Raw genomic sequence first — 56806 nt, forward strand, 5'->3', positions numbered from 1 at the left:
TCTCGTACTTCGTTGTGATCGTGAGCAGCCGCCGTGTGAACGCCGTGGAACGCAAACGGGTGTTCGGGTTCATCCCGCTCTTCATCGCGAGCGTCGCCTTCTGGTCGCTCTACCAGCAGCAGTTCACAGTCATCACGATCTATTCGGACACACAGCTGAACCGTGACCTGTTCGGATGGGAGATGCCGGTCAGCTGGGTGCAGTCGATCAACCCGATCTTCATCATCGTGCTCTCGGGGGTGTTCGCGGCCGTGTGGACCAAGCTCGGCCGACGCCAGCCGTCCACGCCGATAAAATTCGCACTCGGCACTGCGGGCATGGGGCTGGCTTTCCTCGCATTCCTGCCGACGTCGGGAGGAGGCGAGAACAGCACACCGCTTCTCGTGCTGGTCGGAATCCTGTTCCTTTTCACCGTCTCGGAGCTCCTGCTCTCACCCGTCGGCCTGTCGGTGTCGACGAAGCTCGCCCCTGAGGCATTCCGAACCCAGATGGTCGCGCTGTTCTTTCTCTCGGTCGCGCTCGGCAGCGCGATCTCGGGTCAGCTGGCGGAACTGTACAGCCTGGTGCCTGAGGCGATGTACTTCGGGGTGCTCGGTGTGATCGCCATCGGACTCGGCCTCACGTTGTTCGTGGCACGCAAACCGGTGCTTGCACTGATGAGCGGGGTTCGCTGACCCCGCTCCCGACGGGCTTACGATACGCGAGAGGCACCGGCGGCAGCGTGCACGGTGAACAGGCCTGGAGCGGTGAACCCGTGTGCGCTGAACGCCCGCACCACCGCGCGCCGCACCGAGTCGAGGTCAGCCGAACGCACGAGAGCGATGGCCGAACCGCCGAAGCCGCCCCCGGTCATCCTGGCACCGACAGCACCGGCTTCAAGAGCCGTCTGCACGGCAACATCGAGTTCCGGTGCAGAGATCTCGAAATCGTCGCGCATGGAGGTGTGTGACGCGACCAGCAGGTCGCCGACAGCCGCCGGGCCCTCTGTGCGCAGGGTGCGCACCGTGTCGAGGACCCGCTGGTTCTCTGTGACGACGTGCCGCACACGACGGAACGTCTCATCGTCGAGCTCTCGCTGTGCCGAGTCGAGGTCGTCGATCGCGACATCACGAAGCGCGTCGACGCCGAGCGCAGCGGCACCCCGCTCGCACGACGCGCGCCTGGCCGCGTAACCCCCCGTCGCATGGGCGTGGGAGACACGGGTGTCGATGACGAGGAGTTCGAGGCGGTGAGCCGAGAAGCTCAGCGGGATCACCTCGGAATCAAGCGATCGGCAGTCGAGAAAAACAGCTGAGTCTCGCTCGCCGAGCAGGCTCGCCGACTGATCCATGATGCCCGTCGGAGCCCCGACGGCCACGTTCTCGGCGAGCCGGCCCACCCGGGCGAGCTGACCGAGATCGAGGTCGAGCTGCCAGACGTCGCGAAGAGCGATAGCCGTCGCCGACTCGATCGCCGCAGACGACGAGAGACCGGCGCCGACGGGAACCTCCGAATGGATGAACCCGTCGAACCCGGTCATGCGGGCGAGATCGGCGCCGTGCTCGCCGAGCGCCCAGACGACTCCGAGCGGATACGCGGACCAGCCCGAGATCGCATCCGGACCCAGGTCGTCGAGGCTGATCTCGATCGTCTCGTCTGTGAACGACGATGCGATGCGCACCACGCGATCGGCGCGCGGTGCGAGTGCGACCACCGTGTCGCGGTCGATGGCGAACGGCAGCACGAATCCGTTGTTGTAATCGGTGTGCTCGCCGACGAGGTTCACCCGGCCGGGCGCACGCCAGATTCCCGTATGACCGCGGCCGAAACGCTCGGCGAATCCGACGGAGACCGCATCGACGAGCGCGCTCGTCATACGGGGTTCTCCCTGTCGGCTCGTGCGATGGCGTCTCGCATCCGCTCGGCGGTCTGCTCGGGGGCAACGTCGCCGACCCATGCGCCCATGGCCGCCTCCGATCCGGCGAGGTACTTGAGCTTGTCTTCAGCACGCCTCGGAGAGGTGAGCTGCAGCATCAGCCTCACGTCATCGCGCCCGACGGAGACAGGCGCCTGATGCCAGGCCGCGATATAGGGGGTCTGTGTGGTGTACAACGCGTCAACTCCGCGCAGCAGTCGCAGATAGAGCACAGCGAGCTCGTCGCGCTCCGCATCGTCGAGGGCTGCGAAATCGGGCACGTGGCGATGGGGGAGCAGATGGACCTCAACCGGCCACCTGGCGGCGAACGGAACGAACGCGGTGAAATGGCGGCCGGAGAGCACAACACGCCCGCCCTGCCGCTCGCTCGAGAGGATGTCGGCGAAGAGCGAGGGCCCGTATGACGAGACGGATGCCAGGAGCTGCTTCGTTCGCGGTGTCACGTAGGGGTATGAATAGATCTGGCCGTGGGGGTGATGCAGCGTCACACCGATCTCGACGCCGCGGTTCTCGAACGGGAACACCTGCTCTATGCCCGGCAGTGTGCTCAGCGCGGCCGTTCGATGGGCCCACGCCTCGACCACTGTGCGTGCACGTGAGGCGCTGAGGGTGCTGAAGGAGCCCTCGGTGTGCGGGCTGAAGCAGACCACCTCGCAGCGTCCGACCGAGGTGCGGCTGCGCCCGACACCGATCTCGGCGAGATCGTCGAGACCGTGCGGAGCATTGTCGTCGACGAGGAGTGGCCCGAATGACGGAGACCTGTTCTCGAAGACCGCGACGTCGTAGTCGCTCGGCACCTCTGAGGGGTTCGTGGGGGACTGCGGGGCGAGCGGGTCGAGGTTCGCGGGCGGGAGCATCACCCGATCCTGGCGCGCGGCGGCGATGGACACCCATTCCCCGGTGAGGGGGTCCTGCCGCATCGTCGCTGTGACCGGCCGTGCCGGCAAGGCTCTGGCGTCAGGCGAACGCGCCGGATCCAGCTGCGTATCGGCGTCGTCGAAATAGATCAGCTCACGGCCGTCGGAAAGGGTGTGCTCACGCACGGTGATGGTGCTCATCGGTTCCGTCCTGATGGGGTGCGCACAAGATCCTACGGCGCGGGTGTTCGATTGACAAATAAACGAAAGTTAACGAAACCCCGTGCCAGACGACACGGCGCTGCCGGCGCTCATCCGTCGTGTGACGGATGTGCCTCGGCACACGATCGACGAGGCTGGACAGATGAACGACACAACAGCACCCCGCATCAGAGGTGTCGCGAGTGCCCACCAGCGTGGGCTGAGCCGGATCGTCGCGGTGGGACTTGCCGTGACGATGATGCTCACCGGCTGTGCACAGAGCGGCCCCGCGCCTCGTTCCTCTCCGGTCGGGTTGCCCGACACCTCCGTCGGGGAACAGGCCGCCTGGGTGATCGACACGCTCAATTCCGACGAGGAGCCTCGGCAACACGACATCGAGGCACACCTCGCGTCGGTGATGTTCGACGACGTCACGCCGCAGGAGTACCTGGCCGTGTTCGAACAGCTCTGGTCGCAGAGGCCGTGGACCCCGACAGCCGTCGATGCCGTGGAAGACCACGCGTTGGTCACCATCGAGAGCACGTCAGGCGACGCGGTCGAGCTTGAGGTCTCGGTCGATGCGGACGATCTCATCAACGGCCTGTTCTTTCGCCCCGGTGCTGATGATCGCACTCCGGCAGCGGACTGGGACGAGCTCGAGAAGAACGCCGCTGACCTCGGCCTGACGATGCTCGTGACATCCGTCGACGGCGAGGGCGAGATCACCGAAGACGCCACGATCGACATCGACTCCGGCGAGGTGAGGCCGCTGGGCTCGATCTTCAAGCTCTATGTGCTCGGCGCCGTCGTCGATGCCGTCGCCGCAGGGCTCCTGGCCTGGAACGATCTGCTCACGGTCACCGATGACCTCAGGAGCCTGCCCAGCGGCGAGCTCCAGGATGCACCGTCCGGCACAGAGGTCACCGTGCGCGAAGCCGCCGAGAAGATGATCGCGATCAGCGACAACACGGCCACCGACATGCTGATGGCCGCGGTCGGGCGCGACGCCGTCGAACAGGCGATGGCCGAGATGGGCCACAGCGATCCGAGCCTCAACACACCGTTCCTCACCACACGCGAGCTGTTCCACCTCGGGTGGGCAGACGACGCATCGGCCGAGCAGTGGGGCGAGGCAGACACGGCTGAACGAACCGAGATGCTCCAGACGGTTCCCGCGACAGAACTCGACGTCGCCGCAGAAGACCTCGTCGATCCTGTGTGGATGCACGGTCTGGACTGGTTCGCCACCGGGAACGACATCGCATCCGCTCACCTCGCCCTGCAGCGACGGGCCGAGACGGATGCGGGGGAGCCGATCCGCGGCATCCTCTCTGCGAACAACGGCCTCGCACTGGAGACCGGCGACGACGCGGACTGGGCGTATGTCGCTTTTAAAGGCGGCAGCTCGATCGGTGTGCTCGCGGGCTCGTGGTACGCCGAGAGGGCGGACGGAGAACGGTTCGTGATCACCGTGCAGGCGGCAGATGACGACCCTCATGGCATCAACACCGGGGAGGTGCTCGCCCAGGCTGAGGATGCGTTCTCGCTTCTCGTGCGGTGATCCGAAGCGCGCACCCGACAGGTGCGGCGACTCAGGCGATATGCTCGCGGAGGAACAGCGACACAGAGCATCACACACAGAGAGCATCACAACGAGGGGCACCCATGACACAGGCCACCGGCGAGCAGTTCGACCTGGTTCTCGAGACATCGACCGGCCGGATCGCGGCGACGGTCACCGAGGTGGGTGCAGGAATCCGTCGTCTCGCCATCGACGGAGTCGACCTCGTGCCGCCGTACGACGCCACAACACAGCGCCCCTTCGCCAGCGGGATCGTCTTCGTGCCCTGGCCGAACCGGGTCCGCGACGGCCGCTGGACGCTCGACGGCGAGCCGCAGCAGCTCGACATCACCGAGGTCGACAAGAACAACGCCATCCACGGGCTGTTGCGCTTCACCTCGTTCAGGCCCTCTGAGCGCACCGAGTCGAAGGTTCTGCTCGGAGCCAGGGTGAACCCGCAGCACGGATACCCGTTCGCTCTCGAAACGAGTGTGTGCTACGAACTCGTCGACGCCGGGCTCGAGATCACCCACAGGGTGACGAACATGTCGGATGCCCCGGCGCCCGTGGCCATCGGAGCCCACCCGTTCTTCACCATCGGCGACGTCGAGCCGCAGGATCTCACGGTCACCCTCAACTGCACCACCCACTTCTCGGTCGACGAGCGGCTGCTGCCGGCGGGGGAGCACACCGTGGATGACACGGAGTTCGACCTGCGCGGCGGGCGAGTGCTCAGTGAGCTCAGCCTGGACGACGGTTTCGGCGGCGCCGTGATGCGGGACGGCATCTCTGAGCACCATCTCGCGGCTGCAGACGGACGCACGCTCACCATCTGGGGCGACGACAATTTCCCGTATTGGCAGGTCTTCACCACGGAGAGGTACCCCGGGCAGGCGAAAGCGGTGGCCATCGAGCCGATGAGCGCTCCGGCCGATGCGTTCAATTCTGGCCGGGACCTGCACTGGCTGGCTCCGAATGAAACGTGGCAGGCGAGCTGGGGAGTGCGAGCGGACGGTTTCGCCCGGGTCTGACCGGTGGTGTGTCGCTTCCGTTCGCGGTGTCGCCTTGGACGGCATCCCGGAATCATCGTAGGGTTGCCGCATGAGCAACAATAATGTTCCCACCTGGCCGGCCCGCGCGGGAATCGGCGGATTCGTCGTCTGGATCGGCGTTGTGATCGGCGTCGTCGCGCTCGGAGGGTTCGTGTACACGCTTGTGACCTCGGTGCTCTGACCGGTTGCACCTGGTCGAGCCCGGCCCGGCCATCCCGTCGCGCGCGCCTGCATGTGCGGTGCGCTACTCGACATAGGATGGCGCGCCACAAACGGTGTAGCGCTGGGCGTGTGAGATATGGCCTTCACCACCACCTCATCAACCGTCGGCAAGCTCCTTCAGCTCATCGATCGAACCGTCGAAGACGTTTATGTCGATGTAGTGCTCGTCACCGTCGTAGCCATCCAGGCGATCGCGGTTCGAGTACTGCCAGATCGTCCAGTCCCGGCCGTCTGGCAGCCGGGGCGGAAACACGACAGACCTGATCCAGATGGGATTGTCCGCATAGGCGTCACGCAGATACCGTTCGTATGCCTCCGGCGTCGCATAGATGATCGCCGGAACACCGTAGTGGTCCTCGAGCTCTTCGAGGAGTGGGTCGAGGATGCCTCGCACCAGCTTCTGCGTCGGCGGATCCTCGAAGAAGCCACCATAGAATTCCAGGTCAACGACGACGGGGAGCGAGCCGGCGGCATCCGGAACCGTGTCGATGACGTTCTGCGCCTGGGTGAGCCCTTCGCTCTCGAAGCTCATAAAGTGATAGGCGCCGACGAGCAGGTCGGTTGACCGGGCATTCTCCCAGTTCTCGGCGAACCGGGGATCCTGATACCCCGAACCCTCTGTCGATTTGATGAAGGCGAACTCGATGTCCTCGTCGGCCAGGGTGCGCCAGTCGATGTCTCCCTGATAGGCGGACACGTCCACACCGGTGACGGGGTATGAACTCGCGAAGAGCCGATTCGGCCACAGGACCCCCGTGGCGATGAGGATGGCGCACACGCCCAGCACGAGGACTGCCGCCATGCCGGCGATGCCCACACGCATCCAGGTTCGCTTTTTCTCGCCTGCGCGTACTCTGCCCACCGAACAACAGTCTCATACCCGCGTGTGTGCTCACCGATGAGGGGTCGAGGGGCGAACGGCACCATCAGCGGATGCCGGTGTCTCACTCAGATCGAATCGGCATTGTGTTCGAAGGGCCGGATTGACTTTATCGAACATGAGTTCGATCATTAAGGCATGAACCCCCGCCCGGCCCTCTCACCTGCGGAGCACTCCGTCGAGGAGATCCGTGCCGCAGGCGTGATGCGGGGCGCCGAAGAGCAGGTGGCCGAGCTGCAGGCGCGCATTCGAGGGATGCAACGCACCCGCATAGACTCACACGGGCTGCCGACGCTGCCCGTTGTGGCTGAGCTGCTCGGCGGCGAGCTCAGGGCCGGTGTCACCTACTCGGTGTCCGGGTCGACCACTCTGGCGATGGCGATGCTCGCCGCACCGAGCCGGGCGGGATTATGGTGCGGTGTCGTCGGGATACCCGCCTTCGGTGTTGAAGCGGCGGCACGGTGGGGGATCGGTCTCGAACGACTGGTGCTGGTCCCCGACCCGGCAGCGCAGTGGCTGCAGGTCACGGCGGCGATGGCCGACGTGATGACACTGGTGCTCACCCGCCCGCCGGCGGGGGTGGCCCCGGCGGAAGTGGCGAGACTCGCCTCCCGCCTCAGGCAGCGAGGAGCCACGATGATCGCCCTCGGCGACTGGCCGCAGAGCGAAGCCAGACTCACCGTCTCTGAGAACCGCTGGCACGGCATCGGCGCAGGCGCGAGCGCAGGTCACGGTCACCTCACCTCGCGGCAGGTCTCGGTCACCGTCGAGGGCCGCAGCGCGACCGGGCGCCCCAGGACCACACGACTGTGGCTGCCAGACACCCGTTATGAGCTCGCGGCAGAAACCGTTCACAGCCTTCGGGCCGCAGGGCTGGCGGTGGTGTTATGAAGAATCCGACCCGCACCATGCTCATCTGGTGCCCGGACTGGCCGGTTGCCGCTGCGTCCCAGGCCGCCGCGCTGCCCCCTGACACTCCGCTCGCCCTCATCGACCACGGCGAGGTCTTCGCCTGCACCGCCACGGCTCGACATGAGGGCGTGCGGCAAGGCCTGCGCGTGCGAGAGGCGCAGTCGCGATGCCCCTCGCTTGTGGTGCAGCACTATGATCCGGGGCTCGACCATCGTGCATTCGAACCGGTCATCACCCTCATCGAGAGCCTCGTTCCCGGTGTGCAACTGCTGCGACCAGGCAGCTGCCTGGTCAGGGCCAGAGGGCCTGCCAGATATTACGGCGGTGAATCCGCGGCCGCGCAGGTCGTGATCGACGCGCTCGGCGGCGAAGGAGTCACGGACGTGCGCATCGGCATCGCAGACGGTCCGTTCGCGGCAGAGCATGCGGCCAGACGGGGGAACACACCGGCGGATGCCATCGGCATCGTCCCTGCGGGGGAATCACCTGCCTTTCTCGCCCCGATGCCCGTCGGCACACTCGGCAGGCCTGAGCTCACCACGCTGCTGCGCCGCCTCGGCATTCACACCCTGGGCGATTTCGCCGCGCTCGATGCCGCGCAGGTGCGTGACCGGTTCGGCCCGGACGGTGCCCGTGCGCATCGCCTTGCCTCGGGGCTCGATCCGAGTGATGTGGTTCCGCGCACTCCTCCGGTCGACCTCGACGCCGTCGCCGAGTTCGAACCGCCCCTCGACAGGGTCGACCAGATCGCCTTCGCCTTCCGCACCGCTGCCGAACGCTTCACCGAGGCACTCGCCGCAGCCGGTCTCGTCGCGACGGCGATCACCGTCGCGATCGTCTCGGAGCGTGGGCCTGGTGTGCAGCGCACCTGGCAGCATCCGCGATGGTTCACTGCGAACGACGTGCTCGATCGGGTGCGCTGGCAACTGCAGGGTGCGAGCTCGGCAGACAGCGGACTCACGGGTGCCATCACACGGGTGGTGGTGTCGCCAGAAGCCGTCGACGCGGCGGGCAACCACGAGACGGGGCTGTGGGGCGGTGGCGCAGACGAAAGGATCCACCATGGCCTGACCCGTGTGCAGAGCATGGTGGGCCATAACGGTGTGCTCACCGCGATGATGTCAGGCGGGCGGATGCTCGCCGACCGCACAGTGCGGGTGCCATGGGGAGACGTGCCATCCGGCGGCGCAGACTCCCTCCGCCGTTCTGCCGGGAAGCCCTGGCCCGGCCACCTGCCGGGGCCACCCCCGTCAACGGTGTTCGACACACCGCGTCCGGTGACCGTGCAGGGGGCAGACGGAACCGATGTCGATGTCGACGAACGCGGAACACTGCACGGGCGCCCGGAGCGTTTCGCTTTCGGCGAGGTGCCGACGCCTGAGCTGAGCGCTGTGGCGGCATGGGCCGGGCCGTGGGCGGTGACAGAACGGTGGTGGGATGCCTCCGGTCGCCGTCTGCATCGGTTTCAGCTGATCGATGCCAGGGGGTTCGCCTGGCTGCTTGTGCTGGAGGACCACAGATGGTTTGCGGAGGGGTTCTATGACTGAGCACACCGCGGCCCCAGAGGGCGCGCAAGAGGTGGTGAACGAGAGTGGGCTGGCATAATCCTCCGGTTCCCTGGTCGGAGTTCGAACAGAGACTCTCGGATCGCTCGCGCCCTGAGTCGCATCCTGTCGGCTCGGACGGCGGAGACAGCCCGGCATGGTCGCGCAAACGCAACGGGTATCTGCCATCGGAAGACACCGGCGAGCCGCAGTCGGCCGAAGAGTGCGTGCCCTATGCCGAGTTGCACGCACACTCGAACTTCAGCTTTCTCGACGGTGCCTCCGGGCCGGAGGAACTCATCGAAGAAGCAGCGAGACTGCGCCTTCACGGCCTCGCGCTCACCGATCACAACGGTTTGTACGGCATTGTGCGAATGGCGGAGGCGGCTGAGGTGCACCCGAACGTCAAGACGATTTTCGGCGCAGAGCTGTCGATCGGCCTGACCAAGCCGCAGAACGGTGAACCGGACCCAGAGGGCACCCACCTTCTTGTCCTCGCCAAGGGGGAACCGGGGTACCACCGGCTGGCACGCGCCATCACGTCGGCCCAGCTGAATCCGCAGGCAGAGAAAGGCCGACCGGTCTATGATCTCGCTGAACTCGCCACGGCGGCAGAGGGCAGCTGGCTGGTTCTCACCGGATGCCGCAAGGGCGCCGTGCGCCAGGCGCTCGTCTCCGAGGGTGCAGCGGGCGCGCGGCGTGAGACCGAGAACCTGGTACGGCTCTTCGGGCACGAGAACGTGCTCGTCGAGCTCTTCGATCACGGCAACCCGGGCGACAGCGCCTGGAACGACGACCTGGCCGAGATCGCCGCATCGCTCCGGCTGCCCGTCGTCGCCACGAACGCCGTGCACTATGCGAGTCCGGCGAAGCATCCGCTTGCCACAGCGCTCGCCGCGGTGAGGGCCAGGCGAAGCCTCGACGACCTCGACGGGTGGCTGCCGGCATCCGGTGCCGCCCATCTGCGCAGCGGTGCCGAGATGGCCGCGCGGTTCGCCAGGTATCCCGGTGCGGTCGCCCGGACGGTGGAGATCGCCGATCGGATCGCCTTCCGGCTGCGGAGTGTGAAGCCCGGCCTGCCGAAGCAAGAGGTGCCTGAGGGCCACACGCAGATGACCTGGCTGCGCGAACTGGTCTGGCGGGGCGCAGAGAAGCTGTACCCGAACGCGGATCGCAGTGTGCGCGATCGCATCGAACGCGAGCTCGACGTGATCGAGCAGAAGGATTTTCCCGGGTATTTTCTGATCGTCTATGACATCGTGTGCTTCGCGCGCGAGCGGGGAATCCTCTGCCAGGGGCGAGGGTCCGCCGCCAATTCGGCTGTCTGTTATCTGCTCGAGATCACGGCAGTCGATTCCATCGCGTTCGGCCTGCCGTTCGAGCGGTTTCTCTCGAGCATGCGCGAAGAGGAGCCAGACATCGACGTCGATTTCGATTCGGATCGCCGTGAAGAGGTGATCCAGTACGTCTACCGAAAATACGGCAGGTTCAATGCGGCGCAGGTGGCGAACGTCATCACCTATCGCCCCAAATTCGCTGTGCGCGACATGGCCAAGGCGCTCGGCTTCAGCGGTGGGCAACAGGATGCCTGGTCGAAGCAGGTCGAGAGATGGGGTGCGCTCACGGCGAGCGATGACCACGATATTCCCGAACCGGTCGTCGACCTGGCGCAGCAGGTGCTGAGGTTTCCCCGGCATCTCGGCATCCACTCCGGTGGCATGGTGCTCACCGATCGCCCCGTCGGCGAGGTCTGCCCGGTCGAGCACGCCCGGATGGACGGCCGAACGGTGCTGCAGTGGGACAAAGACGACTGCGCCTGGATGGGACTGGTCAAGTTCGACCTGCTCGGACTCGGGATGCTCGCCGCCCTGCAGTACGCCTTCGACCTCGCCGAAGAGCACTGCGGTGAGCGCTGGGACCTGCAGACGATGCCCAAAGAGGAGCAGGCGGTCTACGACCAGCTCTGCCGGGCAGACACGATAGGGGTGTTCCAGGTCGAATCCCGTGCGCAGATGGGTATGCTTCCCCGGTTGAAACCGCGTCGGTTCTACGACCTGGTGATCGAGATCGCTCTCGTTCGCCCCGGACCCATCCAGGGCGGGGCCGTGCACCCCTACATCCGTCGCAAGATGGGCGACGAACCGGTGACCTACCTGCACCCCTCGCTCGAGCCCGTGCTCGAACGAACGCTCGGTGTTCCGCTGTTCCAGGAACAGCTGATGCAGATGGCCATGGCCGTCGGTGGGTGCACGGCAGACGACGCAGACCAGTTGCGTCGCGCGATGGGCTCGAAGCGCGGTGAGGAGCGCATCGACTCGCTTCGAGACACGCTGTATGCGGGAATGGCAGACAACGGCATCACCGGGGACGACGCCGATTCGATCTACGGCAAGATCCTGGCCTTCGCGAACTTCGGATTCGCCGAGAGCCATTCGATCAGCTTCGCACTGCTCGTCTACGCCAGCGCGTGGATGCGTCTGCACTACCCCGCGGTTTTTCTCGCCGCGCTGCTGCGTGCCCAGCCGATGGGCTTCTATTCGCCGCAGACCCTGGTGGCGGATGCCGCGAGGCACGGTGTCGAGACCCGTCCCCCCGACATCCTCCGCTCCGGTGTCGAGGCGGGACTCGAGGTGCTCGGGCCGCCCACCGACGTTTTCACCTCTTCCGGACGTTTTCACCCGGCAACACAGGTGAAAACGTCCGACACGGGTGAAAACGTCGCTGAGAACACACCAGCTGCGTGGGCCACAGGGCGGGGATCCTGCATCGAGGGCAAACAGCCGCCGGTCGCCGAGCAATTCGACAGCGATGCACCAGACGAATCGGGTGAGCACCGACGGGACGGCCACTACGCGGTTCGGCTCGGCCTGGCCGGAATCACCTCCATCGGTGTCAAAAAAGCCGAGCAGATCGTGGAGGAGCGGCAACGACATGGCGATTACCGCGACATGCGCGACCTCGCCCATCGTGTGGGGCTGAGCGCGGCGCAGCTCGAAGCGCTCGCCACTGCCGGTGCTTTCGAGGCATTCGGGCAGTCACGGCGTGAGGCGTTGTGGCACGCCGCCCAGGCCGCCCAGGAGCGACCAGACCAGCTCAGCGGAACCCACATCACCGTCCAGCCGCCGCTGTTCGCCATGCTCACCCCAGAGGAACAGGTGGTGTCAGATCTCTGGGCGACGGGGATCAGCCCGGGGGACCACCCCCTCAGGCATGTGCGCGGTGTTCTCGCAGCCGACGGCATCCTGAGCGCTGAGCAGCTGCGACACGCTGAATCGGGGCGCCGCATTCGGATCGGGGGAGTCGTGACCCATCGGCAGCGGCCCGCGACCGCGAGCGGCATCACCTTTCTCAACCTCGAAGACGAGACGGGGCTGGTGAACGTGGTCTGCAGCGTCGGGGTGTGGGGACGCTATCGGCGCACGGCCAGGGAGGCGCCGGCGATGATCGTCAGGGGGATTCTCGAGCGATCCCCAGAGGGCATCGTCAACGTCATCGCCGACCGGCTCGAACCGCTTGCATTACGGGCACGGACGACATCCCGTGACTTTCACTGACCATCCGTCATCGACCGGGTGTGCACTTGGCGCCGATGCCCCGGCAGAAATAGACCTCACCCGGGTTCAGCTGGATTCCCGCGAACAGCTGGCTCACCGTCACGAGATGGTAGCCGCGATCCTGCAGCCCTTCGATGAGCGCAGCCTGCCCATCAACGGTTGTCGGGTGGATGTCGTGCATCAGCACGATGCCGCCCGGCTTCACCGCGCCCGTCACGAACGGCACAAACACATCGGGATCGCGGTTCGACCAGTCCATGCTGTCGACGCTCCAATAGATCATCGGCAGACCGACGTGTGCGCGCACCGTGCCGTTGAACGCTCCATACGGCGGGCGCATCATCACCGGGGCGACCCCCGTGGCGTCGGCGATGGCCGTCTGGGTGCGATCGACCTGCGAACGGATGCCCGCGGCGTCGAGCGTCGTCAGGTCGGGATGGTTCCAGGTGTGACTTTCAACGAGGTGCCCCGCCTGGCGAGTCGCGAGAGCTGTCTCTGGATAACTGGTGGCCGCTGCGCCCGTGTCGAAGAAGGTCGCATGGACGTCGAATTCCTTGAGGATGTCGAGCAGCCGCGGTGTGGTGTCCGGCCTGGGCCCATCGTCATAGGTGAGTGCGACGCAGGGCACGAGGTCGCAGTTGACGTGTCGTGTTCCGGGGGCAGAGGGGGCCGGCGGAGCGAACGGTGCCCCTGTGAGCACCTGGTCGTGCATGGCGCGACCCTGCGCAGAGAGGAGGGCGGAGGCGATTTCCGAGCGCACGGAGACCGTGACAGGCCCCGCATCGACATCCGCGATCTGACCGGCGCGATACGACAGCACCAGCTCGCCGCCCGCGGCGAAGACGACGTCGGCGAGCAGCTGGTCGGCCGTGAGCGCGAACACCCCTGGGTGGGATTCCTCGAGCGGGGCCTCGGCGTCTTCGGCGTCGCCGCGGGGCTCAGCGGCGTCGCCGTCTGCATCACCCTGTGCATCCGCTTCTTCGTCATCGTGGACGGACAGCGCTTTCGCGATGATCTGTTGGAGGACGGGCACATGCACCGGATCGACGATGGCCGCGGCGCCGAAGAGCCCTCCGGTCGCCGTATCGGCGTACACAACCGATTCGCTCGGTGTGCTGACGCCGGTTCCGCCCTCACGCGACGAGAAGAGTCGCACGCCGTAGAAGTGCCCCCAGGCAGAGACGGTCTCTGTGCGCACCGACAGCCGCTCGCCCGCCACGGGGGCGTCAGATGATCGCGGTCCGGGCTCGAAGCGGGCGGCGACGGTTCCGTCGTGACTGATCCAGGCGTCCAGTGTGCCGAAGAGCCACGCATCGAGGTGTGCGTTGAGCGTCGCCGCGCCGTCGAGATATGACCACTCTGCACTGATCGGGTGCTCGCCCGCCGTCTGGATCGACATTCCATACGTGCCAGGGACCTGCGCGGCGTCGATCGGGGGGAGAGGTGCGCCCGCTGTCGCGTCGGGCGGGGGCGGGGGCGGAGTCCGCGTCGCGGTGGGGGCGGGAGTCGGCCCGGGTAAAGCGAAGGGCGACCCCTCTCCGGCGCATGCGGTCAGCACGAGCGATGAGACACAGACCAAGATCGCAATGCGCGCCAAACGCCCGACCTGAGGACGTGCTGAACGCCGCTGCATCCAAAACCTTCCGTGAGAGGGACGCATGCTCGGGCGACTGCCCCCGTGCAGGCCCGCAAAGCCGATGCTATCGGCCGGCCGGTGAAGACGAGGGGAACAACATATATCGAACCGATATCGATCGGATGCCGAAACGCAGCGGGACGCCCCGGTCAATCGTGCCGGGGCGGGTCGCGGAGCGTCTAGACTGTGGCCATGGCTTTCGTCGTCGCTTTTGTGCTGTTTGTCGCCGGTCTGTACCTCATGGGACTCGCATTCACCCTGGCCAGCTTTCAGGGGTTTGTCTTCTTCGCAGGCATCGCGCTGGTCTCTCTCGCCGTCGCGCTGCCCGTGCATATTCTGAAGAAGGCCTAGCGGGACATGGCTGCCCAGGCGGGTTCATACGGACGACAGGCGCTGCCGCCCAAAGAGACGGGCATCGCGTATGCGCTGATGCTGTTCACGTTCGTCGGCTTCGCCGGCATCCAGCACCTTTACATGGGCAAGATCGGCCGCGGAATCCTCTGGCTTCTCACCTGGGGCCTTTTCGGTATCGGCAGCATCGTCGATGTCTTCACGCTGCCGAGCCAGGTCAAGACGATCAACGCCAGGCGGGCAGTCGGCATCGGCTGATGCACAGCTCTCGGCAGCGCGGTGTTGCCGTTCTGACGACTCGACACCCTGTGGGATTGCCGCCGGTTGATGCCGGTTGATGCCAGTCTGGACGCATGGTCGAACTGCTTGTTGTGATCGTGGCCGGGTTCGTGGTGATCGCGGCCGCGGCCGTCGTCGGTCCGCGCCTGGGGATCGCCTCGCCCCTCGTGCTCGTCGCGATCGGCGTCGCGGCCAGCTTTCTGCCGATCTCCGGGTCGATAGACATCGATCCGGAGTGGATTCTCGCGGGTCTGCTGCCGCCGCTGCTCTACTCGGCCGCGGTGTCGATGCCGACGATGAACTTCCGTCGCGAGTTCGGGGCGATCAGCGGTCTGTCGGTGCTCCTCGTGGTCGGCACCGCGCTTGTGCTCGGTGTGTTCTTTATGCTCGTCATTCCGGAGGTCGGGTTCGCGTGGGGTGTCGCCCTCGGTGCGATCGTGAGCCCGACGGATGCCGTGGCGACCTCGATCGTCAAACGGACCTCGGTGTCCAAGCGGGTCGTGGCGATGCTCGACGGCGAGAGCCTTCTCAACGATGCGACGGCCCTCGTGCTGCTGCGCACGGCGATCGTGGCGACGGCTGCGTCGTTCTCGTTCTGGGGCGCGGTCGGCACATTTGCGTATTCGGTGGTGGTCGCGGTTCTCATCGGCGGAGTCGTCGGATGGCTGAACCTCGTGGTCCGCAAGCGTGTGACCGACCCGACGGTCAACACCGTGATCTCGTTCACGGTGCCCTTTCTCGCCTCCGTGCCCGCCGAGGTCTTCGGCGCCTCCGGCCTTGTCGCGGCCGTCGTCGCCGGTCTCGTGACGGGCATCCGCGCGCCTCGGGACCTCTCGGCGCAGAACCGCCTGTCGGACTCGCAGAACTGGCGCACGATCGAGCTCGTCCTCGAGGGCGCCGTCTTCCTGACCATGGGACTGCAGATCACGTCGATCGTGGCGGATGTGGAGCGTGACCATGCCGGCGTCTGGGTCGCGGTGCTCATCGCGGCCGGCGCCCTCGTCTTGACCGTGCTGGTGCGCGCGGCCTACGTCGCCCCGCTTCTCGGCATCCTCGCCCGGCGGGCCAGGCGCTTCGAGAAGCTGCAGGGCAGGCTGCGGGGCATACACGAGCGGATGAGCACGCCAGAGGGGAAACAGGAGACGTTCGACAAGGCCAACATGCGCGGCCGACCGGTTTCGGAGCGCGATATCAACCGGTTCGCACGTCGCGTCGCCCAGGGGCTCGCAGACATCGAGTATTTCCTGCGTGCACCGCTCGGCGCACGCGAGGGCACCGTGGTCGTGTGGGCGGGGATGCGTGGGGCGGTGACCGTGGCCGCGGCGCAGACTCTCCCCGATGACACACCGCAGCGTTCGGTGCTCGTGCTCATCGCGTTCGCGGTCGCGGTGATGTCGCTCCTTGTCCAGGGTGGCACCATCGGCCCGCTGATCCGCCGTCTCACGCCGAAGGTCGACCAGGCCGCGCTCGACGAGCAGACGCTCGCTGAGCGCACGCAGATCTTCGAGCTCATGAGAACGAGTGCTGAGACCGTGCCACAGCCGGATCGCCCGGAGGATGCTCCGCGGATGGCGTTGTTCGAGGGTGAGAAGAAGTACCGGCTCGCCGTTCTCTCGGCCCAGCGGTCGGCGCTGCTGGATGCGCGAGACAACGGCACCTTCGACGCAGACGTCCTGGCGAACGAGCTGACGAATCTCGATGCGGCGCAGATCGCCATCGAGTTGCGCGGCGGCGTCCCGGGCTGACACGGATGCGCGTGGTGGGGTGCGGTGGCGGGGGAGAGATCCCGGCTGAACCGGCACGGCCGCAGCGCCGTTGCCCGGCCGTTGCCGATGTGATCCGCGCTCCCACACGGGCTCCGAGAGGCGCGGGTCGGCGGCCGGTGTCCGAGGTCGACGCGCCCGGGGAATCGTGCCATCACAACGCATCGGGCTCACGGAGCCGGGGCAGAACCGATGGATCCTCGTTCGATCAGCTGGGGCACGGTGTCGAGTTCGCCCTCGATGAGGTCGTCTGAGGCAATCTGCCGAAGCAGCAGATCTGCGGTATGCGCTCCGTAGTTGTAGACATCATGAGCCAGTGCCGCCAGCGCGGGTTGCGTGATCTCGCAGAGCAGCGAGTCGTCGTAGGCAAGCAGAGAAACGTCCTCGGGAACACGCAGGCCCATCTCCCGGACGGCACCGAGTCCCGCCACGGCCATCACGTCGTTGTCGTACAGAATCGCCGTCGGACGCCGCCCTTTTTTGAGCAGCTGCCGTGTGGCCTCCTGACCGCTGTCGCCCGAGGCGTCGGTCTCGACGAGGTACGGCGCGGGCACGCCGTGAACGCTGCACGCCTCCAGGAACGCCTGAGTGCGGGTCGCACTGTGCGCCATGTCTGGTCGCTCACTCACACGGGCGAGTTGGCGGTGCCCGAGCTCGACGAGACGATCGACAGCTGACGTGACGGCTTCTGCATCGGCAGACCACACGCACGCCAGCCCGCCCGCGTATCTCGGCTGTGCGACGACCACCGCAGGAAGCCCGAGCTCCCGGACCGTCTGAGGGCGGGGGTCGTTGACCCGGAGGTCTATCAGGATCAACCCATCGACCCGACGCTCGGCAGCCCAGCGCCGGTAGGTCGCGATCTCATCCGCCGATGACGATGCGATGTGCATCAGCAAGCTGCTTCCGTGTGTGCTGAACACCGACTCGATCCCCGCGAGGAAGGACATGTAGAAGGGCTCGGCGCCGAGGGAGCGCGGGGGCCGGGTGAGCACGAGCCCGATGGCGCCCACTGTCGCTCCCGACAGTGCTCTCGCAGCGACGTTGGGGAACCAGCCCAGCTCCTCGGCTATCGCGAGGACCCGCCTCCGAGTGTCCAGCGAGACACCGGCACGGTTGTTCAGCGCGAACGAGACGGCGCTCCGAGAAACGCCCGCCAGACGGGCGATGTCTGCCATCGTCGTTGATCCGGACACGGAACCTCCCGACGAAAACTGTAACGCGTAAGCATCCGAAAGAGAAATTCTGTTTCTCGCTGGAGACCCTTGTTACTAACGCGCGTTAGTTATAGAGTCGCTCTCGCAAGAGGCAGCGCGGCGTTGCCTCGTGATCGAGGGAGATCTCAATGAAGAGAAAAATCGCCCGCCTGGGTGTCTGCGCGGGTCTGGTCGGAGTCGCAGCCACCCTGGTGGCTTGCAGCGCAGGGGGCCAGAGCGAGGGCGGCTCTTCTGACGTCATCGACGTGGCCTCGATGGAGGACGCACCCCAGGGGACGATCACCTGGTGCGCGCAGAAGGACTCCTCCGGTGCCTTCACAGCCATCCGCGACGCCTTCAACGAGCGGTTCGAGGGTGACGGATACACGCTGGAGCTTTTGGAGTTCCCCGAATCCACGGACGAGTGGCGCAATCAGTTCATCCAGCGCCAAGAAGCCAAATCCGATGAGTGCGACATCTTCGGCTCAGACGTCACGTGGACAGCGGAGTTCGCGAACAAGGGCTACCTCTACGACCTGACGCCGTACGTCGATGAGCGAGCCGACGAGTTCATTCCGGCCACACTGTCGACCACGTCCTGGCAGGACAAGAACTGGGCAGTCCCGTTCGGCACGAACATCGGGTTCCTGTACTACCGCAGCGACCTCGTCACCGAGGCTCCGGCGACATGGCAGGATGCCTATGCGGCCGGGCGGGAACACGGCGGGATCGTCTATCAAGGCTCGGCCTACGAGGGGCTCACCTGCGACTTCATCGAGATCTCAGCTGCCGCAGGCGGTGAGGTGCTGTCAGAGGATGGGACGTCATCGGTGATCGATTCGCCCGAGAACCTCGCCGCGCTGCAATTCATGGTCGACGGCCTCGAAGACGGCGCAGCCCCCCGTGATGTGCTCACATACACCGAAGAGGAGACGCGTCGCGCGTTCGAGGCTGGGACCGCCGCGCTGGAGCGCAACTGGACCTACGCCTACGTGCTCGGACAGCAGAACCCTGAGATCGCCGGCAAATTCGAGATTCAGCCCTTGCCGGCCTTCGAGGGTGGCACCGGTGAAGGCGCGAGTGTGCTTGGCGGGGTCAACATGGTGATCTCGACGTTCTCGGCGAACCCGGGCGCCGCTCTCAAGGCGATCGACTACATCACCTCTGACGAGGCCCAGGTGCTGGCAGCGACCAAGGGACAGGCCCCCACCCTCGATGCGGCATACGAGGATGCACAGGTGCAGGAGGCGCTCCCCTTCTGGGAGCCGCTGAAGGCAGGTGTGGAACAGGCTGTCGCCCGCCCGGTCACCCCCGTCTACGCACTGGTGTCGCAGGCGATCTACACCAACGTCAACAAAGCGCTCTCGGGCGAGGTCACTCCTGAGCAGGCGCTCGAGCAGGCGGACACAGACATCAATAAGGCGCTTGACACCTTCTGATCCGGCCGACGACCACATCACTCAGCGAACCGGTGGGCAGGAACCCGTCACCGGCTGGAGGAGACATGAGCACAGGCACGTTGGGAAGCGCGCGTCGCCGGGAGCGTCGCCTCGCCTTCGCGATGGTCAGTCCGACCCTCATCGTTATGGCAGCGGTGGCCGCTTTTCCGATCGGCTACGCCGTCTGGCTTTCCCTTCACGAGTACTCCGTGCAGACTCCAGGTCTGTCCAGGTGGGCGGAGCCCTTCGGCCTGGGCAATTACATCTCCGCGCTGACCTCGGCGCCGTTCTGGGCTGCACTGCGAACGACCCTGATCTTCACCGTTGTGTCAGTGGCTCTCGAGGTGGTGCTCGGGATGCTGATGGCGCTGATCATGAACACCTTCGCCAGGGGCAAAGCGGCTTTGCGCGCGGTTGTGCTCGTTCCGTGGTCGGTCCTCACGGTTGTGGCCGCGGTGATGTGGCGGACCGTCTTCGACCCCACGCTCGGCTTCGTCAACACGGTCCTCGGTGCCGTCGGGTTGCCCGACGACACCGTGTGGCTGGGATCGAGCCCAGAGGCGTTGATCGTGATGATCTTCGCGGACGTCTGGAAGACGGCCCCGTTTATGGCTCTCCTCCTTCTTGCCGGCCTCCAGGGCATCCCTCGGGAGACCTATGAGGCGGCCGCGACCGACGGAGCGAACGCCTGGCAGACGTTCTGGAGGATCACGCTTCCGCTGCTCCGGCCTGCCTTGCTGGTCGCCCTGATCTTCCGCACACTGGACGCGCTGCGTGTCTTCGACCTCCCTTACGTGCTCACCAAGGGCGCGTACGACACGAACACCCTGTCGCTCCTGAGCTTCCAGCAGCTTCAGCAGAACGGGATCGTCGGGCTCGGATCCGCGTTGGCGGTCATCACCTTCATCGTCGTTATGGCCGTGTCGACCGTCTACATCCGGCTTATGCGCCCCGGCACGGAGGCAAACCGATGAGCGTACGAACGAACGAGGCCCGTCGAGTGCCGAACCGGTGGCTCCCGTCGGTGCTCATGGCGCTCGGGGTCGCGCTTGTCGTCCTCTTCTGCCTCTTCCCCTTCTACTGGCTGATCAACCTGTCGTTGAAGACGGGGCCGGAGCTCTCGAGCGCCGCCGTCTTCCCCGAACATCCCAGCCTGACGAACTACCTCTCGATCCTGCAGAACGAGGACTTCCTGCTCGGGCTGCGAAACTCGGCCGTCGTCGCGAGCAGCACAACACTCCTCGCGCTGCTCATCGGCGCTCCGTGCGCCTATGCCTTGGCCAAGCTCCGTCTCCCCGGCAAGGGGGTCCTGCTGGGACTGATCCTCTCGGTGACGACGTTCCCCGCGATCGCCATAGCCGCACCGCTGTTCACACTCTGGTCGGAGGTGGGTCTCTACAACAGCCTGATCGGACTGATCCTGCCGTACCTGGTGTTCACACTGCCGCTGGCGACCTTCATCATGACCAGCTTCTTTCGCGAGGTGCCCACCGAGCTCGAGGAAGCCGCGGAACTGGACGGCCTCTCGAAGTTCCAGACCTTCCTCAGGGTGGTGCTGCCGCTCTCCGCACCGGGCGTGGTGACAGCGGGCCTGCTCACCTTCATCTTCGCCTGGAACGAGTTCCTGCTCGCGATCACCCTCACGTCGTCGCCGGAGGCGCGCACGGTGCCGGCCGCCATCGCGTTCTTCACCGGGTCGGTCCAGTACGAGCAACCGCTCGGAACGATCGCCGCCGCCTCCGTCGTCATCTCGGTGCCTCTGATCATCCTCGTCGTCGTCTTCCAGCGCCGCATCGTCGGCGGCCTCGTGGCTGGCGGAGTCAAGGGCTGATCGCCCGCCCCTGGAGACCTCTCGCTTCTCTTCTCACAAGACACAAAGGAAACCGAATGAACAAGACCACCGCCTCCACGATTCTCGAGGTGTCCGACGCCGGAGAACTGCGCCTGCGATCAACGTCAGCGGGTGTCACGCTCAACGCCCCTGTCGTCGCGCAGGGTCTCGGATACGACACGGAGACCTTCGGCTACGACAGCGTCGAACAGCAGGGCGATGCACTGTGCGCGTATGCGCGGGTCACACTCCTCGACGGTTCGATCGTCGCCGTCCGCGACTGTCTCGCGGTCGAGGACGGAGTGCTGCTCATCGCCCGTCTCATCACCGTCGAGAAGCCCGGATCCGCCCCGGGGCTGCGCATCGGCTTCGCCCTCAGGACCGACGTGGACGGGGCATCCGAACCGAGCTGGCAGTATTTCATCGCGGGGCAGCTCTATAACAGGAACGACAACGACGGGGACGGTCGCGAAGACTACCTCGGCACCTACGTGCAAGACGTCCGGGACGACAAGAACGGCACCCTCGCCGTGCTCGCGCGGGACCCGCGCAGCGGGGCGACGGTGACACTCGCGCGCACCACAAAGCCCTCCGCCGACACGAGCATCGATGAGCGACAGCTCAGCGATCGCTTCTTCGTGCAGGCGACCGACATCGGGTCTCTTGGTGTCGCTCCCGATGGCTCGCAGGTCCGCCTGCGCGCAAGCTTCCCCTTCTGTGAGGAGAACAGCTTCAGCCTCGACACGGACGCCTCGAGCTGGGCGGCCTTCGCACCGAACGTCGCCGGGCCACTCCTCGAGACGACCTATGAGGTCCGGCTGGGCTCGACACCCGACCTGACGGAAGCGATCTGGGAACTCTACGACCACCAGTACGAGGTCCTGGGAACCAGCCGGCCCACCCCGGACCTCACGCTGGAAGAAGCGCTGGAGCACCGACAACTGCTCACCCAGCTCTATTACCGCAAGTGGGAGAAGGAGGAGAATCCCAAAGAGCCCGCCGGTTACCTCGTCCACTTCTCGCCTCGCACGGGTGAGACGCTGGGCTCGCTCATCGAGTACGGCTTCTCAGGAGACCAGACCCTGCTCGCGTATGCCCAGACGGTGTGGGGCCAGCAGACGAATGTTCCGCTCTACGTGGACCGCGCGGCGAGCGTCATCGACTTCTTCGTCGAGAACTGTCAGCACGAGAACGGCTTCTCCGAAGGTATCTACGACCCCATCCATGATCGCTTCACCCAGTGGTTCACCGGCATCCTCATGCCGTTTCAATACGCGGAGAACGACGAGGAGGTACGACGTTACGTCGGCCGGCAGATAGCTCGATCCCTCTCTCCGATCGCGAATGAACTCCGCACCGTCGACGGCAACTACCTGCGCACGATGTGCGAGTCCATCTACCCCATCCTGCTCACCTTTGAGAAGAACCCGGAGGGCCACGAGGCCTGGCTGGAGGCGGGCAAGCGCTTCGGCGGCTTCCTCCTCGCCACCCAGGCGCAGGACGGGTCCTGGTATCGGGCGTACTCGCCCCAGGGAGAAGGTCTCACGTCGCCGGCGGCCTGGTTCGGAGGCTCGTACCTCGAGCAGAAGACAGGCACGATCTTTCCCATCCCGATCCTCACCGCGCTCCACCGTCTCACCGGCGACGAGCGCTATCTTTCAGCAGCGGGCAAGGCGGCCGACTTCATCATCGAGACGTTCGTCGAGCCTGTCGCCTATGCGGGAGGCCTGAACGACACCACCCATGTGAAATCGGTGAAGACGGACTCCGTGGGTGTGATGTTCCTCATGCGCTCCCTGTGGAAGGCGTACGCCGCCACCGGCGAACCGCGTTTTCTCGCCGGCGCGGTCAAAGCGGCGAAGATCCTGGCCTCATGGGTGTACCTCTGGGACGTCCCTTTCCCGGAACCGTCGCTGCTCGCAGAGGCGGGCTTCAAGTCCACGGGCTGGGCCGCTTGCGACGTGATCGCGGGAGGAGGATATCTCGACAACGAGTTCCTCGAGTTCACCGGCGATCTCGCCAACGTGGCTGTCGCCGCGGGTGAGCCACGGCTTCTCGACGTGTCCGAACTGGTGCAGTACGGGATGCAGCACGCGCTCTCGACTCCCCGCAACGACCACGGATACATCGCCCCCGGCATCCAGTGCGAAGGCGTGATGACCGCCTACTGGCTGAGTGCCCCGGATACCACCGCGTTCTCGGGCGCCGTCGCCAAAACGAAGGGGGACGACAACGACACCTGCAACGCACTGACCAATGGCCAAGCGGCCTATGGGATGTACGACATGCTGGACTCGTTCGGAACCCTCGATTACGACGTGATCCGTCGGCGGCTCGACCGGTGACCCAGATGGGGATGCCGCCGACGGCCGATGACACGTTCGCGAACCCTGTGCTGCCCGGGTTCCACCCCGACCCGAGCGTCTGCCGGGCAGGGGAGGTTTTCTACCTCGTGACGAGTTCGTTCGAATACGCCCCAGGCATCCCCATCTTCTCCAGCGTGGACCTGGTGGAGTGGACGTGCATCGGCCACGTCCTCACCCGTCAGAGTCAGCTGAACCTGCACGATGCGCGTGCCTCCGGAGGAATCTATGCCCCGACGATCAGGTGGCACAGAGGAACCTTCTTCGTCACGGCGACCAACGTCTCGGCCGGGGGACACTTCATCGTGTATGCCCACGACCCACACGGCCCCTGGTCCGACCCGGTATGGGTGGACCAGAACGGCATCGATCCGTCGCTGTTCTTCGAGGGCGACGCCGTCTACTTCACCTCGAACGTGGAACCCGACGTGGCCGGGCCGCACTCTGCGCAGGCTGAGTTCCGGAGGGGCATCCAGCAGTGCCTCATCGATCCGATCAGCGGAAACAGGCTTTCGCCGACGCGTTTTCTCTGGGAGGGCACCGGTGGCAAGTATCCGGAAGCGCCGCACCTCTACCGCAGAGGGGACTTCTACTATCTGGTGATCGCAGAGGGAGGAACGGAGTACGGGCACTTCTCCTCTGTCGCTCGTTCCCGAAGCCCGTGGGGTCCCTTCGAACCGTCACCCCACAACCCGCTCCTCGCCCACTCCGGCTCGGCCAACCCGATCCAGGCCGCCGGTCACGCGGATCTCGTCGAGGTGGAACGCGACGAGTGGTGGCTGGTCTGCCTGGGAATCCGCCCGCGAGGGAGTTGGTACCACCACAACCTCGGGCGAGAGACCTTTCTCGCTCCCGTGACGTGGACGCGCGACGGCTGGCCCACGGTTCGCGATGCTCAGGTCCGCATCGCGGAGCGACGGCCGAGGCGTCCCTCCCGAGCTCATGTGCCTGCCCCTCACCACCAGTGGAACTCCGTTCGGACGCCTTTCGATCCTGCCGTCTTCAGCACCCGCCCCGGCTGGATGAGTCTGCCGGGGAGGCCGCCGAACCTCGACGACCCCCACCCGTCGTTTCTCGGGAGACGGCAGCAACACCACAACTTCTCCGCGGCGGTGAAGGTCGACTTCGACCCGCGCCGCGTCGACGACGAGGCCGGGCTGACAGTGCGGATGAACGAGTCCCACCACTTCGAGATCGCTGTTGTGCGACGGGAGCGCACGCGCCGGCTGACGACCCGCCGGCGCGTCGGAAGCCTGGTGCAGGAGACGGTGCACGGGAGCATCCCCGACGGCGACATCACCTTGCACGTCGAATGCGCCGATGACTCGTACACGCTCGGTGCCGCGACCCTGGACGGCCCCGTGAGCGTCACGGGAGAAGCCGTGCTGCTCTCGTCGGAGGTCGCCGGCGGTTTCACCGGTGTGTACATCGGACTGTACTGCACCTCGCAGACAGACGATGGATCGACGATCGCCCACTTCAGCGACTTCGACTACGCGGAGAAGCCGTGCCTGTGCGATTGAGCAAGCGAACCCGACGAGCGCTGCGGAAAGGAAGGAATGACGCCTGTGCCATCCACGTCTGAAACGGAAACCCGTCCGAGATCCTCTCGGACCACACAGAGCCGCCTCGGCTCACCGAGGAGGAGGAAACCCGTTATGCCCAGGGCAGCCACACCGTGCACGACCATCGAGTCGGCCGCGATCACCGCCCGTGCCGTCTGCATCGGCGTGTTCTCATGAGCCCGCTCGGACTCGGGGTGCTCGGTATCGGCGACATCGCTCGTAACCTCTATCTGCCGAGGATCCGGGAGGCAGAGACGCGCGGCGGAGTTCGTCTCATCGCGGTGAGCAGCCGAAGCAGCGACGCCCGCAGCTGGATGGAGGAGCACTACCCCGACGTGCCGGTGCACGCCGACTATCGGTCGATGCTGGACGACCCGTCCGTTGACATGGTGGTGAACCTCACGCCCACGCCGGTGCACGCATCGACGACACTGCAGGCGATCCGTGCAGGCAAACACGTGTTCTCTGAGAAGCCTCTCGCAGCCGATCTCGAGGAGGCGGACTCGATCATCGCCGCCGCCGCCGAGCACGGCGTCACCGTCGCCTGCGCCCCCGTCATCGCGTTGCATCCGGAACTGCAGCGTGCGCTCGAGTGGGTGCACAGGGGAGCACTCGGCAAGGTCTCGATGGTGCGCGCGCGAGCGTCGCACCCGGGGCCCGCCTGGGACCCGGACTTCGCCACCGACCCCGCCTGGTTCTACCAGCCCGGTGCGGGGCCTGTCCTCGACCTTGCCGTCTACCCGTTGCACGTGCTCTGCCTGATGCTCGGACCGGTTCGGCGGGTGACCGCGCTCGCGGGCATCTCCTACCCGAAGCGCGAGGTGCGTTCGGGAGTGGCGAAAGGGTCGATCGTCGAGGTGACCGCCCCCGACAACGTTCAGATGGTGCTCGATTTCGGCGACTCCTGTTTCGCCTCCATCGACGCCACATGGAACGTGATCTCGGCCAAGGGTCCGCGCATGGAGGTCTACGGCGACAAAGGTGTGCTCAACCTGTATTCACGTCCGGAGGAGCCTCCGTACGAACTCTTCCTCAGCGATCCGGACACCGGGGTGCGGGGCTGGCTGGAGTACGAGCATCTCTACCGGGGATCGCTAATGCCTGCGGTTCCCGATACACCGACCGAGTGGTCGTTCGTCGACGGCATCGAGCATGTCGCGGAATGCATCGCGACGGGTGCACAGCCGCTGGTGAGCGCAGAGCTCGGCCGGCACATTCTCGAGGTGTGCCTCGCTGCACTGTCCTCGGCACACCTCGGCCGGGTGGTCGACGTGTCCACCACATTCACCCGATCGGAGAACCAGTCATGACCACAACCAGCCGGGGAATCGTCTTCGAATCCGCCGAGACGGCGACCCTTGCCGATGTCGCCCTCCCGGCCCTTCAGCCGGGACAGGTCTTGGTGAAGACGATCGTGTCCGTCATCAGCGCGGGCACGGAGTTGACGGCCTTCACTCAGCGTTTCGCTCCCGGCACCAACTGGGAGTCCTACGCGCGCCTGCCGTTCCGACCGGGCTACTCGTCCGTCGGCCGCATCGAGGCGGTCGGATCGGCCGTGGACCCCGTCGGCATCGGGCAGCATGTCTTGGTCGAGGCAGCTCACGCGTCTCATCACATACTCGACGCCGACGGGTGCCAGTTCGTTCCGCCCGGCGTCGATTCCGAGCACGCCGCCTGGTTCGCGCTCGCGCAGATCGCGTTCAGGGGATTCTGGAACACCGAGACCAGGATCGGCGGGTCTGTGGTCGTTGTGGGGGCAGGGCCGATCGGCCAGATGGTGGTTCGCTGGGCGTCTGCCGCCGGTCTCGCCCGCATCGCCGTGGTGGATCCGGTCGCGGCGCGACTCACGCACGCGCTGGACGGGGGCGCGGATAACGTGTTCGGCTCGGCTCTGGGTGACGTCGCGGCACCGCTGCACATCGAGGGCGAGGCGATCCCCACAACGTATATCGACACGACGGGCAACCCGCACGTGTTCGCCGACGTATTGCGCCGTGCCCCGCGTTTCGGCCGGGTGGTCTTGCTGGGCGATGCGGGTGATCCTCGGGAGCAGCGGCTGACCTCGGACGTGCTGTTCAAGGATTTGACGATCGTCGGTGCGTTCGGCGCGCAGGTGCGCGAAGGGTGGCCGAACGAGCGTGTGAGACAGCTCTTTCTCGACCTGCTGAGCACCGGCAGATTCTCGTTGGACGGGATGATCTCGCACCGGTTCCGACCAGAGGAATGCCAGGAGGCCTATGAGCTTCTGGCACACTCACGAGAGTCGACAATGGGTGCCGCCTTCCTCTGGGAGTAAGAGGGTAACCGAGCGCGCCCGTGCGGCATCCCGGCACAAGACCGGGTGGGAAGGCCTGCTGAAGGCGAGCCGCCGCCTGTGGGACGCCGGTGTGCAGGCATACGCACTGGCCTTCGAAGCGGTGGTACAGCAGGGTGCAGATGTCAAACCCGCTGATGTCGTGGGTGTGAACATCCAACATTGGGTGGGCCCGGTGGGACTCGAACCCACGACCCGCGGATTAAAAGTCCGATGCTCTACCAACTGAGCTACAGGCCCGAGACTTCTAATCTACCGTGCCTGGCCGAGAATTCTGACCACATTCGTTCGCTGGGCGCGGAGTACCGTTAACCGGTGTGTGCGATCAGCGTATGCACTGAATCAGAGGGGGTGGTATGCACATGGCCGATGAATTTCACAAGCCCACGATGTTCCCGAGCAACGTCTTCGACGTCTTCGAAGGCGGGATGGACCCGGCCGAATCAAGCCGGATCACCCATGAGACGGCCACAGCACTTCTTGCACGAGTGCGGGCCGACCCAGACCCCGGGGTGGTCGACAGGCTCATCGCCTACACAGACATCCACGGGATCGCCGCGATCGCCGAACTGTGGTCACACGCGACACCACGCAGTCTTCCCGGCGCCCTGTGGCGCATCTACCTGTTGCGGTTGATGGTGAAGGAATCGCCGCACGAGAGCAGTTTCTTCTATCAGCGCGGCAGCGAGTCCCTTTTGACCATCGACCCCGTCGTCGCCGGTGCGTCGAGCCCCACCGGTCCGGCCGAGGTCGCCGCGCTCGCCGACCAGATCCTCCGTGGTGTGTTCGACGGCGACTTCGCCGTCGCTCTGGAACGTGCGGCGGCATTCTGCCGAGTGTCTGCACTCGGCTGCACGAGCGTGGCAGACGACGCAGAGATCGCAGAACCGGAACGATCGAGCGAGCTCACCACGAGAGCACTGAGGTTGTCACAACTTGCCCTGGAACTCACCGGATGCGCGCGGCTCTGGCGTCAGGAATCGCTCGACTGACCCGAACGGGCCTGCCACAAGCCCGCCCCGACCGCCGAGAGGGCAACCGACGGGTCTGAACGGTTGAACCCGCTGGACCGGAATACCATCCCGCGGCTTTTTGTTACACTGGGTGTGGCCGGGCCGCATAACCCCGGGCTCCAATATTTGCCGCTTCGAGCGGCCTTCCGCCGAGAGGCGTTCTTGCGGCCCGGTCCTCTCTGATTTTCGAGCCTCGGCTGACCCCAAGCATCCAGAAAAGCACTCAGACCCTTGATCTCGTCGGGTTTGAGTGCTTTTCTGCAGTGCTGTCACGGATTGCCCCGCGAGTCGCGGTCCGGTCGATCCGATCTATCCGAAGCGACCTGACACGTAGTCCTCTGTTGCCTGCACACTCGGCTGGGTGAAGATCGTGTCTGTGTCGTTGTACTCGATGAGCTTGCCCGGTTTGCCGGTTCCCGCGATGTTGAAGAACGCCGTGCGGTCGGACACCCGAGACGCCTGCTGCATGTTGTGCGTCACGATGACGATGGTGTACTCGGTCTTCATCTCTTCGATGAGATCCTCGATCGCGAGGGTCGAAATCGGGTCGAGGGCGGAACACGGCTCGTCCATAAGGATCACGTCCGGTTCAACGGCGATGGCCCGGGCGATGCACAGACGCTGCTGCTGACCGCCCGAGATCCCGGATCCCGGTTTGTCCAGGCGATCCTTGACCTCGTTCCACAGATTGGCGCCCCGGAGCGATTTCTCGACGAGGTCGTCTGCGTCGGACTTCGAGATGCGCTTGTTGTTGAGTTTCACACCGGCCAGCACGTTCTCGCGGATCGACATCGTCGGGAATGGGTTCGGGCGCTGGAACACCATGCCGATCTGACGGCGGACGATCACCGGGTCGACTCCCGGGCCATAGAGGTTGTTGCCGTCGATGAGCACGTCACCGTCTACGTATGCGCCTGGGATGACCTCGTGCATGCGGTTGAGTGTGCGGATGAACGTCGACTTGCCACAGCCAGATGGACCGATGAACGCGGTCACGCTACGGGGTTCGATGTTGAGGGTCACGCCCTCCACGGCCTTGAAATCGCCGTAGTAGACGTCGAGATCGTTGACTTCGATGCGTTTTGACAACTGGATTCCTTACGTTTCAGCGACCCGTTTTGGGAGCGAAGTATCTGGCGATGATCCTGGCGCCGATGTTGAGCACCATCACGATCAGAATGAGGGTGAGCGCGCCGGCCCAGGCCCGGTCGAGATACGCCTGCGGGTCTGACCCCTGGCTGACGTAGTTGCGGTACACCATCACCGGGAGGCTCTGCATAAAGCCCTCGAAGAGGTTGTAGTTCATGTTGTTCGTGAAGCCGGCGGCCACGAGCAGAGGCGCCGTCTCGCCGATGACGCGCGCGATGGCGAGTGTGACACCGGTCATGATTCCCGCGATTGCCGTCGGGATCACGATCTTGAGGATCGTGAGCCACTTCGGAACTCCGAGAGCATACGAGGCCTCGCGAAGCTCGTTGGGAACGATCTTGAGCATGTCCTCGCTCGAACGCACCACAACGGGAATCATCAAGACCGACAGGGCGATCGCTCCGGCGATGCCGATCTTGGTTCCCGGTCCGAAGACGAAAGCGAAAACGGCGTACGCGAACAGGCCGGCCACGATCGAAGGGATGCCCGTCATCACGTCGACGAAGAACCGGATGAGTCTCGCCAGCGTTCCCCTGCCGTACTCCACAAGGTAGATCGAGGTGAGCAGGCCGATCGGCACCGAGATGACGGTCGCGGTCAACGTCATCAGCAGCGTGCCGGTGATCGCGTGGACAGCGCCGCCGCCCTCGCCGACGACGTTGCGCATCGAGTTGGTGAAGAACGTGAAATCGAATCGTGTTGTCCCGTTGACGACAACTGTGATGACGAGCGAGATCAGCGGGGCGAGCGCGATCAGGAACGCCGTCGACACCAGGGTGGTGACGAGACGGTCTTTCGCCCGTCTGCTGCCTTCCACGAAGAAGGCCGCGACATACACAACGATTCCGTAGAGCAGCGCTCCGACGACAATGGCCGCGGCGACGTTGAGGCCCTCTGTCGACCCGGCGAGGTCGAGCAGCGCGAACGCCGCGAAAGAGATCGCAAGCGAACCGACGAGGATCAGCCAGGGGGCGGGCTTCGGCAGGCGTCCACTCGCGTAGACGTTTGTGATCGGCCGTGATGCGGTGGTGTTCGTCATCAGTTCGCTCCCGAGAATTCACTGCGGCGGCTGACGATCCAGCGCGCGATCATGTTGACGACAAGCGTGATGGCGAACAGCAGCAGCCCGGTCGCGATGAGCACGTTGACGTTGAGCCCGAATGCCTCGGGAAAGCTGAGTGCGATGTTCGCCGCGATCGTGCCGGGGTTCGACGACGTCAGGAGCGCGAACGTGATTCCACCGGAGGCGGACAGCACCATCGCGACGGCCATGGTCTCGCCGAGCGCCCGCCCGAGGCCGAGCATGGCGGCCGAGACGATTCCGGCTCTGCCGAAGGGGAAGACCGACATCTTGATCATCTCCCATCGGGTTGCGCCGAGAGCGAGCGCCGCCTCTTCGTGCAGCACAGGAGTCTGCAGGAACACCTCGCGGCAGAGGGCGGTGATGATCGGAAGGATCATCACCGCGAGAACGATCGCCGCGGTGAGGATGGTGCGTCCGGTTCCGGAGACGGGAGGCGCGAAGAGCGGGAACCAGCCGAGATTGTCGACAAGCCACGAGTAGAACGGCTGGATGGCCGGGGCGAGAACGCTTCCGCCCCAGAGGCCGAAGACCACGGAGGGCACGGCGGCGAGCAGGTCGATGATGTATCCGAGGCCCTGCGCGAGCTTTCTCGGGGCGAAGTGCGAGATGAAAAGCGCGATTCCGATGGCGACGGGCACCGCCATGACCAGGGCGAGGAACGCCGACCAGAGGGTGCCGAAGGCCAGGGGGGCCACGTAGGTCCAGAAGGTGTTGCCGCGGAGGATCGGAATGTCTTCCGGGTTCGAGGTGATCGCGGGAACGCCCTGCATGATCAGGTAGGCGGCGACCGCGGCGAGAATGGCGAGGATGAGGGTGCCTGCGGTGAGGGTCGCACCAGAGAACACCTGGTCACCGAGACGTTTCTTGGCGGCGGTGCGGGGCGACCGGGACGCGGCCGTTGACGAGGTCATCTGGGCTTTTTCCCCAATGCGGGTCAGGTGAAGAGGGGGCTGGCGGGGACTGAGACTGCTGTCACAACCTCAGTGTGCCCGGTGCCGCCTCGCTCGCACAATGTGCGTGGCGGCACCGGGCACACCCGGTGGATTACTTGATGGCGTCCACAGCGGTGGATGCGGCGTCGAACAGCTTCGATGAGATCGGAGCTGTTCCGGCGGCGTCCGCAGAAGCGGCCTGGCCTTCTTCGCTGATGATGTAGCTGAAGTACGCCTTCACGAGCTCTGCGGCCTCAGCATCTGCGTACTCGTTGCAGCCGATGAGGTAGCTCACGAGAACGACGGGGTAGACACCCTCTTCGGTCGAGGTGCGGTCGAGTTCGATCGCGAGGTCACCCTCGCCGCGGCCCTCACCGAAGGGGGAGGCGTCGACGATGGCCGCTGCAGCCTCCGCCGAGTACGGCACGTACTCTTCGCCGACCTTCACCGCGACGGTGCCGAGGCCTTCGGCGCGCGACGCATCTGCGTAGCCGAAGGTTCCTTCGCCGCCCTTGACGGCATCCACAACGCCCGACGTGCCCTGTGCCGCCTCGCCGCCGTCGTACGGCCAGTCACCTGAGACCTCGGCCTCCCAGACAGCCGGGGCGTTTGCGCTCAGGTACTCTGCGAGGTTCTCGGTGGTGCCGGACTCGTCTGCGCGGTGCACCGGGGTGATCGCGAGGTCGGGCAGATCGGCGTCAGGGTTCTGCGAGACGATGGCCTCGTCGTTCCACGTGGTGATGTCGCCCTTGAGGATGCCGGCGATCGTCGCTGCGTCGAGGTCGAGCGAGTCGACGCCCTCGAGGTTGAAGATCACGGCGATCGGCGAGATGTACGCCGGGATCTCGACGATTCCCGTGCCCGGCGCGCAGGATCCGAAGTTGTCCTCTGCGATCTCTTCGTTGGTGAACGCGCGGTCCGAGCCGGCGAACGAGCTCGCCCCGGCAACGAAGTTGTCACGCCCCGCACCCGAGCCATCGGGGGAGTACTCGACGGTCACCTCGGGGTTGGCCTCCTGGAACCCGGTGATCCATGTGGTCTGTGCGACCTCCTGCGACGATGCGCCGGCGCCGATGAGCGTACCGGAGAGTGTGCTGCCCGTGTCGCCCGTGTCGCCGCCTGGCTCCTCGTTCGCCGCGCACGAGGTGAGCGTGATCGCGGCGAGTGCCGTAATGGCCGCTACACGGCCAAGGTGTGAAATCTTCACAGGTTTCTTCCATTCGTTGTGATCGGAACAGGCCGGTGCAGGCCCGTGTCAGACGTTAGGCGCGAGGCTTAACGAGAGTCCCTCATCACGGTAAACAGAAGGTTAACGACCAACGACAACTCCGCTGTTCGCTTCAGAGCGGGGGCGCATGCGTCTCGATCGAGATGATCCCGGAACTCGGGTTCGTCGCGCTGAGGTGCACAACAGAGAACGCCGCGGTTTCCAGATCGGCCGCGCTGCGCAGATACGAGCCGGTGATGCTCCCGGTCGCGAGGGCGATCTCTCGCAGGATCTCGGGCAGAACCGGGCCGTGACTGCAGAGAACGGCTGTTTTGCCCGACCTGACCCTTTTGCCGACGACCTTGCGCACGTCGCCCGCGCCCTGTTCGTAGGCATCCTGGCTGATCAGTTCGCTCCGTTTGAGCTCCAGGCCCACCGAGGCCGCCAGAGGGGCCACGGTCGTCACGCATCGCACAGCGGTGCTGGTGACGATTCGGCGCACCCCGAACGCCTTGAGGGCGGGCACGATGCCGGCCGCCTGTTCCACGCCGCGTTTCGTGAGCGGCCTGGACGCATCCGGGCCGTCCCACGACGAAGGCGAGACGGCTTTTCCGTGCCTGAGGGCGATCAGGGCGAATGTGCGCATGATGCCGTCGTCGACCAGCTTGGAGAAGGTGTTGAGGATGTCGACGTCACGGTCGTACGTGAGGTAGTTCCGCGCGCGACGGATCGTCACCCATTCGAGCGCTGCGACCTCATGGTTCGGCACGAACGTCGATGAGCGGATCGCGGACTCCCTGACCTCGGCGGCCCAGTAGTGCACGATCTTCTTGCGACCGCTCGAGAGCGGGTAGCTCGAGACTCCGAGCGGCACACCGAGCGCGATCGTCAAGCCCGTCTCTTCTTTGATCTCTCGCACCGCCGTTTCGGGAAGCGTCTCGCCGGCATCCACTTTGCCCTTCGGGATGGTGACGTCGCCATAGGCTGTGCGGTGGATCAGCAGAACGTGGGCCTTGCCGTCGATCATTCGCCAGCAGACGGCTCCGGCAGCATAGACGGCCTTCTCTGCCGTCATCGGCGCACCCGTGAACGACGTTTGAGGCTGGTGTTGAGCATAAGCCTATCTTGCAGGTCGACCAGTGGCTCGTGCGAATCGTCTGTGCTGTGCCGTGACCAGACGCCCTCTGAATCGAGGTGCCATGACTGTGTTCCGTCGTCCATGGCGATGGTGAACATCTCGTCGATGTCGCGCAGGTGCGCGGGGTCGATCAACCGGACGAGGGCCTCGACCCTTCTGTCGAGATTGCGGTGCATCATGTCGGCACTGCCGATGAACACCTGCGGGTCCCCCTCGTTGTGGAACGAGAACACACGCGAGTGCTCCAGGTATCTGCCCAGGATGGAGCGGACCCTGATCGTCTCGCTCAGGCCGGGCTGGCCGGGTTTGAGGCTGCAGATTCCGCGCACCCAGATGTCGATGGGGACCCCGGCCTGGCTCGCCAGGTAGAGGGCGTCGATGATCGACTCGTCGACTATCGAGTTGACTTTGATGCGGATGCCGCTCGGTTTTCCGGCGAGCGCATTGCGTCGTTCCTGGTCGATGCGCTTGAGCAGGCCTTTTCTCAGGTGCAGGGGAGCGACGAGCAGGCGCTTGAACTTCTTCTCGATGGCATAGCCGCTGAGCTCGTTGAACAGCCGGGTGAGGTCTTTGCCGACCTGGTCGTCTGCCGTGAAGAGCCCGAGGTCTTCATAGATCCGGCTGGTCTTCGGGTTGTAGTTGCCGGTGCCGACGTGGCTGTAATGCCGGAGCACACCCTCTTCTTCGCGTATGACGAGCGCGAGCTTGCAGTGCGTCTTCAGCCCGACGAGCCCGTAGACGACATGCACACCCGCTTTCTCGAGCTTGCGTGCCCAGGTGATGTTCGCCTGCTCATCGAATCTCGCCTTGATCTCGACGAGCGCGAGCACCTGCTTGCCGGCCTCCGCGGCGTCGATGAGCGCCTCGACGATCGGGGAGTCGCCAGAGGTCCGATAGAGGGTCTGCTTGATGGCGAGCACATGCGGATCGGTCGCCGCTTGTTCCAGAAAGGCCTGCACACTCGTCGCGAAAGACTCGTACGGGTGGTGGACGAGAACATCCTGACGCGAGATCGCGGCGAAGATGTCGACCTGATCCCCGGCCTCCGGGGGGCGGAACTGCACGGCGGTGGTCGGAACGTGCTTCGGATACCTCAGATCGGGCCGATCGATCACGGACAGGCTGAAGAGCCCCCCGAGATCGAGCGGGGCGGGCAGCCGATACACCTCTTGTGTGGTGATGTCGAGCTCTCGCACGAGAAGGCCGAGCGTGACGTCATCCATGTCGTCGGTGATCTCGAGCCGGATCGGCGGGCCGAAACGCCGGCGAAGAAGCTCTTTCTCGAGCGCCTGGATGAGGTTCTCCGATTCGTCTTCTTCGATCTCGACGTCTTCGTTGCGTGTCACACGGAACACGTGGTGTTCGAGGATGTCCATTCCGGGGAAGAGATCGCCGAGGTGGTTCGCAATGAGGTCTTCGAGCGAGATGAATCGTATGGGATCACCGGGAACGCGCGGGTCCACTGAGATGAAACGCGGCAGCATCTGCGGCACTTTGAGCCTCGCGAACTCCTGACGCCCGGTGCGCGAGTTGCGCACTCGAACGGCCAGATTGAGCGAGAGCCCGGAGATATACGGGAACGGGTGCGCCGGGTCGACGGCGAGCGGCATCAGCACCGGAAAGATCTGGTTGCCGAAGTACTCGGTGAGGCGGCTGCGATCGTCGTCTGTGAGATCGTCCCAGGTGACGATGCTGATGCCGCTTTCCGCGAGGCGGGGTCTCACGAGCTCGTGCCAGGCGCGTGCGTGCCGCAACTGCAGGTCGTGTGCCGTCTCTGAGATGTCGCTCAGGATGTCGGCCGGCGCACGCCCGACGTTCGAGGGCACAGCGAGTCCGGTGAGAATGCGCCGTTTGAGTCCGGCCACACGCACCATAAAGAACTCGTCGAGGTTCGAGGCGAAGATCGCCAGAAAGTTCACTCGTTCGTGCACGGGGACCATCACGTCTTCGGCCAGTTCGAGCACCCGCTGGTTGAAGGCGAGCCAGCTCAGCTCTCGGTCGAGGTAACGCCCCTCCGGCAGCGCCGGGACCTCCTGCTCGATGGCTGGTTCGAAATCGTCGTCGTCGCCCCAGAGACCGGAGTCCATTGCGATGGTGTCGGTGACCATTGCAACATCTTGTCATCTTTGTGTGAACGGGCGGTGAAATCCTTCAGGGGCGCAGGTAGTGAACATCGACGGTGTGATCGGCGAACCCCATGGATCTGTAGAGACCGACGGCGCGGGTGTTCTCGTCATCGACATAGAGCGCTGCAGTCCGGCAGCCGCGTTCGCGCAGCCGCCTGAGTCCAGCGGCCATAAGCGATCGGCCCAGTCCGCGCCCCGCGGCGTCTGCGTCGACTCCGAGCACATAGATCTCGCCGACGTCTCCATCGACCTTCAGCCAGTTGTACCCGGCCATCGTGCCGTCACTGTTTCTGGCGATCAGCATGTCGCCGGCATCGAACCAGGGTTCGGCCTCGCGTGCGATGAGGTCGCCGACGCTCATTCGTCCCTGCTCAGGGTGTCCGGCGAAGATGCGTCCGTTGAGTGCCACCCATTCCGGCTCGTCCCTCCCGGGGCGGAACGATCCGATCCGCACAGGGTCAGGTGCTCTCGCCTGCTCCGCGGCAGGGTCGGCCTCTGAGTCGACGGATGCCGTGAGCGGCATGCGCAGCTGCAACAGGGTGCGCACGGGCACAAACCCGAATCGCCGGGCGAGGTGCCTGGACGCCGGGTGATCACCGTGTGCCCACGCGCGCCGTACGGCTGACCCGTCGTCTTCGAGCACCATCGACGCGAGCGCCGTTCCGCACCCCTGTCGTCTGAACGACGGATCGATGACGAGCTCGAGCTCGCCCATGCCCACGACGGCCGCGCCGATCGCTGTCGCCGCGTCGGGCGTTCGCGTCGCGAGCAGCAGAGTCCGTGCCCCGGTGGTGATGTCGATGAGCGCCTGGTCGTTGAACGGAGGCTGCCCGTCGGCGTCGGACGCGGCGTGCGCTATCCGTTCGAGGGCCCGGCGGGCGGTCGAATCGGACTCAGACGGCCGGAGCAGAGTCAGTCGCTGCATTGTCCTCTTCATAGACGTTGAAGCGGTACCCGACGTTGCGGACGGTGCCGATGAGCGATTCGAGGTCGCCGAGTTTCGCCCGCAGCCGCCTCACGTGCACGTCGACTGTGCGCGTTCCGCCGAAGTAGTCGTACCCCCAGACCTCACTCAGAAGCTGTTCGCGGGTGAACACCCGTGACGGGTGCGACGCGAAGAACCTCAGGAGCTCGAACTCCTTATAGGTGAGGTCGAGCGGCTTGCCCTGTACTTTTGCCGAATAACTGGCTTCATCGATCACCACACCCGATGTCTGGATCTTCGTGGCGGTGTGCTCCTGGCTCTGGCGTCCGATCGCCAGGCGGATGCGGGCATCCACCTCTGCAGGGCCGGCGGCGTCGACGATGACGTCGTCCACACCCCAGTCGGCGCTCACGGCCGTGAGGCCGCCCTCTGTGAGCACGATGAGCAGGGGGATGTTGAGCCCTGTCGTTCTCAGGATCTTGCAGAGCGATTTGGCGCCGGCGAGGTCGGTTCTGGCATCGATGATCAACACGTCGCTGCTCGGTGCGTTCACGAGCTGCGCCGGCTGGGCGGGGATCTGACGCACCCGGTGGCTGAGGAAGGCGAGCGAGGGCAGCACGTCGTTGTCGACCTGGGAGGTCAGGATCAACAGTTGCGCCACGTGGACCTCCAGTGATTGCCTGGACCCATCTTAGCGGCGCGACCGGGCCGGCAGGCACACGGACCGGCGATGCCGCCCGGCGATGCGCCGCACGTGACCACGGCGCAGCGGTGGAGTGCACGGTGGACTCGCCATCGGCGGTCAGGCAGAATACGTGTGTGACCTCTGACATTCCGCTGCCCGTTACCCGAACGATCGGCACGGTGGTGACGGTGTGGGCCGTCGCGATCGTCGGGGGTGTTCTGGCCGGGATCGTCGCGTCGCCCGACGCGCTGTTCTCATGGCTTGCCATCGTTCTCGCCGCGTGCGTTGTGCTCACGTTTGTGCTCCAACTCGCCACGCACGAGAAGAACGGTTTCATCCTGCGCGTCGCTGCGTCGGTCACGGGCGCTGTGGTGCTGATCGCGCTCATCTCGGGTGTTCTCGCACTCCTCGCCGTGCTCCAGCAGCCCGTATAGGCCCCTGGAGCCTGTCCGAGCGGACGGCTGCACGAGACGGCTGCACTAGACTGAGAGCATGCTCGCACTCGAACTGTTTTTTATCGGGCTGCTCGGTCTCGCCAGCCTCGCCATCGCCTGGGTCTCAGGCGTCGTTGTGTGGAACCTGTTCCGCGGACAGCGCTGATTGCCTCGCTGAGCCATGATCGAACTCCCCACCGATCTTCCCGCTGAGCTCGTGCCGCTCTCGTGGCTCGTCGGCGTGTGGGAGGGCAGTGGCGTCGTCGACTACCGGATCGGCGACGATTCGGTGAGTCGTGAGTTCGGGCAGCGCATGAGCTTCAGCCACGACGGGCTGCCCTACCTCAATTACACGTCGCAGACCTGGTTGCTCGGTGACGCCAGCGACGACGATGCGAGCGGCGGCGACGCAGACGGCTCCGGCATCCTCGAGGTCACGCCGCTGGTCGCGGAGTCCGGGTACTGGCGCCTGCACCGCGGGCTGCAGCCGGGTGACCCGGGCCCGGCCATGCTTCCGGCGCAGGGAGAACGCCCGTTCACCACAACGGAGCAGGTGGAGACCCTCCGCAACGACGGCGGCGGATTCGACGTGCAGGTGGCGATCGTCCACCCGGACGGTGTCAACGAGCTCTACCTGGGCCAGATCGCCGGACCGAGGATCGACCTGGCCACGGATGCGGTGATGCGCGCGGCGGGGTCGAAGGACTATTCGGCTGCGACACGAATGTATGGGCTCGTCGACGGGCACCTGCTGTGGGCATGGGACATCGCGGCGCTCGGCCAGGACCTGCGTACACACGCATCGGGGCGGTTGGCGAGGGTTGAGTGACGTGACCGGTTCCTCACCCTTCTTCTCGATCGACGGAGCCGTCGCGATTCCGGATCTCGTGGACGAGGGGGTGCCCGCGCACTACGGCAACCCGATCGGGGAACAACGCGCTCTCGAAGAGGCGCGCGCGATCGTCGACCTCTCACACCGGGCTGTGGTCACGATCAGCGGAGAAGACCGCCTGAGCTGGCTGCACTCCCTGACATCTGCCGAGCTCGCCACGCTTCAGCCCGGTGTCTCGCGCGAGACACTCCTGCTCGATCACCAGGGCCGGCTCGAGCACGCGGTGAAGCTGATCGACGACGGCACAACCGTGTGGATGCTCGTGGAACCGACTGCAGCGGCCGATCTTGTGGCCTGGCTCGACCGAATGCGGTTCATGCTTCGTGTCGAGGTGGCCGATCGCACAGCCGACTATGCGGTGATCGGTTTCACCGGGGACAGCCCCGGCGATGTTCCCACGGTCACGATCAACGGCATCCCTCTCGTGTGGAGGGACCCGTGGAACAGTGTGCTGCCCGGCGGGCATCAGTACGCGGGCGGCGAGCACCAGGGGGAGGGATGGACGTGGGCGGAGGCGATCGTCGATCGCGGCGCCCTCGCCGCCATCGCCGCCGGGCGTTCTCCGTCGCACGTCGCGGGCAGCCTCGCGGCAGAAGCGCTTCGAATCGCGGCCTGGCGCCCGCGATTCGCCACCGAGGTCGACGAGAAGACGATTCCGCACGAGCTCGACTGGCTGCGGACCGCCGTCCACCTGAGCAAGGGCTGCTATCGCGGGCAAGAGACCGTGGCGAAGGTGCACAACCTCGGGCATCCGCCGCGCCGGCTGGTGTTCCTGCACCTCGACGGTTCCGACTCGGTGCTGCCGAGCCACGGTGCGACCGTGAGCGTCGAGCGCGACGGGGAGCTGAAGCCGGTCGGGCAGGTGACGAGCGCCGCTCTGCACCACGAGCTCGGGCCCGTCGCCCTGGCCGTCATCAAACGAAACGTCGATCCTGCCGCCGTGCTGACCGTCGACGAACACGGGTCCGTCGTCACCGCCAGCCAGCAGGTCATCGTGCCCTCTGACGCCGGCGCCGTCGCCGACCTTCCCCGGCTGCCTCGCCTCGGCGCGGTCCGCCGACCGGGCGCCTGACGCCCGCCGAGACCAGACGCCGTGTGGTCTCGCCGAGCACACCATAGGCTAGAGGCATGTCTGAGCCATACACACTCATCCTGTTGCGCCACGGCAACAGCGACTGGAATCAAAAGAACCTCTTCACGGGCTGGGTCGACGTGCGTCTCAGCGAGCAGGGCGTCGCCGAGGCGACACATGCCGGCGACCTGCTGATCGAAGCCGGACTTGCCCCCGACGTGCAATACACGTCGATGTTGACGAGAGCCATCCAGACCGCGAACATCACTCTCGACGTCGCGGACCGCGCCTGGATCCCGGTCAAGCGATCGTGGCGCCTCAACGAACGTCACTATGGTGCGTTGCAGGGCAAAGACAAGGCGCAGACCCTTGAGGAGTACGGTCAGGAGCAGTTCCAGATCTGGCGCCGCTCGTTCGACACCCCACCACCCCCGATCGACGACGACAACGAGTACTCACAGGCGGATGACCCGCGCTACGCGGACATCGACGGTGACGTGCCGAAGACGGAGTGCCTGAAAGACGTGATCGCGCGGATGCTCCCCTACTGGGAGTCAGACATCGCGATCGATCTGAGGGCGGGCAAGACGGTTCTGGTCACCGCACACGGAAACTCGCTCCGGGCGCTCGTGAAGCACCTCGACGGCATCTCTGACGACGACATCGCCGAGCTGAACATCCCGACCGGGATCCCCCTGGTCTACAAGATCGGCTCAGACCTGATGCCGATCGAGCCCGCTGTGTACCTCGACCCCGAGGCGGCGGCGGCGGGAGCGGCGGCTGTCGCCTCTCAGGGCAAGTCCCGCTGAGCGACGGAGACCGATCGAAGCTCACAGAAAGAGGGACCCCGTCTCACGACGGGGTCCCTCTTCTCTGTCTGCTCAGTCTCTGCTTCTGCTTCTGCTCAGTCTTTGCTTCTGCTCAGTCTCTGCTTCTGCTCAGTCTCTGCATCGGATCGGTCCTGCATCGGACGGGAGTGGCCTCAGACCTCGAGGCTGGGATCCTCTGCGCCGGCCCAGTCGCCGGTCACCAGGTACTGGACCTTCTTGGCGATCGAGACCGCGTGGTCGGCGAAGCGCTCGTGGTAGCGAGAGGCGAGGGTGGCGTCGACAGTCGCAACGGCCTCGCCGCGCCAGGTGTCGCCGAGCACTTTGTCGAACACCGCGACGTGAAGCTCATCGACCTTGTCGTCTTCGTTGCGGATCTGCTCGGCGAGGTTGACGTCCTGCGTGCGCAGCAGCTCGGCGAGCTGGCGTGAGATCTCGACGTCGAGCCGGCCCATCTCTTTGAATGTCGAACGAAGCCCCTTCGGCACTGCGCGCTCCGGGAACCGGTAGCGTGCCAGCTGCGCGATGTGACCGGACATGTCGCCCATGCGCTCGAGCGAGGCGCTGATGCGCAGTGCGCTCACGATGATGCGCAGGTCGCGGGCGACGGGTGACTGCCTGGCAAGAATATTGATGGCCAGCTCGTCGAGCTCGACCGTCAGCTCGTCGATTCTGCTGTCGTTCTCGATCACCTCTTCTGCGACGACGACGTTCGACTCGTTGAAGGCGTGGACGGCATTGGTGATGGAGACGTGTACGAGTTCGGCGAGCTCCACGAGACGCTCCTGTACCTCTCGCATCTCTTGCTGGAATACGTCGCGCATAAGGGTCTCCGTTTCGATCTCGGTCAGGCGGCATGTCACACGCGCACACCCGCGGTCAAGGATGCAGGCTCAAGGTTAACGAATGGTTGTCGCGTGCTGAACACTCAACAAAATCCCCTGATCAGGCCACGCGTGGAATTTGCGCCTCGTCTTGTGCCTCTAATCTAGTCGTATGGACCCCACCTGGTTGGTGCTCGCGGCTCTGGCACTCGGCCTCGTGGTCGGTGCGAGTCTGACCGTGTTCTTCTACTCTGCAGCGCGACGTGGTGAGAACGTGCGCGGGGTCGTCACGCCCTCGGTGCCCGACGGCGTCGATCAGGTGCTCGACGTTCTCGAGAGCGCGGGAATCGTCGTCGACCCGTCAGGGAACGTCGTCAGGGCATCGCCCGGTGCGTTCGCGCTCGGGTTGGTGCAGTCCGGCCGGATCGCGCACAAGGAGCTGTCTGACCTTGCCGTCACCGTGCGCGACACCGGAGAGACGATCTCAACAGACTTCGAACTGAGCCGCGGTCGCTTCGGCGACTCGAGCAGGCATCTCGTTGTGCGAGGGGCGAGGCTGGGGACCCGCTACATTCTGCTGCTTGCCCAGGACCACACCGAGAGCAGGCGCCTTGACGAGGTCAGGCGTGACTTCATCGCGAACATCAGCCACGAGCTCAAGACCCCGATCGGCGCCGTCAGCCTGCTCGCCGAGGCACTCGAACCCGCTGCGGACGACCCTGAACAGGTGCGCAAGTTCGCCGATCGGCTGAGTGCAGAGGCATCGAGGCTCGCCAGGATCACCGCTGAGATCATCGAACTCTCCAGGCTCCAGGCCGCGGATGCTCTGCACAGGCCTCAGCTGCTCAAAGTCGACCACATCATCGTCGCGGCCACCGACCAGAACCGCGTCGCGGCCGACGCCTCGGGCATCGAGCTGGTCACCGGCGGCGACACGAAAGCACGCGTCTACGGCGACGAGGCGCTCCTTGTGGTCGCTGTGCACAATCTCATCTCGAATGCCATCGCATATTCGCCGCCGGGCGGTCGCGTCGGAATCGGCGTCACCCGAGACAACGGGATCGTCGAGATCACGGTCACAGACCAGGGCGTCGGGATTCCAGACGACGAGCGCGACCGTGTGTTCGAGCGCTTCTACCGGGTCGACCAGGCGCGGTCGCGCGACACCGGCGGCACAGGGCTCGGGCTGTCGATCGTCAAGCACACAGTGCTCAACCACGGCGGCGACGTTCGCGTCTGGTCAGCGCTCGGCAAGGGTTCGAGCTTCACCATTCGCCTGCCAGAGGCAGACGAGACGACAGCACCGGAATCATCCGATGCGCAGACGGCAACAGGAGAAGACCTATGACGCACATACTTCTGGTCGAGGACGAAAACTCGCTGAGCGAGCCGCTGGCGTACCTGCTCGGACGGGAAGGGTATGAGGTGGATGTCGCCGCGGACGGCCCGACCGCCGTGCAGGCGTTCCTGTCCGCGGAGCCGGACCTTGTGCTTCTCGATCTGATGCTGCCGGGGATTCCGGGAACCGAGGTCTGCAGGCAGATCCGCGCCGTGTCGCCTGTGCCCATCATCATGCTCACGGCGAAGGATTCAGAGGTCGACATCGTGGTCGGCCTCGAGCTCGGCGCAGACGACTATGTGACGAAACCGTACTCCAGCCGTGAGCTGCTCGCTCGCATCCGCGCCGTGCTCAGGCGCAGGCAGAGCGATATCGACGAGGTCGACGAGAGCATTCTCGAGGCCGGTTCCGTGCGCATGGACGTCGACCGCCACACCGTCGAGGTGAGGGGCACAGAGATCTCGATGCCCCTCAAGGAGTTCGAGCTTCTCGAACTTCTCTTGCGCAACGCAGGTCGTGTGCTCACGAGGGGCCAGCTGATCGACCGGGTGTGGGGGAGCGACTACTTCGGTGACACCAAAACGCTCGACGTGCACATCAAGCGCATCCGCTCCCGTATCGAAGAGAACCCCTCCGAACCGCGTATGCTCGTCACGGTGCGTGGGCTCGGCTACCGCTTCGAGACGTGACGGCCTTTCTCGTGTGCCGTGGCCGCGATCACGCCGTTGACGCGGCGGTGTGAGCTACTCTGCGGCCGCTTCTTCGGACGCTTCTTTTGGAACGAACGTCGAGTACTGCTTCTGCTCGCCGTCGAGAACGGGAACGCGGGCTTCGACGCCTGATTCTTGACCGTATTGAAAGTAGATGTCGAGCAACGACCCGGGAATCGAGTCGATGTCAGGCAGCAGAACGGCATCCGTGGTGTCGCCGCCGAAACCGACCGTCGCGTTCTCGTCGACCATCACGTCGATGGTCTCGGTGCCGGATCCGGACTCGTACTGCACCTGAAGCATATGAGCGCTGCCGGTGTTCACAGCGGTGAAGACCAGATTGCCGTCGACTCCGTCGTCCGAGACGACCACTGCGTCGAGGATCTTGATCGTGCCGACGGTCGCGCTCACGCCGTCGCTCGCGTCGTACTCGAGGGTGGTCGCCTGCGGAGCGACGAGACCGCACGCGCTCGTGCCCAGAATGACCGCAGCCGCCACGGCCGCCGATGCGAGAAAACGCGCCTTCACTAGTCCTCCAGAAGAACGGGGAGCAGGCGAGCAGAGAGACGCACGCGTGCCGGGAACACAAACCACTTTATCGTAGCGCGGCCTGCCTCTTCGCCGGTGCTTGGCGTACTTTAGCGCATACCGCCTGTGGTATCCTTATAGACGCTGAAGGGATCCACATCAATGCTTTTTGAGGTTGGCGAAACCGTCGTATACCCGCACCATGGGGCCGCAACTATTGCGGAAGTCAAGACACGAGTCATCAAGGGTGAAGAGAAGCTGTACCTCAAGCTCCGAGTCACTCAGGGCGACCTGGTGATCGAAGTACCCGCAGACAATGTCGACCTCGTCGGCGTGCGAGACGTCATCGGTAAAGAGGGCCTCGAGAAGGTGTTCGAGGTGCTTCGCGCACCGTTCACCGAAGAGCCGACCAACTGGTCCCGTCGTTACAAGGCAAACCTGGAGAAGCTCGCGTCAGGGGATGTCATCAAGGTGAGCGAGGTCGTGCGCGATCTATGGCGTCGTGACCAGGACCGCGGACTGTCCGCCGGAGAAAAGCGTATGCTCGCGAAAGCGCGGCAGATCCTGATCTCAGAACTCGCTCTTGCAGAGAAGACAGACGAAGAGAAGGCCTCGACGGTTCTCGACGAGGTTCTGGCTTCTTAGGTCTCGACAAGCTCGACCACCGGGGCGGGGTGTGCTCGACCACCGGGGCGGGGTGTGCTCGACCACCGGGGCGAGGTCTGCTCCCGCAGCCCGGTAACGTTGCTCAGGTGAGAGCTGAACCTGAGATCGCCGTGATCGTCGTCGCCGCGGGCAGCGGTTCGCGACTCGGCGCAGACAAGCCGAAGGCTTTCGTCGCATGCGGAGGGCGGACCCTGCTCGAGCGGGCACTGTATTCCGTTCTCGGGATGCAACGAGAAGCACAGGTCATCGCGGTCGTGCCGTTCGAGCTCGTGGGCGAAGCCGAGCGGATGTGCTCTGCCGTCGCCGGCCACGCGCGCGATTCTGTGAGCGTCGTCGCCGGCGGCGACACCAGGCAGCTGTCGGTCAGCGCCGGCCTCGCCGCGATCAGCTCGTCCGTTCGCACGGTTCTTGTGCACGACGCCGCACGTGCGCTCACCCCCGCTGCACAGTTCGAGCGCGTGACCGACGCGGTAGAGGCGCGTGGGCACGGCGTCGTCCCAGGGGTGCCCGTGAGCGACACCATCAAGAGCGTCGACGAGGGCGAAACCGTGACGGGCACCGTCGATCGTTCTGTGCTGCGGGCCGTCCAGACCCCGCAGGGATTTCCACGCGATGCGCTCGTCGACGCCTACCGGCGGGCGAGCCGCGAGTACACGGACGACGCGGCGCTCTTCGCGGACGCCGGCCATCAGGTCGATGTCGTCGCAGGCGATCCACAGGCCTTCAAGATCACCACGCCGTGGGACCTGCAGCGGGCAGAGAACCTCGTGGCCACAACGCTCCCGGCCGAGCGCGATCAGCGAACCGGCGTCGGCATCGACGTGCACGCATACGACGACACCGCACAGCTCTGGCTGGCCGGACTCTTCTGGCCCGGCGAGCCGGGCCTCGCCGGGCACAGCGACGGCGATGTCGTCTGCCACGCCATCACCGACGCGCTGCTCTCGGCAGCGGGACTCGGCGATATCGGCTCGGTGTTCGGAACGGACGACCCGGCGTTCTCCGGTGCGCACGGCGAGGTGTTCGTGCGCCGGGGCGCAGAGCGGCTCGGAGCAGCGGGGTTCCGCATACAGAACGTCGCCGTGCAACTCATCGGAAACTCACCGAGGCTCGCTGGCAGACGCCATGAAGCCGAAGGCGTTCTCAGCTCCTGGCTCGGAGCGCCGGTCAGTCTGTCTGCCACAACAGCAGACGGACTCGGGTTCACCGGCCGGGGAGAGGGTGTGTGCGCCATTGCGACAGCTCTCATCCGCCGCCAGTAGTCTTAACCGGTGACTCTGCGACTTTACGACACCAAGGCTCAGGCCTTGCGTGACTTCACCCCGATCACTCCAGGCGCCGTGGGGATGTACGTGTGTGGTCCGACCGTGCAATCGTCGCCGCACATCGGGCACTTGCGGTCCGCGCTTGTGTATGACCAGCTGAGGCGGTGGCTGAACGTCAGCGGCTACGACGTCACGCTGATCCGCAACGTCACAGACATCGATGACAAAGTGCTCGCCGGCGCGACGGAAAACGAACAGTGGTGGGCGCTCGCATACCGGATGGAGCTGGAGTTCACAGCTGCATACAACGCTCTCGCCATTCAGGCGCCGACATACGAGCCGAGGGCGACGGCGAACATCCAACACATGCACGTTATGATCACGCGTCTCATCGACAGCGGTCACGCCTATGCTGCAGCCGATGGATCGGGTGACGTGTACTTCGACGTGCGCAGCTGGTCGTCCTACGGAGAGCTCACGCGCCAGAGCATCGACAGCATGGAGGCAGCGGCAGACGCCGAACCTCGAGGAAAACGCGATCCCCGGGACTTCGCCCTCTGGAAGGGGCACAAGGAATCAGAGCCGCGGTCCGCGTCGTGGCCGAGCCCGTGGGGTGACGGCAGGCCCGGATGGCACATCGAGTGCTCGGCGATGTCGAGCAGATACCTGGGTGCGCATTTCGACATCCACGGCGGTGGACTCGACCTGAGATTCCCGCACCACGAGAACGAGCTGGCGCAGTCGACAGCGGCCGGCGAGGGGTTCGCGAACTACTGGGTGCACAACGGCCTGGTCCACGTCAACGGGCAGAAGATGTCGAAGTCGCTGGGGAACTCGGTGTACGCGGCCGATCTGCTCGGTGCCGCCAGGCCGATCGTCGTCCGCTATTTTCTCGGGCAAGCGCACTATCGATCGACCATCGACTATCACGACAATGCGCTCACAGAGGCCGAGGCGGCACTCGATCGGATCGAGAGCTTTCTCGAGCGGGTCTCAAGACGCCTGCACGGCACGCGGTTCGCGGGCACGGGCGTCGAGACGATCCCAGATGCCTTCGCCGACGCCATGAACGACGATCTGTCTGTGCCGCAGGCCCTCGCCGTGCTGCACGAGACCGTGCGGCTGGGGAACCAGGCCATAGACGGTGAGGATCTGGCGCTCGCAGCCCGCTGTCAGGGGCATGTGGTCGCCATGACCGATATCCTCGGAATCAACCCGCTCTCACCCGAGTGGCGGCAGATGGAGCAGACATCAGCGTACGCGGCGCTCTCGCGTCTCGTCGATGTGCTCATCACAGAACGCGAGCGGGCGCGAAACACACGCGATTTCTCGACAGCAGACCGAATACGTGATGAACTCGCAACTGCGGGCATCACCGTGGAAGACACCTCATCGGGTGCACATTGGAGTATCGATGGCCAGTAAGAGCCGCCCAGGCGCGATCCGCAAAACCAAGAAGGGCCCGGTCAAGGGAACCGGCGGCAACGGCCGCCAGTCGCTGGAGGGCAAAGGACCGACACCGAAGGCAGAGGACCGCACCTACCACGTCGCAGGAAAACGCAAAGCGGCGCAGGAACGCCTCGCGGCCGTGAAAGGCAAAGCCGGAGCCGGGCAGCGGCAGTCGTCGAGCGCACCCGCCCGAAAGCCTCGCGGCAAACAGTCGGACGACGCAGAGATCGTGACAGGCCGCAATTCGGTACTCGAAGCGTTGCGCGCGAGGATCCCCGCGTCGGCGTTGTATGTCGCCGCGCGCATCGACGTGGACGACAGGGTGCGCGAGATCCTCTCCATGGCAACCGGCCGTGGGATGCCCGTGCTCGAGGTCATGCGCCCGGAGCTCGACAGGCTCGCCGGCTTCGACTCCGTGCACCAGGGCCTCGCGCTCAAGGTTCCCGCGTATGAATATGCGCATCCGGTCGAGCTGCTCGAGCAGGTCGTCTCGCGGGGCGACACTCCTCTTTTCGTCGCGCTCGACGGCATCACGGACCCCAGGAACCTCGGCGCGATCATCCGCTCGACGGCCGCTTTCGGCGGGCATGGTGTGATCGTTCCACAGCGTCGCTCCGTCGGTCTCACCGCATCGGCCTGGAAGACATCGGCTGGCGCGGCGGCCAGGACACCCGTTGCGATGGCGACCAACCTCACGCAGACGCTCAAGGCGTTCAAAGAAGCCGGGGTGTTCGTCATCGGGCTCGACGGGGGCGGTGACGTCTCGCTCCCTGGCCTCGACCTCGCGAAACAGCCCGTTGTGATCGTCGTCGGAAGCGAGGGCAAAGGGCTCTCGCGACTCGTCACAGACACCTGTGACGCCGTGGTCTCGATTCCGATCTCGTCTGCGACCGAATCCCTGAACGCCGGGATAGCTGCATCCGTCACGCTGTACGAGATCTCGCGCCTGCGCGGCACCGCCGAATAGGCGACGGGGCGCACGCGCAAGACGGCATCACACGCGGTCGCGCCAGTCGGATTCTTCGGCAGCGGCAGAGACGACCGGCGTCGGGAGTGTCAGCGTTCCCGTCGGCGGGTTGATGACCGTCGCCTCGTCGCGACGGTGCCTCAGCACGGTGTTGATGTACGAGGTGAGTGCTTCGGCGAGCGGCACATCCCTGCCGAGCTCCTGCGCCTGGAACCAGCGGTGCTCGAGCAGCTGGTGAAACACCTCGGCAGGCTCCAGCTTGCCGCGAAGCTCGCGAGGGATCGACTTGACCACCGGCTCGAACACACGGATCAGCCACTCGTGGGCGACCATCTCTTCGTCGAGGTCTTGGATGCCCTTGGTCGCCGCATACGAATCGAGGTCGTTGAGCAGACGCCTGGCCTGGTTCTCTCCGGTGTCGAGGCCCGTGAGGCGAAGCAGCCTGCGCTGGTGGTGACCGGCGTCGACGACCTTCGGCTGGATGCGGACCGTTGTGCCGCCGGCATCGGTCTTGATGGCCAGTTCTTCGATGTCGAAACCGAGCTCGTTGAGCCTGGTGACGCGTTCGTTGATGCGCCAGCGCTCGTTCGAGGCGAAGGACTCGGAGCCCGTGAGCTCCTTCCAGAGCGACCGGTAGGCCGCGACGATGCCGTTCGACACCATCACCGGGTCGAGTTCCTCGTCGGCCCGCCCGCCGGCCTCGAGATCCATAAGCTCGCCGGCGATGTTGACCCTGGCGATCTCGAGGTCGTTCTCGCGCTGCCCGTTCGAGAGTCCGCCGTCATAGAGCTTGCCGGTCTCGGCATCGACGAGATAGGCGGCGAAAGAACCTGCGTCCCGTCTGAAGAGGGTGTTCGACAGCGACACGTCGCCCCAGAAGAAACCGACGATGTGCAGCCGCACGAGAAGCACGGCGAGGGCGTCGACCAACCTCGTCGCGGTGTCTGGGCGCAACTGCTGCGAGAAGAGAGCCCGGTAGGGCAGAGAGAACTTGAGGTGCCTCGTGACGAGAACGCTCGGAAGGGGATCGTCGTCGTCATCGAGGCGTCCCGTGATCACGGCAAGCGGGTCGACGCAGGGAATGTCGAGACGCTGCAGTGTGCGCAGCATGTCGTATTCGCCCCTCGCCATCTCTGTTGTCGTCTCTTTGACCGCGATGACGTAGCCGGAGAGATACGCGAATCGCACCAGGTGGCGGGAGATGCCCTTGGGGAGCGAGGCGATGGTCTCGTTGGGCCAGGTCTCGAGCGGGAGGTTCCACGGCAGGTCGAGAAGCGCGGGATCGACAGTGGCCGAGGTGATGTTGAGTGAACGCGTCATTGTGGTTAAACAGTAGCGCCGGTCGGCTTCCGCCCGTCTGGGCGAAAGCCGACCGGCGCGGTGACTGTCAGTCGGGGACGACCGCCTTGTCGCCGAGACGCTCGCCCGACTCGATGTCGAAGGCGTGCACGTGGTTCGGCGTCGGGGCGAGGTAGACCTTCTCGCCCGCGTTCGGGTGGATGCGTCCATCGACGCGAGCGACGATGTCGGTGCGGTTGCCGTCGATCTCGGCGTGACCGTAGAGATATCCGTCAGCGCCGAGTTCCTCGACCAGGTCGACGGCGACCTCAAGGCCCTCTGACGGGTTGCTCGACACCACGATGTCTTCGGGACGGAAACCCACCGTGACCTTGTTCGTCGACGCTGCGGTGAGAATGTCGCGGTCCACCGGAACGACGGTGCTGCCGAACTGAATGCCGTTCTCGACGAGGTTGGTCTGCACGAGGTTCATCGCGGGCGAGCCGATGAAGCCGGCGACGAAGACGTTCTGCGGCTTCTCGTAGAGGTCACGCGGGGTCCCGACCTGCTGCAGCAGCCCGTCCTTGAGCACCGCGATGCGGTCGCCCATGGTGAGCGCCTCGGTCTGGTCGTGGGTGACGTAGACCGTGGTGACGCCGAGGCGGCGCTGCAACGAGGCGATCTGGGTGCGCGTCTGGACGCGGAGCTTGGCGTCGAGGTTCGACAACGGCTCGTCCATGAGGAACACCTGCGGCTGACGCACGATCGCGCGGCCCATGGCGACGCGCTGGCGTTGACCACCGGAGAGCGCCTTCGGCTTGCGGGTGAGGTAGTCCTCGAGGTCGAGCAGCTTGGCCGCTTCGAGCACACGCGCTGCGCGCTCTTCTTTGCCGACGCCCGCGATCTTGAGCGCGAAGCCCATGTTCTCGGCGACAGTCATGTGGGGGTACAGTGCGTAGTTCTGGAACACCATCGCGATGTCGCGGTCTTTCGGCGGCACGTCGGTGACGTCGCGGTCACCGATGAGGATGCGCCCGTCGTTGACCTCTTCGAGGCCGGCGAGCATACGAAGCGATGTCGACTTTCCGCAACCGGAGGGGCCGACGAGAACCAGGAACTCGCCGTCTGCGACTTCGAGGCTGAGTTTGTCGACCGCGGCGCGGGTTCCGCCCGGGTACATGCGGGTTGCCTGGTCAAACGTCACTGACGCCATGATTTTCTCCTTCACCGGCAGGTACGTGCCGGACGATCCGTTGTGAATAGAAGCGAGCGGCGGCTACGCCACACGCACGCACCCGCATGGCTGCGAGTGCGATACCTCTCAGTATGGCACGGTCGAGAGGCGCTGCGGGCCGAGATCCGCCGCGAAAGCCCCGGGGCGTTCAGGGAGCGTGTGGACGATTCTCAGACTCCGGAACTACGATCGATGGGGTGTCTGGCGAGGCTCAGTCCCCAGACGATCTGCGTACCCGAAGTGAGGATTCATGACAGGCGGCGAACCATCGAGCCGTTCGAGCACTGACGACAAGCGTCAGCTCGCACGTGAGAAGGCGAAGGAACTGCGCGATGCCCAGCGCAAGAAGGACCGACGCAGCAGATGGGCCCTGCAGGGCGGGATCGTTGTTGTCGTTCTGGCGATCATCGCCGGCGTCACCTTCGTCATCGTCACCGCCATCCGTCCTCCCTCGAACGGTCCGGCGAACATGGCGGCAGACGGGATCGTCATCGGGCAGGGGCTGCAGGCGATCCCATCGCCGGCGCTCGCCGCGGGGGCGGAGCCACAGGCGAGTGAAACCGACCCGGGGGTCCCCAACATCCGGATCTACCTCGATTACCTGTGTCCTCTCTGCGGAGAGTTCGAGCAGACGAACCGAGAACAGCTGGCCGCGTGGGCGGAGGCAGGAACGGCGACGGTCGAATTCCATCCGATCGCGGCGCTCACCGGAAAATCGGCAGGCACGCAGTATTCGCTGCGCGCCGCGAACGCGGCCGCGTGTGTGGCGAATTACTCGCCAGACCACTTCTTCGACTTCAACGTGCGGATGCTCGACGACCAGCCTGAAGAGGGATCGTCCGGCCTGACCGACGAGCAGATCATCGAGATCACACGAGACGCCGACGTCGAGAAGAGCACCCTGATCACCACCTGCATCAACGAGCAGAAGTTCAAGCCGTGGGTTCAGGACGCCACTGAGCGAGCACTGGGCGAACCGGTGCCGAACTCATCGCTCGACCGCATCCAGCGCACGCCCACCGTCCTCGTGAACGACAAGCAGTATGCCGGCGCGCTCGACGACGACCAGGAGTTCCAGGCGTTTGTGCTCTCGGTTGCGAGCGAGACCTATGCTGAGGCGACGGCGACACCGACACCGACGCCGACAGCAACCGAACCGGCTCCAGAAGAGACGCCCGCTCCCTGAGTGCGGCGCTCGGCTGGCCGCCTGAGTGCGGCGCTCGGCTGGCCGCCTGAGTGCGGCGCTCGGCTGGCCGCCTGTGCGTCACGAGCGGGGTGCTCGAGAAGACGGGCTCCGGCGCCTGATTCCGGCCGCGCGCAGTGCGCGCGCGAGAACGAGTGAGATCCAGCACGCTGCTGCATACGAGACGACACGGCCGACCAGGGTCAGCACAATGGTCGCCGTGGTGAAGTGATCTGGTGAGATCACGGGGAGCGACAGCGCGAAGATCGTGATCCCGCCGGCGACGGCCCCGAGCCAGAGCGCACCTTCCGCCCCGATGCGTGAGCGAAGGAGGAACGCGAGGTCCATGGCGACCGCAGGGCAGACGAGCGCGATGAAGATCAGAAGCCCCAGCGCCGAGAACGGCCAGGCGATGATCGCGCAGCACAGCGCTGTGATCGTCGCGCTGCCCGGTGTGCCGATGAGCCGGAGCGAGAGCATCGGCGCGATGGCCGTGTACGCGCCGATGAAGGCATAGGCGGGTGGTGACAGGGCGGCGATCGTCGCCGTGATCGTCGACAGCGCGATCAGGAGCAGTGCCGTCGCAACCCCGAAGGCTGCGCACGTCAAGAGATCACGAGTGTTCAGCCCGGTGCGCCGGGTTCTCGTCTCGGTCATGTCTGCTCCAGGATCTTCTGTGCGCCAGTGCGCGGCATACAAGACGACGCTATCGGCTTCGTCTGCCCGGCGACCCGGCACGCTGGCATAAAACTCTCATTGATTCCCCGTATACTTGTCGAGGTTTTGCCTCCTTAGCTCAGTTGGCCAGAGCATCGCTCTTGTAAAGCGAGGGTCGTCGGTTCGAATCCGACAGGAGGCTCGGACGTCAGGACGTATGCTGTCGGAACAGGGCGCGCTGCCCATGCCGGCGGCCGATGCCAGACGCACCGACCCCGTCCTCCCGGACGCACGGACCCCGTCCTCAGAGTGTGCTGAGGAACTCTTCCGGGTCGATGGCCTTGCGGCGGCCTGCCTTGGCGTCTGCCGGGAGCCCGCCGACGTACAGCCACCCGAGCAGTTCTTCGTGCGCGCGCAGCTTGTGCAACGCACGCACCGGCTTCGAACGTGTATAGCTGCCGGTTCGCCACATCACGCCCCAACCGGCGTCGTGCAGCAGCAGGCTCAGCACATGGCCGACGCCGGAGGCGACAGCCTCCTGTTCCCATCCAGGGACTTTCCCGCTCGTGCGATGGCTCACGACGATGGCGATGAGCAGTGATGCCCTCAGGGGTTTGGTCGACGGTTCGTCACTCCCTTGGGCGGTTGCGATCGCCTCTCCCAGGGCCTCTCTCGCAGCTCCACGCACCTCGATGAGACGCCATGGCTGCAGCGAACTGTGATCTGCGACCCGGGCTGCCGCCGCAACGAGCGGCAGCAGCTCATCGTGAGTCGGCGCATTCGATGTCACTTTCGACCACGACCGACGCCCGGCGACGATGTCGACGAGGGCTGTCATGCTATTCCTGCGGTGCGAAATTGAGAGCTATCGAGTTCATGCAGTAGCGGTCTCCTGTCGGCGTTCCGAACCCGTCGTCGAACACGTGGCCCAGGTGCGAGTCACAGTTGGCGCAGCGCACCTCTGTCCTCACCATGCCCAGGCTGTCGTCTTCGATGAGGCGCACGGCCTCGGGGCGAACGGATTCGTAGAAGCTCGGCCACCCGCAGCCCGAGTCGAACTTGGTTCCGCTCTTGAAGAGTTCGGCTCCACACGCCGCGCAGGTGTACAGCCCCGAACGGCCTTCGTCGAGAAGCTCGCCGGTCCAGGGCCGTTCCGTTGCAGCCTCGCGCAAGACGGCGTACTGCTCCGCCGAAAGCTCCTTGCGCCATTCGTCGTTGCTCTTGGTCACTTTCTCGGTCATGTGGCTCCTTCTGCTCACCACCATTTAACTCCCGTCGGGCCGAATGTGTTCCCACGAGTCCCTCCGTGACGCCGAGCAGAGGAAACACGTGCGGCCGCAGCGATCACTCAGCCGGTGCGCCGTTATGATGAGCGCAACGCACAGCAGGGAGGAGGCGGTCACGATCGACGAGAGGTCTGCCCGACGGCACACCCGCGCGGGGGGTGAACCGCTGAACGAGCGCGATATCGCGATCCTCGCCTTCGAGAATCGGTGGTGGCAGCACGCGGGGCTCAAAGAGGAAGCCATCAGAACAGAGTTCGACCTCTCGGCGACGCGATACTATCAAGTGCTCAATTCCCTCATCGACTCGCCGGCGGCTCTCGTGCACGACCCTCTGCTCGTGAAGCGCCTGCAACGAATCCGCCACGCGCGGCAGGCATCACGCCGGTCACGGGCGGGAAACGACGACTGAGGAACCTCGGGCGAACGGGCTCGAAAACCGCAACTCAGCGCTGCCCCGGGCGGCGCGAGACGACAGGATCAGACACAGGCGACATGGCAGAGCGTTTCCCGAAAGACAGGTTCGACGACCAGCCCGACGACCTGAAGCGTGTGGGGGCACATCGTGCGCCGGCGCCGAAGGGGCGAGGATGGATCGTGTTCATGTGGGCGGCGATCGCCACGGTCGTCCTCATCGTCATCGGGGTTGTCGGACTGCTCGTGCTCGACGACCGCCTCGATCTCGGAACGGACACCGGATCGTCACAGACCACACCGGCGCCGAGCGAGGATCCGGTGCCCACCGTTGAACCGACTATCGATCCGAACGCCGTCATCACCGTTCTGAACGGCACGGCGACGCAGGGGCTGTCGGCGGCGGCGATCTCCCAATTGAATTCCGCGGGCTGGTCCCAGCCGATCACGAATGCGAACGCATCCGACAACACCATCGAGACCACCACTGTGTACTACGAGGACGCATCGCAGGAGGGCGCTGCCCGCGGCATCGCCGTTGCGCTCGGCGGAGCGGCGATCCAGCTGTCGAGCGAGTTCCAGGTGCCGAATGCAGACGGCGAGGTGCCGGCAGCCCAGATCTGGGTGGTTCTCGGGGCTGACTACGCTCCGGCGACGGGCTGAGCGGAGCGGTCCGCATCACCGGCCCGGTGCGTCAGGACCCGCTCCCGCCGATGGTTCCCCTCGGGCAGATGGCAGAAAGCCACAGTTTCGTTACGATCGGCGACCCACGCCGGCCGGTGCAAATAGTATCTGGACTGGTCGCTCATTTTGCTCCGCAGCCAGCACGAAAACCCGCGCCAGGCCGTCAGCATCATGGCCGCGCGTTCGTGCGGAAGGCCCCGGCCGGCATTCGCCTGCAGGAGAGTTCACAGTAATGGGGAGTAACACATGGCGAACGGGACCGTGAAGTGGTTCAACGCTGAGAAGGGATACGGGTTCATCACCGTTGATGGAGAAGGTCACGATGTGTTCGTGCACTACTCGGCCATCGATATGAGCGGCTACAAGGTTCTCGAAGAAGGACAGCAGGTCGTTTTCGACGTCGGAACAGGTGCAAAGGGACCACAGGCTGAGGCAGTTCGGCTCGCCTGAGCATCTCAGCCACTCCGTCTGGAGCAACGCCGTCCACAGACGTGGGCGGCGTTGCTCTTTCACCCACAACGAGAGCGCCGAACCAGCTTGCACTCACAGGTGGAGAGTGCCAGAATCGGAGTTAGCACTCCCGTTCTGTGAGTGCTAACTCCGTCTGATACGTCCGGGAGGGACGAAAAACCACATGGCAAAAATCATTGCTTTTGACGAAGAGGCCCGTCGCGGTCTTGAACGTGGCCTCAACACGCTGGCAGACGCCGTCAAGGTCACCCTTGGACCCCGCGGTCGCAACGTCGTGCTTGAAAAGAAGTGGGGCGCTCCCACCATCACGAACGACGGTGTGTCGATCGCCAAGGAGATCGAGCTCGACGAGCCGTACGAGAAGATCGGCGCCGAGCTGGTCAAAGAGGTCGCGAAGAAGACCGATGACGTCGCCGGTGACGGCACGACCACCTCAGTCGTCCTCGCCCAGGCGATGGTTCGCGAAGGTCTGCGCAACGTCGCAGCCGGCGCAGACCCCATCAGCCTGAAGCGCGGCATCGAGAAGGCCGTTGAGGCCGTCACCACCGAGCTCGTGGGCGCAGCGAAAGAGATCGAGACCCGTGAAGAGATCGCGGCGACAGCATCGATCTCGGCGGGCGACAGCGTTATCGGTGACATCATCGCCGAGGCCATCGACAAGGTCGGCAAAGAGGGCGTCGTCACTGTCGAGGAGTCGAACACGTTCGGCACCGAGCTCGAGCTGACCGAGGGTATGCGTTTCGACAAGGGTTACCTGTCGGCATACTTCGTGACAGACCCCGACCGTCAGGAAGCGGTCTTCGAAGACCCGTACGTCCTCATCGCCAACTCGAAGATCTCGGCGATCAAGGACCTGCTTCCCGTCGTCGACCAGGTCATCCAGTCCGGCAAGCAGCTGCTGATCATCGCAGAGGACGTCGAAGGCGAAGCGCTCG

The 56806-nt window shown here is 65.2% G+C and carries 53 protein-coding genes and 2 tRNA genes (2 of these 55 only partly in view); 34 read left to right on the forward strand and 21 right to left on the reverse strand.

Translation table 11 applies throughout. The features are described from left to right. Positions 1-674, forward strand: partial view of a peptide MFS transporter gene (locus ACYVF5_RS04445; RefSeq protein ID WP_460943757.1) — the end only. 781 nt of this gene lie to the left of the window's left edge; only the last 674 of its 1455 coding nucleotides appear in the window; the start codon falls outside the window, past its left edge; its stop codon occupies positions 672-674. Between the two features lie 17 nt (positions 675-691). Here ACYVF5_RS04445 and galK read toward each other — a convergent pair whose 3' ends face one another. After that, entirely contained in the window at positions 692-1855 is a 1164-nt protein-coding gene (galK, locus tag ACYVF5_RS04450) for a galactokinase (protein ID WP_460943760.1), read from the reverse strand. Beyond that, positions 1852-2973 carry a galactose-1-phosphate uridylyltransferase gene (gene galT, locus ACYVF5_RS04455; RefSeq protein ID WP_460943762.1) on the reverse strand — a complete coding sequence of 374 codons (1122 nt, stop codon included), beginning with the start codon at positions 2971-2973 and terminating at the stop codon, positions 1852-1854. The genes galK and galT overlap by 4 nt, the downstream gene beginning before the upstream one ends. Before the next feature lie 82 nt (positions 2974-3055). On the opposite strand from galT, the gene ACYVF5_RS04460 reads away from it, so the two are divergent. The 3 genes from ACYVF5_RS04460 to ACYVF5_RS04470 all read left to right on the forward strand — a co-directional run bounded on the left by ACYVF5_RS04460 (position 3056) and on the right by ACYVF5_RS04470 (position 5767). Next, positions 3056-4534, forward strand: coding sequence for a Cpe/LpqF family protein (locus tag ACYVF5_RS04460; RefSeq protein ID WP_460943764.1), 1479 nt, complete (start codon positions 3056-3058; stop codon positions 4532-4534). Between the two features lie 104 nt (positions 4535-4638). Further along, entirely contained in the window at positions 4639-5565 is a 927-nt protein-coding gene (locus ACYVF5_RS04465) for an aldose 1-epimerase family protein (protein WP_460943766.1), read from the forward strand. A 70-nt stretch (positions 5566-5635) separates the two neighbouring features. Continuing rightward, complete coding sequence (locus ACYVF5_RS04470; RefSeq protein WP_460943768.1) at positions 5636-5767, forward strand: hypothetical protein; 132 nt, start codon at positions 5636-5638, stop codon at positions 5765-5767. A gap of 138 nt (positions 5768-5905) precedes the next feature. Here ACYVF5_RS04470 and ACYVF5_RS04475 read toward each other — a convergent pair whose 3' ends face one another. Continuing rightward, positions 5906-6670 carry a GH25 family lysozyme gene (locus ACYVF5_RS04475; RefSeq protein ID WP_460943770.1) on the reverse strand — a complete coding sequence of 255 codons (765 nt, stop codon included), beginning with the start codon at positions 6668-6670 and terminating at the stop codon, positions 5906-5908. Between the two features lie 156 nt (positions 6671-6826). Between ACYVF5_RS04475 and ACYVF5_RS04480 the strand changes: the two genes are divergently transcribed. From ACYVF5_RS04480 to ACYVF5_RS04490, 3 genes are read left to right on the forward strand one after another with little or no spacing between them, the layout of a single operon-like run. Next, on the forward strand, positions 6827-7579 hold the full coding sequence (locus ACYVF5_RS04480) for a hypothetical protein (RefSeq protein ID WP_460943772.1): 753 nt from the start codon (positions 6827-6829) through the stop codon (positions 7577-7579). Then, entirely contained in the window at positions 7576-9147 is a 1572-nt protein-coding gene (locus ACYVF5_RS04485) for a DNA polymerase Y family protein (protein WP_460943774.1), read from the forward strand. The genes ACYVF5_RS04480 and ACYVF5_RS04485 overlap by 4 nt, the downstream gene beginning before the upstream one ends. Before the next feature lie 44 nt (positions 9148-9191). Then, positions 9192-12698: an error-prone DNA polymerase gene (locus ACYVF5_RS04490; RefSeq protein WP_460943776.1), complete on the forward strand. Its 3507-nt coding sequence runs from the start codon at positions 9192-9194 to the stop codon at positions 12696-12698. Between the two features lie 7 nt (positions 12699-12705). Here the strand turns inward: ACYVF5_RS04490 and ACYVF5_RS04495 are convergent, their stop codons facing one another. Beyond that, the gene (locus tag ACYVF5_RS04495; RefSeq protein WP_460943778.1) at positions 12706-14097 is read right to left on the reverse strand and encodes a polysaccharide deacetylase family protein; all 1392 of its coding nucleotides are present in this window, start codon (positions 14095-14097) and stop codon (positions 12706-12708) included. Between the two features lie 429 nt (positions 14098-14526). Between ACYVF5_RS04495 and ACYVF5_RS04500 the strand changes: the two genes are divergently transcribed. The 3 genes from ACYVF5_RS04500 (at position 14527) to ACYVF5_RS04510 (ending at position 16709) form a co-directional block, all read left to right on the forward strand. Continuing rightward, on the forward strand, positions 14527-14685 hold the full coding sequence (locus ACYVF5_RS04500; RefSeq protein WP_460943780.1) for a hypothetical protein: 159 nt from the start codon (positions 14527-14529) through the stop codon (positions 14683-14685). A 6-nt stretch (positions 14686-14691) separates the two neighbouring features. Beyond that, positions 14692-14943, forward strand: a complete 252-nt coding sequence (locus tag ACYVF5_RS04505; protein WP_460943782.1) for an NINE protein — start codon at positions 14692-14694, stop codon at positions 14941-14943. A gap of 95 nt (positions 14944-15038) precedes the next feature. Beyond that, on the forward strand, positions 15039-16709 hold the full coding sequence (locus ACYVF5_RS04510; protein ID WP_460943784.1) for a cation:proton antiporter: 1671 nt from the start codon (positions 15039-15041) through the stop codon (positions 16707-16709). A 188-nt stretch (positions 16710-16897) separates the two neighbouring features. Here the strand turns inward: ACYVF5_RS04510 and ACYVF5_RS04515 are convergent, their stop codons facing one another. After that, on the reverse strand, positions 16898-17923 hold the full coding sequence (locus tag ACYVF5_RS04515) for a LacI family DNA-binding transcriptional regulator (protein ID WP_460943786.1): 1026 nt from the start codon (positions 17921-17923) through the stop codon (positions 16898-16900). A 149-nt stretch (positions 17924-18072) separates the two neighbouring features. On the opposite strand from ACYVF5_RS04515, the gene ACYVF5_RS04520 reads away from it, so the two are divergent. From ACYVF5_RS04520 to ACYVF5_RS04550, 7 genes are all read left to right on the forward strand, one after another. Next, complete coding sequence (locus ACYVF5_RS04520) at positions 18073-19362, forward strand: ABC transporter substrate-binding protein (protein ID WP_460943788.1); 1290 nt, start codon at positions 18073-18075, stop codon at positions 19360-19362. 65 nt (positions 19363-19427) lie between these two features. Continuing rightward, positions 19428-20336, forward strand: a complete 909-nt coding sequence (locus tag ACYVF5_RS04525; RefSeq protein ID WP_460943790.1) for a carbohydrate ABC transporter permease — start codon at positions 19428-19430, stop codon at positions 20334-20336. Continuing rightward, positions 20333-21193: a carbohydrate ABC transporter permease gene (locus tag ACYVF5_RS04530; RefSeq protein ID WP_460943792.1), complete on the forward strand. Its 861-nt coding sequence runs from the start codon at positions 20333-20335 to the stop codon at positions 21191-21193. The genes ACYVF5_RS04525 and ACYVF5_RS04530 overlap by 4 nt, the downstream gene beginning before the upstream one ends. Positions 21194-21249: 56 nt before the next feature. After that, positions 21250-23538, forward strand: coding sequence for a hypothetical protein (locus ACYVF5_RS04535; RefSeq protein ID WP_460943794.1), 2289 nt, complete (start codon positions 21250-21252; stop codon positions 23536-23538). Between the two features lie 5 nt (positions 23539-23543). Then, complete coding sequence (locus ACYVF5_RS04540) at positions 23544-25079, forward strand: glycoside hydrolase family 43 protein (protein ID WP_460945271.1); 1536 nt, start codon at positions 23544-23546, stop codon at positions 25077-25079. A gap of 215 nt (positions 25080-25294) precedes the next feature. Further along, complete coding sequence (locus ACYVF5_RS04545; protein WP_460943795.1) at positions 25295-26431, forward strand: Gfo/Idh/MocA family protein; 1137 nt, start codon at positions 25295-25297, stop codon at positions 26429-26431. After that, the gene (locus ACYVF5_RS04550) at positions 26428-27417 is read left to right on the forward strand and encodes a zinc-binding dehydrogenase (RefSeq protein ID WP_460943797.1); all 990 of its coding nucleotides are present in this window, start codon (positions 26428-26430) and stop codon (positions 27415-27417) included. The genes ACYVF5_RS04545 and ACYVF5_RS04550 overlap by 4 nt, the downstream gene beginning before the upstream one ends. Positions 27418-27602: 185 nt before the next feature. Here the strand turns inward: ACYVF5_RS04550 and ACYVF5_RS04555 are convergent. Then, positions 27603-27675: transfer RNA gene (locus ACYVF5_RS04555), tRNA-Lys, on the reverse strand. A gap of 122 nt (positions 27676-27797) precedes the next feature. On the opposite strand from ACYVF5_RS04555, the gene ACYVF5_RS04560 reads away from it, so the two are divergent. Continuing rightward, positions 27798-28427: a DNA-directed RNA polymerase subunit beta gene (locus tag ACYVF5_RS04560; protein ID WP_460943799.1), complete on the forward strand. Its 630-nt coding sequence runs from the start codon at positions 27798-27800 to the stop codon at positions 28425-28427. Between the two features lie 330 nt (positions 28428-28757). On the opposite strand, the gene pstB is transcribed toward ACYVF5_RS04560, so the two are convergent. From pstB to ACYVF5_RS04600, 8 genes are all read right to left on the reverse strand, one after another. Further along, positions 28758-29537, reverse strand: a complete 780-nt coding sequence (pstB, locus tag ACYVF5_RS04565; protein WP_460943801.1) for a phosphate ABC transporter ATP-binding protein PstB — start codon at positions 29535-29537, stop codon at positions 28758-28760. A gap of 16 nt (positions 29538-29553) precedes the next feature. Next, complete coding sequence (gene pstA / locus ACYVF5_RS04570; protein WP_460943803.1) at positions 29554-30636, reverse strand: phosphate ABC transporter permease PstA; 1083 nt, start codon at positions 30634-30636, stop codon at positions 29554-29556. Further along, positions 30636-31592 (reverse strand): phosphate ABC transporter permease subunit PstC, encoded by a 957-nt coding sequence (pstC, locus tag ACYVF5_RS04575; protein ID WP_460943805.1) that lies wholly within the window; start codon positions 31590-31592, stop codon positions 30636-30638. The genes pstA and pstC overlap by 1 nt, the downstream gene beginning before the upstream one ends. A gap of 133 nt (positions 31593-31725) precedes the next feature. Next, on the reverse strand, positions 31726-32820 hold the full coding sequence (locus ACYVF5_RS04580; RefSeq protein WP_460943807.1) for a phosphate ABC transporter substrate-binding protein PstS: 1095 nt from the start codon (positions 32818-32820) through the stop codon (positions 31726-31728). Between the two features lie 133 nt (positions 32821-32953). After that, positions 32954-33895, reverse strand: a complete 942-nt coding sequence (locus ACYVF5_RS04585) for an NUDIX hydrolase (protein WP_460943809.1) — start codon at positions 33893-33895, stop codon at positions 32954-32956. Then, complete coding sequence (locus ACYVF5_RS04590) at positions 33892-36066, reverse strand: RNA degradosome polyphosphate kinase (RefSeq protein WP_460943811.1); 2175 nt, start codon at positions 36064-36066, stop codon at positions 33892-33894. The genes ACYVF5_RS04585 and ACYVF5_RS04590 overlap by 4 nt, the downstream gene beginning before the upstream one ends. 43 nt (positions 36067-36109) lie before the next feature. Continuing rightward, complete coding sequence (mshD, locus tag ACYVF5_RS04595; RefSeq protein WP_460943813.1) at positions 36110-37009, reverse strand: mycothiol synthase; 900 nt, start codon at positions 37007-37009, stop codon at positions 36110-36112. Then, entirely contained in the window at positions 36978-37670 is a 693-nt protein-coding gene (locus tag ACYVF5_RS04600; RefSeq protein ID WP_460943815.1) for a response regulator transcription factor, read from the reverse strand. The genes mshD and ACYVF5_RS04600 overlap by 32 nt, the downstream gene beginning before the upstream one ends. A 158-nt stretch (positions 37671-37828) precedes the next feature. Here ACYVF5_RS04600 and ACYVF5_RS04605 point away from each other — a divergent pair, with 158 nt between their 5' ends. From ACYVF5_RS04605 to ACYVF5_RS04620, 4 genes are all read left to right on the forward strand, one after another. Beyond that, on the forward strand, positions 37829-38128 hold the full coding sequence (locus ACYVF5_RS04605) for a hypothetical protein (RefSeq protein ID WP_460943817.1): 300 nt from the start codon (positions 37829-37831) through the stop codon (positions 38126-38128). Between the two features lie 181 nt (positions 38129-38309). Continuing rightward, positions 38310-38957: a nitrobindin family protein gene (locus ACYVF5_RS04610; protein WP_460943819.1), complete on the forward strand. Its 648-nt coding sequence runs from the start codon at positions 38310-38312 to the stop codon at positions 38955-38957. A 1-nt stretch (position 38958) separates the two neighbouring features. Next, positions 38959-40092 carry a CAF17-like 4Fe-4S cluster assembly/insertion protein YgfZ gene (ygfZ, locus tag ACYVF5_RS04615; RefSeq protein WP_460943821.1) on the forward strand — a complete coding sequence of 378 codons (1134 nt, stop codon included), beginning with the start codon at positions 38959-38961 and terminating at the stop codon, positions 40090-40092. Between the two features lie 56 nt (positions 40093-40148). After that, positions 40149-40901 (forward strand): phosphoglyceromutase, encoded by a 753-nt coding sequence (locus tag ACYVF5_RS04620; RefSeq protein ID WP_460943823.1) that lies wholly within the window; start codon positions 40149-40151, stop codon positions 40899-40901. A gap of 173 nt (positions 40902-41074) precedes the next feature. Here the strand turns inward: ACYVF5_RS04620 and phoU are convergent, their stop codons facing one another. Next, on the reverse strand, positions 41075-41743 hold the full coding sequence (phoU, locus tag ACYVF5_RS04625; protein WP_460943825.1) for a phosphate signaling complex protein PhoU: 669 nt from the start codon (positions 41741-41743) through the stop codon (positions 41075-41077). Positions 41744-41915: 172 nt separating this feature from the next. On the opposite strand from phoU, the gene ACYVF5_RS04630 reads away from it, so the two are divergent. Together ACYVF5_RS04630 and ACYVF5_RS04635 are read left to right on the forward strand one after the other, a co-directional pair. Further along, entirely contained in the window at positions 41916-43091 is a 1176-nt protein-coding gene (locus ACYVF5_RS04630) for a sensor histidine kinase (RefSeq protein WP_460943827.1), read from the forward strand. Then, complete coding sequence (locus tag ACYVF5_RS04635) at positions 43088-43771, forward strand: winged helix-turn-helix domain-containing protein (RefSeq protein WP_460943829.1); 684 nt, start codon at positions 43088-43090, stop codon at positions 43769-43771. Before ACYVF5_RS04630 ends, ACYVF5_RS04635 begins: the two co-directional genes overlap by 4 nt. Before the next feature lie 54 nt (positions 43772-43825). Here the strand turns inward: ACYVF5_RS04635 and ACYVF5_RS04640 are convergent, their stop codons facing one another. After that, a complete protein-coding gene (locus ACYVF5_RS04640) occupies positions 43826-44320 on the reverse strand; it encodes a hypothetical protein (protein ID WP_460943831.1) in 495 nt (164 codons plus the stop codon). Between the two features lie 162 nt (positions 44321-44482). Here ACYVF5_RS04640 and ACYVF5_RS04645 point away from each other — a divergent pair, with 162 nt between their 5' ends. The 4 genes from ACYVF5_RS04645 to rlmB all read left to right on the forward strand — a co-directional run bounded on the left by ACYVF5_RS04645 (position 44483) and on the right by rlmB (position 48667). After that, positions 44483-44965, forward strand: a complete 483-nt coding sequence (locus tag ACYVF5_RS04645; protein ID WP_460943833.1) for a CarD family transcriptional regulator — start codon at positions 44483-44485, stop codon at positions 44963-44965. Between the two features lie 107 nt (positions 44966-45072). Further along, positions 45073-46248 carry a 2-C-methyl-D-erythritol 4-phosphate cytidylyltransferase gene (ispD, locus tag ACYVF5_RS04650; protein WP_460943835.1) on the forward strand — a complete coding sequence of 392 codons (1176 nt, stop codon included), beginning with the start codon at positions 45073-45075 and terminating at the stop codon, positions 46246-46248. Between the two features lie 9 nt (positions 46249-46257). Next, positions 46258-47676: a cysteine--tRNA ligase gene (gene cysS, locus ACYVF5_RS04655; RefSeq protein ID WP_460943837.1), complete on the forward strand. Its 1419-nt coding sequence runs from the start codon at positions 46258-46260 to the stop codon at positions 47674-47676. Next, entirely contained in the window at positions 47666-48667 is a 1002-nt protein-coding gene (rlmB, locus tag ACYVF5_RS04660; RefSeq protein WP_460943839.1) for a 23S rRNA (guanosine(2251)-2'-O)-methyltransferase RlmB, read from the forward strand. The genes cysS and rlmB overlap by 11 nt, the downstream gene beginning before the upstream one ends. 27 nt (positions 48668-48694) lie before the next feature. On the opposite strand, the gene ACYVF5_RS04665 is transcribed toward rlmB, so the two are convergent. Together ACYVF5_RS04665 and ACYVF5_RS04670 are read right to left on the reverse strand one after the other, a co-directional pair. Continuing rightward, entirely contained in the window at positions 48695-49987 is a 1293-nt protein-coding gene (locus ACYVF5_RS04665) for a DUF4032 domain-containing protein (RefSeq protein WP_460943841.1), read from the reverse strand. A gap of 67 nt (positions 49988-50054) precedes the next feature. Beyond that, a complete protein-coding gene (locus tag ACYVF5_RS04670) occupies positions 50055-51158 on the reverse strand; it encodes an ABC transporter ATP-binding protein (RefSeq protein ID WP_460943842.1) in 1104 nt (367 codons plus the stop codon). Between the two features lie 271 nt (positions 51159-51429). Between ACYVF5_RS04670 and ACYVF5_RS04675 the strand changes: the two genes are divergently transcribed. After that, positions 51430-52365, forward strand: coding sequence for a DsbA family protein (locus ACYVF5_RS04675; protein WP_460943844.1), 936 nt, complete (start codon positions 51430-51432; stop codon positions 52363-52365). A 78-nt stretch (positions 52366-52443) separates the two neighbouring features. Here ACYVF5_RS04675 and ACYVF5_RS04680 read toward each other — a convergent pair whose 3' ends face one another. Further along, positions 52444-53019: a hypothetical protein gene (locus tag ACYVF5_RS04680; protein ID WP_460943846.1), complete on the reverse strand. Its 576-nt coding sequence runs from the start codon at positions 53017-53019 to the stop codon at positions 52444-52446. A 128-nt stretch (positions 53020-53147) separates the two neighbouring features. Here ACYVF5_RS04680 and ACYVF5_RS04685 point away from each other — a divergent pair. Then, positions 53148-53221 (forward strand) — tRNA-Thr (locus tag ACYVF5_RS04685). Between the two features lie 102 nt (positions 53222-53323). Here ACYVF5_RS04685 and ACYVF5_RS04690 read toward each other — a convergent pair. Continuing rightward, complete coding sequence (locus ACYVF5_RS04690; protein WP_460943848.1) at positions 53324-53857, reverse strand: nitroreductase family protein; 534 nt, start codon at positions 53855-53857, stop codon at positions 53324-53326. A 1-nt stretch (position 53858) separates the two neighbouring features. Then, positions 53859-54260, reverse strand: a complete 402-nt coding sequence (msrB, locus tag ACYVF5_RS04695; RefSeq protein WP_460943850.1) for a peptide-methionine (R)-S-oxide reductase MsrB — start codon at positions 54258-54260, stop codon at positions 53859-53861. A gap of 127 nt (positions 54261-54387) precedes the next feature. Here msrB and ACYVF5_RS04700 point away from each other — a divergent pair, with 127 nt between their 5' ends. From ACYVF5_RS04700 to groL, 4 genes are all read left to right on the forward strand, one after another. Further along, positions 54388-54714, forward strand: coding sequence for a DUF3263 domain-containing protein (locus ACYVF5_RS04700; protein WP_460943852.1), 327 nt, complete (start codon positions 54388-54390; stop codon positions 54712-54714). 83 nt (positions 54715-54797) lie between these two features. Beyond that, positions 54798-55379, forward strand: a complete 582-nt coding sequence (locus tag ACYVF5_RS04705; protein WP_460943854.1) for a LytR C-terminal domain-containing protein — start codon at positions 54798-54800, stop codon at positions 55377-55379. Positions 55380-55646: 267 nt separating this feature from the next. Continuing rightward, on the forward strand, positions 55647-55850 hold the full coding sequence (locus tag ACYVF5_RS04710) for a cold-shock protein (protein WP_460943856.1): 204 nt from the start codon (positions 55647-55649) through the stop codon (positions 55848-55850). A 184-nt stretch (positions 55851-56034) separates the two neighbouring features. Next, positions 56035-56806: the start of a chaperonin GroEL gene (groL, locus tag ACYVF5_RS04715; protein WP_460943858.1), read on the forward strand. The gene runs 851 nt beyond the window's last position; the window shows 772 of its 1623 coding nt (coding positions 1-772); the start codon lies at positions 56035-56037; its stop codon lies off the right edge, out of view.

This window comes from Okibacterium endophyticum (assembly GCF_054780075.1).

Excerpts from the sequence above, each read along its gene's own strand:
- ACYVF5_RS04665 (WP_460943841.1), bottom strand. The coding sequence starts at position 49,987 with ATGACGCGTTCACTCAACATCACCTCGGCCACTGTCGATCCCGCGCTT.
- galK (WP_460943760.1), bottom strand. The coding sequence starts at position 1,855 with ATGACGAGCGCGCTCGTCGATGCGGTCTCCGTCGGATTCGCCGAGCGT.
- ACYVF5_RS04550 (WP_460943797.1), top strand. The coding sequence starts at position 26,428 with ATGACCACAACCAGCCGGGGAATCGTCTTCGAATCCGCCGAGACGGCG.
- pstC (WP_460943805.1), bottom strand. The coding sequence starts at position 31,592 with ATGACCTCGTCAACGGCCGCGTCCCGGTCGCCCCGCACCGCCGCCAAG.
- ACYVF5_RS04505 (WP_460943782.1), top strand. The coding sequence starts at position 14,692 with ATGGCTGCCCAGGCGGGTTCATACGGACGACAGGCGCTGCCGCCCAAA.
- ACYVF5_RS04495 (WP_460943778.1), bottom strand. The coding sequence starts at position 14,097 with ATGTCGATCCAGACGGCGGGCGAGCACCCGATCAGTGCAGAGTGGTCA.
- ACYVF5_RS04630 (WP_460943827.1), top strand. The coding sequence starts at position 41,916 with ATGGACCCCACCTGGTTGGTGCTCGCGGCTCTGGCACTCGGCCTCGTG.
- ACYVF5_RS04545 (WP_460943795.1), top strand. The coding sequence starts at position 25,295 with ATGAGCCCGCTCGGACTCGGGGTGCTCGGTATCGGCGACATCGCTCGT.
- ACYVF5_RS04610 (WP_460943819.1), top strand. The coding sequence starts at position 38,310 with ATGATCGAACTCCCCACCGATCTTCCCGCTGAGCTCGTGCCGCTCTCG.
- ACYVF5_RS04585 (WP_460943809.1), bottom strand. The coding sequence starts at position 33,895 with ATGACGGCAGAGAAGGCCGTCTATGCTGCCGGAGCCGTCTGCTGGCGA.
- phoU (WP_460943825.1), bottom strand. The coding sequence starts at position 41,743 with ATGCGCGACGTATTCCAGCAAGAGATGCGAGAGGTACAGGAGCGTCTC.
- ACYVF5_RS04510 (WP_460943784.1), top strand. The coding sequence starts at position 15,039 with ATGGTCGAACTGCTTGTTGTGATCGTGGCCGGGTTCGTGGTGATCGCG.
- ACYVF5_RS04485 (WP_460943774.1), top strand. The coding sequence starts at position 7,576 with ATGAAGAATCCGACCCGCACCATGCTCATCTGGTGCCCGGACTGGCCG.
- ACYVF5_RS04500 (WP_460943780.1), top strand. The coding sequence starts at position 14,527 with ATGGCTTTCGTCGTCGCTTTTGTGCTGTTTGTCGCCGGTCTGTACCTC.
- ACYVF5_RS04680 (WP_460943846.1), bottom strand. The coding sequence starts at position 53,019 with ATGACCGAGACGAGAACCCGGCGCACCGGGCTGAACACTCGTGATCTC.
- ACYVF5_RS04520 (WP_460943788.1), top strand. The coding sequence starts at position 18,073 with ATGAAGAGAAAAATCGCCCGCCTGGGTGTCTGCGCGGGTCTGGTCGGA.
- pstA (WP_460943803.1), bottom strand. The coding sequence starts at position 30,636 with ATGACGAACACCACCGCATCACGGCCGATCACAAACGTCTACGCGAGT.
- ACYVF5_RS04620 (WP_460943823.1), top strand. The coding sequence starts at position 40,149 with ATGTCTGAGCCATACACACTCATCCTGTTGCGCCACGGCAACAGCGAC.
- ACYVF5_RS04675 (WP_460943844.1), top strand. The coding sequence starts at position 51,430 with ATGACAGGCGGCGAACCATCGAGCCGTTCGAGCACTGACGACAAGCGT.
- ACYVF5_RS04645 (WP_460943833.1), top strand. The coding sequence starts at position 44,483 with ATGCTTTTTGAGGTTGGCGAAACCGTCGTATACCCGCACCATGGGGCC.
- ACYVF5_RS04470 (WP_460943768.1), top strand. The coding sequence starts at position 5,636 with ATGAGCAACAATAATGTTCCCACCTGGCCGGCCCGCGCGGGAATCGGC.
- ACYVF5_RS04480 (WP_460943772.1), top strand. The coding sequence starts at position 6,827 with ATGAACCCCCGCCCGGCCCTCTCACCTGCGGAGCACTCCGTCGAGGAG.
- ACYVF5_RS04700 (WP_460943852.1), top strand. The coding sequence starts at position 54,388 with ATGAGCGCAACGCACAGCAGGGAGGAGGCGGTCACGATCGACGAGAGG.
- ACYVF5_RS04525 (WP_460943790.1), top strand. The coding sequence starts at position 19,428 with ATGAGCACAGGCACGTTGGGAAGCGCGCGTCGCCGGGAGCGTCGCCTC.
- ACYVF5_RS04465 (WP_460943766.1), top strand. The coding sequence starts at position 4,639 with ATGACACAGGCCACCGGCGAGCAGTTCGACCTGGTTCTCGAGACATCG.
- ACYVF5_RS04530 (WP_460943792.1), top strand. The coding sequence starts at position 20,333 with ATGAGCGTACGAACGAACGAGGCCCGTCGAGTGCCGAACCGGTGGCTC.
- rlmB (WP_460943839.1), top strand. The coding sequence starts at position 47,666 with ATGGCCAGTAAGAGCCGCCCAGGCGCGATCCGCAAAACCAAGAAGGGC.
- ACYVF5_RS04670 (WP_460943842.1), bottom strand. The coding sequence starts at position 51,158 with ATGGCGTCAGTGACGTTTGACCAGGCAACCCGCATGTACCCGGGCGGA.
- ACYVF5_RS04705 (WP_460943854.1), top strand. The coding sequence starts at position 54,798 with ATGGCAGAGCGTTTCCCGAAAGACAGGTTCGACGACCAGCCCGACGAC.
- ACYVF5_RS04690 (WP_460943848.1), bottom strand. The coding sequence starts at position 53,857 with ATGACAGCCCTCGTCGACATCGTCGCCGGGCGTCGGTCGTGGTCGAAA.
- msrB (WP_460943850.1), bottom strand. The coding sequence starts at position 54,260 with ATGACCGAGAAAGTGACCAAGAGCAACGACGAATGGCGCAAGGAGCTT.
- ACYVF5_RS04535 (WP_460943794.1), top strand. The coding sequence starts at position 21,250 with ATGAACAAGACCACCGCCTCCACGATTCTCGAGGTGTCCGACGCCGGA.
- mshD (WP_460943813.1), bottom strand. The coding sequence starts at position 37,009 with ATGCAGCGACTGACTCTGCTCCGGCCGTCTGAGTCCGATTCGACCGCC.
- ACYVF5_RS04590 (WP_460943811.1), bottom strand. The coding sequence starts at position 36,066 with ATGGTCACCGACACCATCGCAATGGACTCCGGTCTCTGGGGCGACGAC.
- ACYVF5_RS04710 (WP_460943856.1), top strand. The coding sequence starts at position 55,647 with ATGGCGAACGGGACCGTGAAGTGGTTCAACGCTGAGAAGGGATACGGG.
- ACYVF5_RS04540 (WP_460945271.1), top strand. The coding sequence starts at position 23,544 with ATGGGGATGCCGCCGACGGCCGATGACACGTTCGCGAACCCTGTGCTG.
- ACYVF5_RS04560 (WP_460943799.1), top strand. The coding sequence starts at position 27,798 with ATGGCCGATGAATTTCACAAGCCCACGATGTTCCCGAGCAACGTCTTC.
- galT (WP_460943762.1), bottom strand. The coding sequence starts at position 2,973 with ATGAGCACCATCACCGTGCGTGAGCACACCCTTTCCGACGGCCGTGAG.
- ACYVF5_RS04635 (WP_460943829.1), top strand. The coding sequence starts at position 43,088 with ATGACGCACATACTTCTGGTCGAGGACGAAAACTCGCTGAGCGAGCCG.